At 62.0% G+C, this 56679-nt stretch carries 50 protein-coding genes (2 of these 50 cut by a window edge); 22 read left to right on the top strand and 28 right to left on the bottom strand.

All coding sequences use genetic code 11. From position 1 onward, the window contains the following. The 3 genes in view from ACWHRL_RS17625 to ACWHRL_RS17615 are tightly spaced (at most 43 nt apart) and all read right to left on the bottom strand, a layout consistent with a single transcriptional unit that may run on beyond the window. Positions 1-488, bottom strand: partial view of a TRAP transporter substrate-binding protein gene (locus ACWHRL_RS17625; RefSeq protein ID WP_447894681.1) — the 5' portion only. 538 nt of this gene lie to the left of the window's left edge; 488 of the gene's 1026 nt are visible here — the first part of the coding sequence; the start codon lies at positions 486-488; its stop codon lies beyond the left edge, outside the window. A gap of 43 nt (positions 489-531) precedes the next feature. Continuing rightward, a complete protein-coding gene (locus ACWHRL_RS17620) occupies positions 532-1500 on the bottom strand; it encodes a PDR/VanB family oxidoreductase (protein ID WP_447894680.1) in 969 nt (322 codons plus the stop codon). Further along, positions 1497-2561 carry an aromatic ring-hydroxylating dioxygenase subunit alpha gene (locus tag ACWHRL_RS17615; RefSeq protein WP_447894679.1) on the bottom strand — a complete coding sequence of 355 codons (1065 nt, stop codon included), beginning with the start codon at positions 2559-2561 and terminating at the stop codon, positions 1497-1499. The genes ACWHRL_RS17620 and ACWHRL_RS17615 overlap by 4 nt, the downstream gene beginning before the upstream one ends. A gap of 148 nt (positions 2562-2709) precedes the next feature. Between ACWHRL_RS17615 and ACWHRL_RS17610 the strand changes: the two genes are divergently transcribed. The 4 genes from ACWHRL_RS17610 to ACWHRL_RS17595 all read left to right on the top strand — a co-directional run bounded on the left by ACWHRL_RS17610 (position 2710) and on the right by ACWHRL_RS17595 (position 6387). After that, the gene (locus tag ACWHRL_RS17610) at positions 2710-3375 is read left to right on the top strand and encodes a GntR family transcriptional regulator (RefSeq protein WP_447894678.1); all 666 of its coding nucleotides are present in this window, start codon (positions 2710-2712) and stop codon (positions 3373-3375) included. 170 nt (positions 3376-3545) lie between these two features. Beyond that, the gene (locus ACWHRL_RS17605; protein ID WP_447530365.1) at positions 3546-4577 is read left to right on the top strand and encodes a TRAP transporter substrate-binding protein; all 1032 of its coding nucleotides are present in this window, start codon (positions 3546-3548) and stop codon (positions 4575-4577) included. A 3-nt stretch (positions 4578-4580) separates the two neighbouring features. Further along, positions 4581-5108 carry a TRAP transporter small permease gene (locus tag ACWHRL_RS17600; RefSeq protein ID WP_447530364.1) on the top strand — a complete coding sequence of 176 codons (528 nt, stop codon included), beginning with the start codon at positions 4581-4583 and terminating at the stop codon, positions 5106-5108. Beyond that, positions 5098-6387, top strand: a complete 1290-nt coding sequence (locus ACWHRL_RS17595) for a TRAP transporter large permease (RefSeq protein ID WP_447530363.1) — start codon at positions 5098-5100, stop codon at positions 6385-6387. Before ACWHRL_RS17600 ends, ACWHRL_RS17595 begins: the two co-directional genes overlap by 11 nt. Before the next feature lie 4 nt (positions 6388-6391). Here the strand turns inward: ACWHRL_RS17595 and ACWHRL_RS17590 are convergent, their stop codons facing one another. After that, positions 6392-7105 (bottom strand): lipopolysaccharide kinase InaA family protein, encoded by a 714-nt coding sequence (locus ACWHRL_RS17590; protein ID WP_447894677.1) that lies wholly within the window; start codon positions 7103-7105, stop codon positions 6392-6394. Between the two features lie 75 nt (positions 7106-7180). Continuing rightward, complete coding sequence (locus tag ACWHRL_RS17585) at positions 7181-8083, bottom strand: helix-turn-helix domain-containing protein (RefSeq protein ID WP_447894676.1); 903 nt, start codon at positions 8081-8083, stop codon at positions 7181-7183. A 153-nt stretch (positions 8084-8236) separates the two neighbouring features. On the opposite strand from ACWHRL_RS17585, the gene pobA reads away from it, so the two are divergent. Further along, complete coding sequence (gene pobA / locus ACWHRL_RS17580) at positions 8237-9421, top strand: 4-hydroxybenzoate 3-monooxygenase (RefSeq protein WP_447894675.1); 1185 nt, start codon at positions 8237-8239, stop codon at positions 9419-9421. 79 nt (positions 9422-9500) lie between these two features. Here the strand turns inward: pobA and ACWHRL_RS17575 are convergent, their stop codons facing one another. The 7 genes from ACWHRL_RS17575 to glyA all read right to left on the bottom strand — a co-directional run bounded on the left by ACWHRL_RS17575 (position 9501) and on the right by glyA (position 18676). Next, on the bottom strand, positions 9501-10883 hold the full coding sequence (locus tag ACWHRL_RS17575; RefSeq protein ID WP_447894674.1) for an L-serine ammonia-lyase: 1383 nt from the start codon (positions 10881-10883) through the stop codon (positions 9501-9503). A gap of 153 nt (positions 10884-11036) precedes the next feature. Next, positions 11037-11903 carry a formyltetrahydrofolate deformylase gene (gene purU, locus ACWHRL_RS17570; RefSeq protein WP_447894673.1) on the bottom strand — a complete coding sequence of 289 codons (867 nt, stop codon included), beginning with the start codon at positions 11901-11903 and terminating at the stop codon, positions 11037-11039. 57 nt (positions 11904-11960) lie between these two features. Then, positions 11961-12611, bottom strand: a complete 651-nt coding sequence (locus ACWHRL_RS17565; RefSeq protein ID WP_447530357.1) for a sarcosine oxidase subunit gamma — start codon at positions 12609-12611, stop codon at positions 11961-11963. Then, a complete protein-coding gene (locus ACWHRL_RS17560; RefSeq protein WP_447894672.1) occupies positions 12604-15657 on the bottom strand; it encodes a sarcosine oxidase subunit alpha family protein in 3054 nt (1017 codons plus the stop codon). Before ACWHRL_RS17560 ends, ACWHRL_RS17565 begins: the two co-directional genes overlap by 8 nt. Beyond that, a complete protein-coding gene (locus tag ACWHRL_RS17555) occupies positions 15654-16043 on the bottom strand; it encodes a sarcosine oxidase subunit delta (RefSeq protein WP_447894671.1) in 390 nt (129 codons plus the stop codon). The genes ACWHRL_RS17560 and ACWHRL_RS17555 overlap by 4 nt, the downstream gene beginning before the upstream one ends. An 11-nt stretch (positions 16044-16054) precedes the next feature. Further along, positions 16055-17305: a sarcosine oxidase subunit beta family protein gene (locus tag ACWHRL_RS17550; RefSeq protein ID WP_447894670.1), complete on the bottom strand. Its 1251-nt coding sequence runs from the start codon at positions 17303-17305 to the stop codon at positions 16055-16057. A gap of 45 nt (positions 17306-17350) precedes the next feature. Beyond that, complete coding sequence (gene glyA / locus ACWHRL_RS17545) at positions 17351-18676, bottom strand: serine hydroxymethyltransferase (protein WP_447894669.1); 1326 nt, start codon at positions 18674-18676, stop codon at positions 17351-17353. Positions 18677-19060: 384 nt separating this feature from the next. Between glyA and fdhA the strand changes: the two genes are divergently transcribed. Then, positions 19061-20248 carry a formaldehyde dehydrogenase, glutathione-independent gene (gene fdhA / locus ACWHRL_RS17540; RefSeq protein WP_447530352.1) on the top strand — a complete coding sequence of 396 codons (1188 nt, stop codon included), beginning with the start codon at positions 19061-19063 and terminating at the stop codon, positions 20246-20248. A 169-nt stretch (positions 20249-20417) separates the two neighbouring features. Here fdhA and ACWHRL_RS17535 read toward each other — a convergent pair whose 3' ends face one another. After that, positions 20418-21524 (bottom strand): FAD-binding oxidoreductase, encoded by a 1107-nt coding sequence (locus ACWHRL_RS17535; protein WP_447530351.1) that lies wholly within the window; start codon positions 21522-21524, stop codon positions 20418-20420. A gap of 380 nt (positions 21525-21904) precedes the next feature. Between ACWHRL_RS17535 and ACWHRL_RS17530 the strand changes: the two genes are divergently transcribed. After that, complete coding sequence (locus ACWHRL_RS17530; RefSeq protein ID WP_447894668.1) at positions 21905-23197, top strand: aromatic ring-hydroxylating oxygenase subunit alpha; 1293 nt, start codon at positions 21905-21907, stop codon at positions 23195-23197. A gap of 103 nt (positions 23198-23300) precedes the next feature. On the opposite strand, the gene ACWHRL_RS17525 is transcribed toward ACWHRL_RS17530, so the two are convergent. Continuing rightward, entirely contained in the window at positions 23301-23537 is a 237-nt protein-coding gene (locus ACWHRL_RS17525) for a hypothetical protein (protein ID WP_447554623.1), read from the bottom strand. A 380-nt stretch (positions 23538-23917) separates the two neighbouring features. On the opposite strand from ACWHRL_RS17525, the gene ACWHRL_RS17520 reads away from it, so the two are divergent. Beyond that, positions 23918-25660, top strand: coding sequence for a sodium:solute symporter family protein (locus ACWHRL_RS17520; protein WP_447894667.1), 1743 nt, complete (start codon positions 23918-23920; stop codon positions 25658-25660). A gap of 84 nt (positions 25661-25744) precedes the next feature. Beyond that, positions 25745-26632 carry a DMT family transporter gene (locus ACWHRL_RS17515; protein ID WP_447894666.1) on the top strand — a complete coding sequence of 296 codons (888 nt, stop codon included), beginning with the start codon at positions 25745-25747 and terminating at the stop codon, positions 26630-26632. Between the two features lie 374 nt (positions 26633-27006). Here ACWHRL_RS17515 and etfB read toward each other — a convergent pair whose 3' ends face one another. From etfB to gbdR, 7 genes are all read right to left on the bottom strand, one after another. Beyond that, a complete protein-coding gene (gene etfB, locus ACWHRL_RS17510) occupies positions 27007-27837 on the bottom strand; it encodes an electron transfer flavoprotein subunit beta (protein ID WP_447894665.1) in 831 nt (276 codons plus the stop codon). Next, entirely contained in the window at positions 27827-29107 is a 1281-nt protein-coding gene (gene etfA, locus ACWHRL_RS17505; RefSeq protein WP_447894664.1) for an electron transfer flavoprotein subunit alpha, read from the bottom strand. Before etfA ends, etfB begins: the two co-directional genes overlap by 11 nt. Beyond that, positions 29104-31125 carry a (Fe-S)-binding protein gene (locus ACWHRL_RS17500; RefSeq protein ID WP_447894663.1) on the bottom strand — a complete coding sequence of 674 codons (2022 nt, stop codon included), beginning with the start codon at positions 31123-31125 and terminating at the stop codon, positions 29104-29106. The genes etfA and ACWHRL_RS17500 overlap by 4 nt, the downstream gene beginning before the upstream one ends. Positions 31126-31205: 80 nt before the next feature. Beyond that, entirely contained in the window at positions 31206-33278 is a 2073-nt protein-coding gene (gene dgcA, locus ACWHRL_RS17495; protein ID WP_447894662.1) for a dimethylglycine demethylation protein DgcA, read from the bottom strand. 10 nt (positions 33279-33288) lie between these two features. Then, a complete protein-coding gene (locus tag ACWHRL_RS17490; protein ID WP_447894661.1) occupies positions 33289-33822 on the bottom strand; it encodes a DUF5943 domain-containing protein in 534 nt (177 codons plus the stop codon). A 70-nt stretch (positions 33823-33892) separates the two neighbouring features. Continuing rightward, positions 33893-34870, bottom strand: a complete 978-nt coding sequence (locus tag ACWHRL_RS17485; RefSeq protein WP_447894660.1) for a dipeptidase — start codon at positions 34868-34870, stop codon at positions 33893-33895. Positions 34871-35098: 228 nt separating this feature from the next. Beyond that, positions 35099-36241: a choline metabolism transcriptional regulator GbdR gene (gene gbdR / locus ACWHRL_RS17480; RefSeq protein ID WP_447894659.1), complete on the bottom strand. Its 1143-nt coding sequence runs from the start codon at positions 36239-36241 to the stop codon at positions 35099-35101. 344 nt (positions 36242-36585) lie between these two features. Between gbdR and mscL the strand changes: the two genes are divergently transcribed. The 4 genes from mscL to ACWHRL_RS17460 all read left to right on the top strand — a co-directional run bounded on the left by mscL (position 36586) and on the right by ACWHRL_RS17460 (position 41167). Continuing rightward, positions 36586-37077 (top strand): large conductance mechanosensitive channel protein MscL, encoded by a 492-nt coding sequence (mscL, locus tag ACWHRL_RS17475; protein ID WP_447894658.1) that lies wholly within the window; start codon positions 36586-36588, stop codon positions 37075-37077. Between the two features lie 285 nt (positions 37078-37362). Further along, on the top strand, positions 37363-38067 hold the full coding sequence (locus ACWHRL_RS17470; RefSeq protein ID WP_447894657.1) for a gluconate 2-dehydrogenase subunit 3 family protein: 705 nt from the start codon (positions 37363-37365) through the stop codon (positions 38065-38067). Positions 38068-38069: 2 nt separating this feature from the next. Continuing rightward, entirely contained in the window at positions 38070-39842 is a 1773-nt protein-coding gene (locus ACWHRL_RS17465; protein WP_447894656.1) for a GMC family oxidoreductase, read from the top strand. An 11-nt stretch (positions 39843-39853) separates the two neighbouring features. Continuing rightward, complete coding sequence (locus ACWHRL_RS17460) at positions 39854-41167, top strand: c-type cytochrome (protein ID WP_447894655.1); 1314 nt, start codon at positions 39854-39856, stop codon at positions 41165-41167. A gap of 86 nt (positions 41168-41253) precedes the next feature. On the opposite strand, the gene ACWHRL_RS17455 is transcribed toward ACWHRL_RS17460, so the two are convergent. The 6 genes from ACWHRL_RS17455 to hemC form a co-directional block, all read right to left on the bottom strand. Further along, entirely contained in the window at positions 41254-41568 is a 315-nt protein-coding gene (locus ACWHRL_RS17455; RefSeq protein WP_447530335.1) for a hypothetical protein, read from the bottom strand. Positions 41569-41936: 368 nt separating this feature from the next. After that, positions 41937-42251 (bottom strand): hypothetical protein, encoded by a 315-nt coding sequence (locus tag ACWHRL_RS17450; protein WP_447894654.1) that lies wholly within the window; start codon positions 42249-42251, stop codon positions 41937-41939. 298 nt (positions 42252-42549) lie between these two features. Continuing rightward, complete coding sequence (locus tag ACWHRL_RS17445; protein ID WP_447894653.1) at positions 42550-43809, bottom strand: heme biosynthesis HemY N-terminal domain-containing protein; 1260 nt, start codon at positions 43807-43809, stop codon at positions 42550-42552. Next, positions 43806-45254 (bottom strand): uroporphyrinogen-III C-methyltransferase, encoded by a 1449-nt coding sequence (locus ACWHRL_RS17440; RefSeq protein ID WP_447894652.1) that lies wholly within the window; start codon positions 45252-45254, stop codon positions 43806-43808. Before ACWHRL_RS17440 ends, ACWHRL_RS17445 begins: the two co-directional genes overlap by 4 nt. 16 nt (positions 45255-45270) lie before the next feature. Next, entirely contained in the window at positions 45271-46050 is a 780-nt protein-coding gene (locus tag ACWHRL_RS17435; RefSeq protein WP_447894651.1) for a uroporphyrinogen-III synthase, read from the bottom strand. A gap of 13 nt (positions 46051-46063) precedes the next feature. Further along, a complete protein-coding gene (gene hemC / locus ACWHRL_RS17430; protein ID WP_447894650.1) occupies positions 46064-47008 on the bottom strand; it encodes a hydroxymethylbilane synthase in 945 nt (314 codons plus the stop codon). Between the two features lie 154 nt (positions 47009-47162). Here hemC and ACWHRL_RS17425 point away from each other — a divergent pair, with 154 nt between their 5' ends. The 8 genes from ACWHRL_RS17425 to ACWHRL_RS17390 all read left to right on the top strand — a co-directional run bounded on the left by ACWHRL_RS17425 (position 47163) and on the right by ACWHRL_RS17390 (position 55371). Further along, positions 47163-49232, top strand: a complete 2070-nt coding sequence (locus tag ACWHRL_RS17425; protein ID WP_447894649.1) for a putative bifunctional diguanylate cyclase/phosphodiesterase — start codon at positions 47163-47165, stop codon at positions 49230-49232. A 116-nt stretch (positions 49233-49348) separates the two neighbouring features. Continuing rightward, positions 49349-50752, top strand: a complete 1404-nt coding sequence (gene argH / locus ACWHRL_RS17420) for an argininosuccinate lyase (protein ID WP_447894648.1) — start codon at positions 49349-49351, stop codon at positions 50750-50752. Next, on the top strand, positions 50749-50862 hold the full coding sequence (lptM, locus tag ACWHRL_RS17415; RefSeq protein ID WP_447530327.1) for an LPS translocon maturation chaperone LptM: 114 nt from the start codon (positions 50749-50751) through the stop codon (positions 50860-50862). The genes argH and lptM overlap by 4 nt, the downstream gene beginning before the upstream one ends. Next, positions 50862-52133, top strand: a complete 1272-nt coding sequence (gene lysA / locus ACWHRL_RS17410) for a diaminopimelate decarboxylase (protein ID WP_447894647.1) — start codon at positions 50862-50864, stop codon at positions 52131-52133. The genes lptM and lysA overlap by 1 nt, the downstream gene beginning before the upstream one ends. Continuing rightward, positions 52133-52966, top strand: coding sequence for a diaminopimelate epimerase (gene dapF / locus ACWHRL_RS17405; protein WP_447894646.1), 834 nt, complete (start codon positions 52133-52135; stop codon positions 52964-52966). The genes lysA and dapF overlap by 1 nt, the downstream gene beginning before the upstream one ends. 17 nt (positions 52967-52983) lie before the next feature. Then, positions 52984-53694, top strand: a complete 711-nt coding sequence (locus ACWHRL_RS17400) for a DUF484 family protein (RefSeq protein WP_447894645.1) — start codon at positions 52984-52986, stop codon at positions 53692-53694. Continuing rightward, positions 53687-54598 carry a tyrosine recombinase XerC gene (locus ACWHRL_RS17395; protein ID WP_447894644.1) on the top strand — a complete coding sequence of 304 codons (912 nt, stop codon included), beginning with the start codon at positions 53687-53689 and terminating at the stop codon, positions 54596-54598. Before ACWHRL_RS17400 ends, ACWHRL_RS17395 begins: the two co-directional genes overlap by 8 nt. Continuing rightward, positions 54595-55371 carry an HAD family hydrolase gene (locus ACWHRL_RS17390; protein ID WP_447894643.1) on the top strand — a complete coding sequence of 259 codons (777 nt, stop codon included), beginning with the start codon at positions 54595-54597 and terminating at the stop codon, positions 55369-55371. Before ACWHRL_RS17395 ends, ACWHRL_RS17390 begins: the two co-directional genes overlap by 4 nt. 40 nt (positions 55372-55411) lie before the next feature. Here ACWHRL_RS17390 and yihA read toward each other — a convergent pair whose 3' ends face one another. Beyond that, positions 55412-56071, bottom strand: a complete 660-nt coding sequence (gene yihA, locus ACWHRL_RS17385; protein ID WP_447530321.1) for a ribosome biogenesis GTP-binding protein YihA/YsxC — start codon at positions 56069-56071, stop codon at positions 55412-55414. A gap of 326 nt (positions 56072-56397) precedes the next feature. Between yihA and ACWHRL_RS17380 the strand changes: the two genes are divergently transcribed. Then, positions 56398-56679 carry the beginning of a thiol:disulfide interchange protein DsbA/DsbL gene (locus tag ACWHRL_RS17380; RefSeq protein WP_447530320.1) on the top strand. The gene runs 351 nt beyond the window's last position, so 282 of the gene's 633 nt are visible here — the first part of the coding sequence; its start codon is at positions 56398-56400; its stop codon lies beyond the right edge, outside the window.

Below are 56679 nucleotides of genomic sequence, written 5' to 3'. Positions count from 1 at the left end.
TCTGGCTTTTCAATCTGGCGCTCCTTGGTGTGCAGGTAGCCCGGGCCGGTGGTGAAGAAGAACAGCGGATGCGTGTCGGCGTACTCGTCGTCCAGGTGGCCCTGCTCATAAAGCGATTGCAGAATGCAGGCGCCTTCGCGCGCGCTCGAGGAGACGCCAGGCAGCTCGACGATTTGGGTCAGCGGAAAGCGCCCGGCGGTGTAGCCCTGAGCGGATGAGCCGATATCCGCAATCCCGCGCCCGGTGCTTTCGTAGGTTTGCGCGGATTTGGCCAGTGTCTGGCTGGGAAAGACCTCGACATTGAGCTCGTTGTTGGAAGCCTCGTTGATGCTCTCGGCCCAGGTTTGAAAAAGCGCGCGGTCGATCATCGAGCCGCCGGGCCAGACGTGGGCCAGGCGCAGTGTCGTTTGCGCCTGAGCGGCGGCCGGCAAAAGGGCGAGCGCGCCGATCAGCGCCGCTCGGGTCGCGGTTTGATGAGATTTTTTCATTGTCGTTATCCTTGTTTCTAACCAATCGATGGCGAGGTGCGGGTCAAAGATCCAACACTAGCACACTGCTTTTGGAACGCGAGCAGCAGGGCGTGAATTGGTCATTGGCGGCGTGCTCGTCATCTTCCAGGTACAGATCGCGGTGGTCCGGCTCGCCCTCCAGCACGCGGGTCAAGCAGGTGCCGCACACGCCTTGTTCGCAGGAGACCATGATCTCGATGCCGTTTTCGGCAAGCACCTGGTGTACCGTCTTGTCCGCGGGTACGGTAAAGCTTTGACCGCTGCTGGCAATGCGCACCTCGAAGCTTCCATCGTCGTCGCTCGATGTCTCGGCGCCGCTGAAATACTCGGTATGTACCCGGTCATCCGCCCAGCCATCGGCCTTGCAGGCGGTCAGGACGGCGTCGATGAACCCCTTGGGGCCGCAGACGTAAACATGGGTATCCGGATCCGGCTGACCGAGCAGCGTCTCGAGGTTCAGGTGTTGGTTTGGTTCGCCATCATCGAAGTGAAAGTGCACCCGCTCGGCGAACGCGGACTCTTTCAGGCGCTGGTAGAACGCGGTTCGTTCCTGCGATCGGGTGCAGTAGTGGAGCTCGAACTCGCCGTTGGTGTGCGCCAAGCGTTCGGCCATGCAGAGCAGCGGGGTAATGCCGATGCCTCCGGCCAGTAGCAGGGTGCGTTTGGCGGGTTCCAGGGGGAAGTGGTTCTTGGGTGCGCTGATCTGCACAAGATCGCCCACCTGCAGCTCGTCGTGCATGGCGTGGGAGCCGCCGCGGGAGGCCGGGTCGCGCAGCACGCCGATCAGGTAGCGCGCGCGGTCGTCCGAGTGGTTGCAAAGCGAATACTGGCGGATGAGTCCCTCTTTGACGCGCACATCGATATGCGCACCGGCGCTAAAGGCCGGGAGCTCCCGGCCGTGCGGATCAGCGAGTTCAAGCGTGACGATATCGAGCGCTTCCTCGTGGCGTGCCTTGACCTCCACGATCAGCGAAGGGGCTGTATGGCTCATTCGCTCGTCTCCGCCGCCGTTTCACGCTCCTCGGTGAGGATGCGGTCTATGATCCGGCGCGCCTGTACACCGCCGCCGTCGATGTTGAGCTTCAGCAGTTGGCGATCCGGATAGGCGAGCAGGTTGCGCTGCTGCGCCTCGAGCATCTCGAGATCCTCTTCGAAAATCTGGCCCTGGCCTTCGCGAATCTTGTCGGTCAGTTCCTGATCCTCGGGCTTGAAGTTGCGCGCCATGCCCCAGAAGTACCAGATCGAGGTGTCGGATTCCGGGGTGATGAAGTCCACCACCACGCTCGAGGCCTTCTTGTCTGCCGGTGCATCGGCGCCGCCGTTGCCCGCGTGGGCGACCCCGACTTCGATCAGCACGTGGCTTGGTGGGGTGAAGCGGCAAATTTGCCAGCGGTCTACGGGCACGTCGTCGGCCAGGCCGTTGCCGCGCAGCGCCGCCTGCCAGAACGGCGGCGCGGAGATGTTTTCCATTTGGCGGCTGGTGATGACCTCGTCGCCATTCGTTTTGGTGTCGGGAGCGGACTCCTCGATCTCGGGCTGGCCGATACTCGAGGCGTGCACGTAGGTCTCGTGGGTCAGGTCCATGAGGTTGTCGATCATCAGCCGATATTCGCAGCCGATGTGGTAAAGACCACCGCCGTAGGCCCACTCGGGATTATTCGCCCACTCGAGCACGGGAATGAGGTCGGCGTCTGCCTTGTCCGGGTCGCCGGGCCAGATCCAGATAAAGCCATAGCGCTCCTCGACCGGGTAGGACGTGACGCTGGGGAAGCCGCGCACGCGCTGGCCGGGCATGCTGTCACACTTGCCGCTACAGTCCATCTCCAGGCCGTGGTAGCCACACACCAGCTTGCCGTCGCGCACGAACCCCAGCGACAGCGGCGCGCCGCGGTGGGGGCAGAAGTCCTCCATGGCGGCCACGCGGCCTTCGTCACCGCGGAAGAACACGAGTTGCTTGTTGCAGATGGTCCGTCCTAGCGGTTTGCCGTCCAGTTCATCCGGCGTGCAGGCGACGTACCAGGTATTCAATGGGTAGGGAGCTTGTTGCGTCACGGTGATATCCTCTTTGAAGGTTTCTTTTTTATTGGATCCAAAGTAAAGGACATGAGTGATTTGGTGGTCAACCCATACTTTGGTTTAGCCTTCTTTCGGGGTGGGGCTAAAAGCGGTTGATAAAAACTGTTGATATAGGGACGCGTTGATGAGTAGCAACGATAAAAGCGTTGCCAGCCGGCTTCGTAAATTGATCGAGGAAGGGGACTACCCGCAAGGTGAGCGGCTGGGCGAAGAGGCCGTCGCCGAGCATCTGGGGGTCTCGAGAACGCCTGTGCGCCTGGCGTTCAGAAGCCTGGAGCAAGAAGGGCTACTCAAGCGGGCGGGTAAGCGCGGTTTTATGGTGCGCGAGTTTACCGAGGCCGACATTCACTGTGCCGTCGAGGTTCGCGGCGTTTTGGAAGGCTTGGCCGCGCGGCGCCTGGCCGAGCAGGGCGTATCGGAAGAGCAGCGCCGTGATTTGTTATTTTGGATCCAAAAAGGGCGCGAGGTGATCGAGAAGGGGTTTTTGAGTGAGGCCGATATCGAGTGTTGGATCGAACTCAATTACCGTTTTCATGAAAAGATCGTGAATTCAGCCGGTAGTGGTGTCATTGGCGATGCCATTGCGCGTAACAACCACCTGCCCTTCGCGGCCGCGGCCTCCATCGTGATCGACGACAGTGAATTGATCCGTGAATTTAGAAAGTTGCAATTGGCCCAGCTGCATCACGAGCTTATTTATCAGGCGCTTGAAAACGGCGAGGGGGCGCGTGTCGAAATGTTGATGCGCGAGCACGCTTTGATTGGTATTCGCTATGCAGAACGCTTCTGATTCACCGCTCGGCGTCGCTCACCAGACGCCTGTGCCCAAAGGATTTTACAAAAAAGTAGACCAAGGTCGATTAGCTCTGAGGGGATTAGTGGATTAAGGTTGTTTTCATAAAACGAACTAATATTCGTTATGCGAACAAGCGCGTTCTACTGACTGGACTGGAGCTTCTCATGAAAGCAATTTTCACTCGGTGTGCGATTGCCGCCACCATTGCGGGTCTCTCGATGGCCTCAGCCCAGGCGGCCACCACGCTACGTATGGCTCACTTCTGGCCGGGGGCATCCGGTGTCAATGAAGACGTTCTACAAGCCTGGGCCGATACCATTGCCGAAGAGTCCGACGGCGATCTGACGGTACAGATGTTCCCCTCGGGGACGCTTGCCAAGCCCGATTCCATCTACGAAGCGGCGGCCAATGGTATTACCGATATAGGGGCGACGGCGCAGGGGTACACGGCGGGCCGTTTCCCGCTTTCTCAAATCGTCGAGCTACCCGGCGTTGCCAACTCGGCAACCCAAGGCGCGTGCGTGCTGCAAACCCTTTATGACGATGGCCATCTGGATAGCGAGTATGAAGATACGCGCCCGCTTTTCATGTTCACCACCGGGCCTGGCGGTATCCATACCATCGATACCGATGTTCAAACCCCCGCTGACCTGGAAGGCCTGCGTATCCGGCGTCCCACGGCGGTGGCGGGCCAAATGTTGGAGAACATGGGCGCAAGCCCGGTCGGGATGCCAGCGCCGGATATCTATACCGCTATGCAACGCGGCGTCATCGATGGTTTGAGCTTTCCCTGGGAGGGCCTTGCGGGCTTTCGTATCAACGAGTTGGTGAGCTATCACACCGAAGTGCCGTTTTATACGCTGGTGTTCGTTGCCACCATGAATCAGGGCGCTTACGAGCGTTTGACGCCCGAACAGCAGGCGGTGATCGACGATAATTCGGGCATGAAGTGGGCCGAGAAGGCCGGGGAGGTCTTCGATCGCCTGGATGTAGAGGGCAAGCAGGAAGCCGTCGACGCGGGCCACACTATTCGCGAGATAGAAAATCCGCTCGAGCATCCCGATTGGCAAGGCCCGCTGGAAGCTGGTATCGAAACCTACCTGACCCGTCTGGAAGAACGCGGCTTGAGCCAGGCGCGCGATGTCTACGAGGCGGCCTTGAGCGCCAGCGCCGACTGCGCCGCTGACCAGGAGTAATGAATGCAGACTTCCCTGGAAAGGGCCAGCCATGGGCTGGCCCTGTTATGCCGTGTCATTGCCGGGATCGCCCTGGTGGCGCTGCTGATGGTCACGATTGCGGATGTCAGCACACGCTATCTTTACCGGTTGACGGACGGCGCGTTCGCGCTGCGTGTCAGCGGTAGTGTGGAGCTTGTGAGCTATCTCATGCTGTGCTCCTTGCTGGCCGCCATGGCCGCCAACGTCGAAAAAAGCCAGGTCGTGGTCGAGGCATTTTCACACCGTTTGCCCGCCTGGATGAAAAACCGGCTCCATGGCGTTTATCTGTTCGGCTTTGCCGCCTTGGGGCTGGTGCTGTTCACCGGGCTTTTGGATTCGGCGGCCGCGGCGTCGCGACACGGAGAGGTAACCCAGGATTTACGCCTGCCCATGGGGCCCATTTATTACGCCGCGGCCGCCATGAGCCTGATGCTGGGTATTCGCAGCGCCCTGCATGCTTTGCTGGGTGCGCTCTTTGGCGCTGAGGGAGACGTTGCCAATGGGGAGTGAAATGATCGGGGCCATTGGCCTTGGGCTACTACTGGTTCTTATGGTGCTGCGGGTGCCCGTCGCGTTGACCATGCTGGTGATCGGGGTGGGCGGCTTTGCGTGGATCATTAGCTGGGACGCCGCCATCGCGCAGTTGAAGACCGTGCCTATCGAAGTGCTTTCGAACTACAGCTTCAGTGCCGTGCCCATGTTCATCTTGATGGGCGTACTGGCCGCGCATTCGGGCATGGCGGGCAAGCTTTTCGATGCCACGCGCACGATCTGCGGGGGCTGGAAAGGGGGCCTGGCGATCGCCGCGGTGGGGTCGTGCGGGGTATTTTCGGCCATTTCCGGTTCGTCGCTTGCCACGGCGAGCACCATGACCCGGGTGGCCCTGCCGGAAATGGAACGCTATGGTTATAACCGGGGCCTGGCGACCGGCGCTCTTGCCGCTGGCGGCACCCTGGGGATCATGATTCCGCCCAGCATTGCCCTGCTGATCTACGCAATTTTAACCGAGCAGTCCGTTGGTGACATGTTCATGGCCGGGCTCATTCCCGGTCTGATGGGGCTTGTGATGTACGCCCTGACGGTGACGGTGGTGATGCGCCTGCGCCCCCAGCTGGCGGTAGCCGGCGAGCCGACCACCTGGCGGGCGAAGCTGGGCTCGATCTCCGGACTGCTGCCTTTCTTCGCCGTGTTTTTGGTGATGATTCTGGGGATTTATTTCGGTCTTTTTACTCCGACCGAAGGCGCAAGCGTGGGGGCCTTCGCCACGCTTCTGTACGCTTTCTATAAAGGGATGCGCCTGGTCGGTTTATGGCGAAGCCTGCAAGAGACGCTGGCGCTTTCGGCGGTCGTGTTCTTCATGCTGGTGGGTGCCGAGACGCTGGGTTATTTCATCTCGGTCTCGCGGATCTCTTTCTCGATCAGCGATTTTTTGATGGGCGTGGATCTGGCACCCATCGCGATCGTGCTCTGTATCCTGCTGCTCTATTTCGTACTGGGCATGTTCATGGATTCGATCGCCATGCTGGTGATCACGGTGCCCGTGGTGTATCCCATTATTCAGGCACTGGGTATCGATCCGGTTTGGTTCGGGATTATTACCGTGTTGACCGTGGAGCTTGGGTTGATCACCCCGCCGGTCGGGATGAATGTGTTCGTCATCAAGGCCATGGCCCCCCACGTAAGATTAGGGGAAATCTTCAAGGGCGTAGCGCCGTTTATCGTCTCGGACTTCATCCGCCTGGCGCTTTTGATCGCATTCCCCGTCTTGAGCACGTTTTTCCTGCTCTAGTCTCTCAAAGCGCGCCCTGGAAATAGGGCGCGAGCCGAGCGCTGAGCTCGGCTCGATACGCAGCGCCCTCGATGCGGTTATGCTCGAGCATGTGCTCGAGCAGTTTGGCCCGTTTGCTCGTCGAGGACGGCAGCGCCTTGATATGGGTATCGATCCAGATCAAATGGTGCTCGCTGTCGACCAGTAAATTATCGATGTGCAGGTCACGATGGTAATAGCCCGCCTGGGCAAGTTGAGCGACCTGCTGGCCGAGGGATTCGATAAACGCGTGGCGCCCCTGCTCATCCTGCGCTTCGAAATAGGCGCTGCCCGGTGTGCAATTATTCATGTACTCCATCGCATAGAGTGACCCCAGCGGGTTCAGAAAGTTGAGCGCTACGCCGTAACAGCGCACGTCCACCGTGCGCTGGCCCAGCTTTTTGAGGACCCGGCGGCTTTTGAACTCCTTGTGAGCATCGTAGGAACCCGCCAAGCGCTTGGAGAGGATATCGCGCCCCAGCCAGCGCCAGAAATTCTGCCGGGGGGAGTACTTGTCGCCCACCAGCTTGAACAGGGTGCTCGACTGCGGTTGGGCATAAAAGCGACTGCTGCTCTGCGCATCGAGCTGTGGCATGGGCTGCAGCTCGCCAAGGCTTAGCAAGCGGGCATGCTGGGTGTCGCGTACAAGGTACCAGGACGGTCTTTCGGGAAAGATGAAGCGCTGTAATTTTTTCTTCATTGAAATCTTGGATAATGACGTTAATCGGGGGAGCTACGTTCGCAGCGCCGACGGCCGGTTGATCGATCTACCCCGCTAGTGCGTTAACAGGTGCGTTTGCCGCTGGCGAAATTCGCGCGGGGCCTGCGCCGTATTGCGCTTGAAAAAGCGCGTAAAGTACGCCGGCTCGGAGAACCCCAGGCTATCGGCGATTTCGGCAACCGTCATGTTAGTGTAGGTAAGTTGCCGCTTGGCTTCCAATAACACGCGCTCGTGCAGGAGTTGCAGCGCGCTGAGCCCCGCTTGTTTGCGACACGTCAAATTGAGGTGGGCGCTGCTCATGCCTAGCTGGTCTGCCAGCATAGCGATGCTGGGTTGCTGGCGGTAGTGTGTTTCGACCAATGCCTGAAAACGCTCGAAGTGCTGACGCCCTTTCTCGCTTCGCTGGGAACGGCGGCTTTTGATGCTTGTCTTTTCAGGCAGTGTGAGGCGCTCCAGCTCGATCGCCAGCGCCTGCGCTAATATCTCCAGTAGCTGACGACGCCCCGGCGCCGGTCGATCGTACTCCTGACTGATTTGGCCGACCAGCGTGGCGATCTGCTGCTGGTTGCTGGCGCCTTCCAAACGATAAAACCCCGCCTTCGACAGTACTCTGCTCCCTTCCAGGGCGCGGGAAAGGTGCTCGGCCAACGGTTTGGCGAGGGTAATGATGTCGCCCTCCACGTCAGCAGAGAAACGAAAACCGTGAATCGTCATGGCCGGTACTACGATCGTGCCCATATCCTGGAAGTGGTGATGGGCGCCCTCCAGCTCCAGCGCTACGCTGCCCCGCTTGATCAACAGGATATGCACGAGATCGGCGTGCCGGTGTGGGCGAATACGCCAATCGTGCAAGCGGCTGCGCTCGGCAATGGATTCACAGTGCAGCAAGTCCGGCGTCGGCCAGTGCTCGGTTTCGCCGTATAGCTTGAAGACGGGGACGATCGGGCGCTGTGTCATCGGGCGGCAATCACCGTGTTCGACCAAGGTGGGTCATGGATACGTGAAAAGTCCAAGAGACTCTCGATATTCTGCCTTATTTTAGTGCCTTTATCGGTCAAAAATACAAGCCAGATGTTTCGCTTGATAATAATGACGATGAGGCCTCCCCCCATGAAGACACAGGTTGCGATTATCGGTGCCGGCCCTGCCGGGCTGCTGCTGGGACAATTACTGCATCGCCAGGGTATCGACAATGTGATCGTCGAGCGGCGCAGCGGCGAGTACGTGCTTGGCCGTATACGGGCGGGCGTACTCGAGCAGGGTATGGTGGATTTGCTGCGCGAAGCCGGCGTTGAGGAGCGCATGGACCAGGAGGGCATGCCTCACGACGGTTTCGAGCTGGCCTTCGATAACCGCCGCGTGCGCGTCGCGCTGGATGAGTTGACCGGCGGCAGTCAGGTGATGGTCTACGGGCAGACCGAAGTGACCCGCGATTTGATGCAGGCCCGCGAGGCGGCGGGTGCCACGACGCTTTATGAAGCCCAAAACGTCGAGCCTTTCGATCTGGAAAGCGACTCGCCCTATTTAACCTTCGAACACAACGGCGAAACCGTGCGGCTCGACTGCGACTATATCGCCGGGTGCGATGGCTATCACGGCGTTTCCCGCCAGGCCATTCCCGAAGACCGCCTGACCGAGTTCGAAAAGGTTTACCCGTTTGGCTGGCTCGGCATGTTATCGGATACGCCGCCGGTCTCCGATGAGCTGATCTACGCCCGCCACCCACGCGGTTTCAGCCTATGCAGTATGCGCTCCGCGACCCGCAGCCGTTACTACCTGCAGGTGCCGCTGGATGAAAAAGTCGAAGACTGGTCGGACGAGCGTTTTTGGGAGGAGCTCAAGCGCCGTTTGCCCGACGAGGTGGCCGAACAGCTTGTGACCGGCCCCTCGATCGAAAAGAGCATCGCGCCGCTGCGCAGCTACGTGGTCGAGCCCATGCAGTACGGCAAGCTGTTTCTGGTGGGCGACGCCGCGCATATCGTCCCACCCACCGGCGCCAAGGGGCTGAACCTGGCCGCCAGCGACGTGAATACGCTTTACCGGCTGATGGTGAAGGTCTATCACGATGGCCGCACGGATCTGATCGAGCGCTATTCGCAAACGTGCCTAAAGCGCATCTGGAAAGCCGAGCGTTTCTCCTGGTGGATGACCTCGATGCTGCATAACTTCTCTGATGAAGAGGATTTCAACAGCCGCATGCAGCTAGCGGAGCTCGATTACGTAACCAGCTCTCGAGCCGGTTTGACGACGATTGCCGAGAACTACGTGGGGTTACCTTACGAGCCGCTGGAGTAGCGACTTTTTCGAGTCTGCTTGATACAACAAAGCCCAGGCAAGGCCTGGGCTTTGTATCGGAACAAGCCCGTTTCCCGTGTCAACACTCGATCGCATTCACCGCCAGCCCCCCCTTGGAGGTCTCCTTGTACTTGTCGAGCATGTCGCGGCCGGTGTCGCGCATGGTGCGGATCACTTTATCCAGCGAGATGAAATGGCTGCCGTCGCCACGTAGGGCCATTTGCGCGGCGTTGATCGCCTTGACGGTGGCGATGGCGTTGCGCTCGATGCAGGGCACCTGAACGAGGCCGCCTACCGGGTCGCAGGTGAGCCCCAGGTTGTGCTCCAGGCCGATTTCCGCGGCGTGCTCGACCTGCTCCGGCGTGGCGCCCATCACCTCGGCCAGCCCCGCGGCAGCCATGGCGCAGGCGGAGCCGACCTCGCCCTGGCAGCCCACCTCGGCCCCAGAAATCGAGGCATTTTTCTTGCACAGAATACCGATGGCGCCGGCAGCGAGTAGAAAGTCCACAACGTTGCGCTCGCTTGAGCCCGCCTGAAACTTCATGTAGTAGTGCAGCACCGCCGGGATGATGCCCGCAGCACCATTGGTGGGGGCGGTCACCATGCGCCCGCCGGCGGCGTTCTCTTCGTTCACGGCCAGCGCAAAGATGTTGACCCACTCCATGGCGGAGAAGGTGGTCGCGATCAGGCAGGGGTCCTGTTCGGCGGCCGACAGGCGTTGATGTAGAAGTTTGGCGCGGCGTTTGACGTTGAGCCCCCCGGGCAGCACGCCTTCGTGGGTCAGCCCGTTGTCGACGCACTCGCACATCACCTGCCAAATGCGCCAAAGCTCGTCGCGCACCGCCTGCTCGGGCCGCCAGGTTTTTTCGTTGGCCATCATCAACTGGCTGACGCTCATGTTTTCGCGCTTGCAAAGCGCCAGCAGCTCTTCGGCGGAGTTGAAGTCGAAGGGGATCTCGGCGGTGTCCATGTCTTCGAGTTTGGCGTCGACCTGGCTTTGGTCGACCACGAAGCCGCCGCCCACCGAGTAGTAGGTGTTTTCGAGTAGCGTACTGCCGTCTTCGGCAAACGCGCAGAGCTTCATGGCGTTGGGGTGGTGGGGCAGGCTTTCCTCGTGAAACACCAAATCCCGATCCCACACGAAGGCCACGTCCTGCTGGCGATAAAATGACAGGCGCTGGGTCTCTTTGAGCGCGCTGATGGCTGGGCCGATGATCGCCGGGTCGATCGTGTCCGGGCGCTCGCCGAGTAGGCCCATGATGATGGCGTGGTCGGTGGCGTGGCCGATGCCCGTGGCCGAGAGCGAGCCGTAAAGATGTACTTCCAGACGGCTGACCTGGCCGAGCATCTGGCCCTCGTCCACGGCCTTGGCAAACTTGAAGGCCGCCATCATGGGGCCGACCGTGTGCGAGCTGGATGGACCGACGCCAATCTTGAAAAGATCGAAGACACTGATAGGCATGGGAGACCTCTGAATTGAGAGTATAAAGCCCGCTCACTGAGTATAGGACACGCGGCGCGCAGTGATGCCGCGCCGTCGCACGCGCTACTCGGCAAGCAGATTTCATTGTTGTTGTGCTGTGCCCATCACGTGGGCCGCAAAGGCCAGGCGGTACTAGTTACCGAACACCACGGTGCGGCCGTTGTGCAAGAACACGCGCCGCTCGAGGTGATAGCCAATAGCGCGGGCGAGCGTCAGGCATTCGATATCGCGCCCCTTGGCCACCAGGTCCTCCGGGTAGTGCGCGTGGTCCACCGGCTCGACGCCCTGGGCGATGATCGGGCCTTCGTCCAGGTCGTTATTGATGTAGTGGGCGGTGGCGCCGACGAGCTTCACCCCCTTGTCGTAGGCCTGGTGGTAGGGTTTGGCGCCCTTGAATCCCGGCAAAAGCGAATGGTGAATGTTGATCGCCCGTCCGTCGAGCAGCTCGCACATGCGTGGCGAAAGTACTTGCATGTAGCGTGCCAGAATCACCAGCTCCGCACCGGTTTCTTCGATGATATCGAGCACTTGGGCTTCCTGGTCGGCCTTGGTGTCCGGGGTGATGGGTAAGTAATGGTAAGGCAGGTCGTGCCAGTCGGCCAGCGCTTCTAAATCCGGATGATTGGAGATGATCGCCCGGATATCCAGCGGCAACTGCCCGGTGCGGTAACGGTAGAGCAGATCGTTCAGGCAGTGGTCCGCCTTGGAGACCAGAATGACCGTCCCGGTGCGCTTGGCCGGCGGCGTCAGCTCGAAGGCCATCTCGAACGCGTCAGCGCGGGACGTGAAATCCTCCAGGAACGCCTGCTCGTTGAACGGCTCGCGCTCCGGGCGAAACTCCGCGCGAATGAAGAAACGCTCGCCGAGCCGATCATCGAAGGAGCTCAGCTCGGTAATGTAGCAGTGTTGCTCCTTTAAGAAGCGGGTCACGACATCGACCGTCCCCAGAATACTGGGGCATTGGGCGGTGATAATCCAGGTATCCGTCATTCGGCTCATGGCGCGTCTCATTCATCCACAGTCAGGGGTGGCCGGCGGGGCCGGCCGAAGTGTTTGTTATTGTGTGTCGATCCCGTACTCTTTCGCTGCATCGAGCAGCCAGCGGTAGCAGTAGTCGGCAAAGCTTCGCCTGAGCACCAGCTCCCACTCGGTGTCAGACGAGCGGCGCAGCACCACGCTCGCCTTGGCGAATACCGTGGTGACGCCCTTGCCCACCGGGAAGGCGCTGGGGTGAACATCGAAGGAGATCGATTTCATCAGCACTTCGCGCGCGTTCGGGCCGCTCAAGGTGAGCAGCGTTTGGCCGCCGCTGACGTTGACGATGCTGAAGTGGGCATCCCCCAGGGTGTCGCGCAGGGAACGCTCAAGGGCGAACTCTTCGCCGCCGGGCACGATCACCAGCCACTCGTCCGGCGAGATCCACTGAATCGAGCGTTCGCCGCTTTCGTCCTGTGTCACGGTGTTGGGTTTGGCGGGAAGACTCAGCCCCAGCACCTGGCGCACCGCCTCGTCCAGCACGATAGCGCCACCGCGCAGCACCAGATGGCCCATTAGGGCTTTTTCGCGCAGCACCACACCCGGCGACGCTTGGCGCGCCTCCGGCGTCGCTTGCTGCTGGTAGCTCCAGGCCAGCGGCGACTCGACCGCTGGGTTGCCGTCAGGCACGGTGTTGAACTCCTGCACGTTCGATACGCTCGCGTTAGACATGCTGACGCTCTCCTTTCGGGTCGATGAAGACGGGGCTTACGATTTCGGCCTCGTGCATCGTGCCGTCGGTCATGGGCAGGTAGACGGTCTGGCCCATGCGCTCGCGGCCTTCGACCACCACGGCCAGGGCGAAGCCGTGGCCCAATGACGGGCTGTAGTAGCTCGACGTGACGTGGCCCTTCATCGCCATGGGAATGCTTTGCGTACCATCGAACACGATCTGCGCGCCCTCTTCGAGTACCACGCTTGGGTCTTTGGGCTTCAGGCCGACGAACTGTTTGCGGTCGCCGCGGATGGTGTCCGGGCGGCTCAGCGCGCGCTTGCCGATCCAGGGGAAGGGTTTGTCGTAGCCGATTGCCCACTGCATGCCCAAATCTTCCGGGGTCACCGAGCCGTCGGTGTCCTGGCCGACGATGATCAGGCCTTTTTCGGCGCGCAGCACGTGCATGGTTTCGGTGCCGTAGGGCGTCAGATCGAACTTCTCGCCGTGCTCGAAGAGCTTTTTCCAGACGTGCAGGGCGTAGTTGGCCTGAACGTTGATCTCGTAAGCAAGCTCCCCGGTAAACGAGATCCGGAACACCCGCGCCGGGACACCGGCCACGTTGCCTTCCTTCCAGTCCATGAACTTGAACTGCTCTTTATCCAGATCGATATCGGTGACTTCCGCCATCAGCTTGCGCGCGTCCGGCCCGGTCACGGTCATGGTCGCCCAGTGGTCGGTCACCGAGTTGAAGTAGACCTGTAGTTCCGGCCACTCGGTCTGGTGCCAAAGCTCCAGCCACTCCATCACGCCCGCCGCACCGCCGGTGGTGGTGGTCATCAGGAAGTGGTTGTCGCCCAGGCAGCTGGTGGTGCCGTCGTCCATCAGCATGCCGTCTTCTTTACACATCAAGCCGTAGCGCACGCGGCCGACGTCGAGCTTGGCCCACTTGTTGGTGTAAACGCGGCCCAGGAATTCGCGGGCGTCCGGGCCCTGAATGTCGATCTTGCCAAGCGTCGAGGCATCTAGAATCCCCACGCCTTCGCGCACCGCCAGGCACTCCCGGGCGACCGCCTCGTGCATGGTCTCCATGCGCTCGTTACCGTCTGCGCGGCGTTTTTTGGGAAAGTACCAGGGGCGCTTCCACTGGCCGACGTCCTCGAACTCGGCGCCGTTTTCCAGATGCCACTCGTGCATCGCAGTGTAGCGTTTCGGGTCGAAAAGCTCGTTGCAGTGGCGGCCGACGATGGCGCCGAAGGTGATCGGCGTGTAGTTGGGGCGGAACACCGTGGTGCCCACTTCCGGAATCGAGCGGTCCAGGCAGCGCGCGGCGATGGCCATGCCGTTGATGTTGCCAAGCTTGCCCTGGTCGGTACCAAAGCCCAGCGCGGTGTAGCGCTTGACGTGCTCGATGGACTCGAAGCCTTCCCGGGTGGCGACTTCGATACCGGCGGCGGTCACGTCGTTTTGCAAATCGACGAACTGCTTGGGCGCGCGCAGCGCGCTCTTCTCATGCGGTACCTGGTAAAGTGCGCAGCCCAAACCGTCGCGCCGGGGCTGCGTTTCGGGCAGTGCGATCGCTTGGGCGTCGTCGAAGCCGCTTGCCAGGGCCGCTTGTTGGCCGGCGCGAGTGCTGTTGGCCAGCGTCTCGGTGAGCGCGAAGTGGCCGGCCACGCCGCCTACCGAGACCATGCCTTTTACTTCGCCGGGCACGAAGCCTAAAAGCTCGTCGTTCCATACCGACCGAGTGCCGGTGTGCGAGGAGAGATGCACCACCGGGCTATAGCCGCCGGAGCTTGCGATGGTGTCGCACTCGAGATCTTCGGTTTTACCGGTGACCACGAAGCGCTCCAAATCGATGGCGCAAACGCGCGCGCCGGTGACGCGCTGATTGCCGCGCGCTTCGACGACGCAGCTTCCGGTAATCACGCGAATGCCGCTGTCCCGGGCTTGGCGGACCAGGTCGCCGTCCGGATTGGCGCGGGCGTCGACGATGGCGACGACCTCGCGGCCGGCCTCCTTCCAATCGAGCGCGGCGCGGTAGGCGTGGTCGTTGCTGGTCGAGAGCACCAGTTTCTTACCCGGCACCACGGCGTAGCGGCGAATATAGGTTGATACCGCACCCGCGAGCATGATGCCGGGCAGGTCGTTGTTGGCGAACACCAGCGGGCGCTCGTGGGTGCCGCTCGCCAGTACCACCTGGGTGGCACGCACGCGATGCAGCCGCGCGCGGGACTCACCGGGGAAGCCGGCTTCGCGAGCGGTGTCCGCCAGGTGCTCGGTGCGACGCTCGTGGAGCGTCACGAAGTTGTGGTCGTGGTAGCCGTTGGCGGTCGTGCGGGGCAGTAGCGTGACGTTGTCGAGCCCGGCAAGCTCTTTCACGGTCGCCTCGACCCAGCGCGTGGCGGAAATGCCACCCAGCGTTTCGCGGCTATCCAAAAGCGAGCCGCCCATCTCTTCCTGCTCGTCGCAGAGAATCACCCGGGCGCCGGCGCGGGCGGCGGTCAGTGCCGCCGTTAGCCCGGCAGGGCCGGCGCCCACGACCATCACGTCGCAGTGGTGGTGCATGTGATCGTAGATGTCCGGGTCGGACTCGGTCGGCGCCCGGCCAAGGCCCGCGCCCTTGCGGATGTACTTTTCGTAGGTCATCCACATGGAGGCCGGGGCCATGAAGGTCTTGTAGTAAAAGCCTGGCGGCATGAAACCACCCCCCAGGCGGCCGACCCAGCTCATCACGTCGCGTTGGACGTTGGGCCAGCCGTTGGTGCTGCGCGCCGTTAGGCCTTTATAAAGCGCCTGCTGAGTCGCGCGTACGTTGGGCACCTGGGTGTCGTCCCGGGCGCCGAGCTGGACCACGGCGTTGGGCTCCTCGGCGCCGGCGGCCACGATGCCGCGGGCCCGCGAATACTTGAAGCTGCGGTTGACGATATCCACGCCGTTGGCGAGCAAGGCCGAGGCAAGCGTGTCGCCCTTGAGGCCGTGGTAGCGCTGGCCGTTGAAGGTGAACTCGAGCACCTGGGAGCGATCGACACGACCGCCGGCATCGATACGATTGGTCTGCGTCATGACGAAGCCTCCTCGTTCAGGGCCTTTGTTTCGGGCTGCGCGCCGACGGTTTGCCAGCCGCCATCGGCGGTTTGTACACCCTCTTCCTTGCGTACTTTTTCGGACTCGGCGGTGATGGTCGGCTGCTCGCCCATCGGGTAGGTCTCGAGGATTTCGTAGGTCACCGTGTTGCGGGTGATGTTGAAAAACTTGCGACAGCCCACCGAGTGCACCCACATTTCATGGTGAATACCGCGTGGGTTATCGCGAAAGAACAGATAGTCGCCCCACTCTTCGTCGGTGGTGTTCTCCGGATCAGCAGGGCGCATCAGGTGAGCCTGGCCGCGGGGATGAAACTCCTCCTCCTCGCGGTGCTCCTGGCAGTAGGGGCATAAGATATAAAACATGAAAGCTCTCCTCAGTGCGCAACGCCGGCGGCGCCGTGTTCGTCGATCAACGCGCCGGTATGGAAGCGGTCGATGGAGAAAGGCGCGGCGATCGGGTGCATTTCACCCTTGGCCAGGCTTGCCGCAAACACGTGGCCGGAGCCGGGGGTGGCCTTGAAGCCGCCGGTGCCCCAGCCGCAGTTGAAATAAAGCCCCTTCACCTTCGTTTTCGAAAGAATCGGGCAGGCGTCCGGGCAGGTATCGACGATGCCGCCCCACTGGCGGTTCATGCGCACCCGCGAGAACATCGGAAACATCTCGACGATGGCCTGCAGGGTGTGCTCGATGGTCGGGTAGCTGCCGCGCTGGCCATAGCCCACGTAGCCGTCGATACCCGCGCCGATGACCAAATCGCCCTTGTCGGACTGGCTAACGTAACCGTGTACGTGATTCGACATGGTGACGGTGTTGAGCACCGGCTTGAGCGGCTCGGAGACGAGCGCCTGTAGCGGGTGGGACTCAAGCGGCAGCTTGATGCCTGCCATATTGGCCAGCACCCCGGAGTTACCCGCTGCCACGCAGCCCACGGTGCTCGCCTCGATGTCGCCGCGGTTGGTGTGCACGCCCAGCACCTTGCCGTCGCGAATTTTGAAGCCGGTGACTTCGGTGTTCTGGAGAAGATCCACGCCCAGGGCGTCGGCGGCGCGGGCGTAGCCCCAGGCCACCGCGTCGTGGCGGGCAACGCCGGCGCTTTTCTGCCAGGAGGCGCCCATGATGGGGTAGCGCCCGCGGTGGGAGATATCCAGTTCCGGCTCGATCTCCTTGATCTGGCCCGGGGTCACCACTTCGCTATCCACGCCGTTCAAACGGTTGGCGTGGACGCGGCGCTGAATGTCGCGCATGTCCTGCAGGGTGTGACCCAGGTTCAATACGCCGCGCTGGGAGAACATGACGTTGTAGTTCAAATCCTGGGAAAGGCCTTTCCACAAGTCGAGGGAGTGGTTGTAAAGCCTGGCGGCTTCGTCCCACAGGTAGTTGGAGCGCACGATGGTGGTGTTGCGCGCGGTGTTGCCGCCGCCCAGCCAGCCTTTTTCGACCACGGCGACGTTCTTGACGCCGAACTCCTTGGCCAGGTAGTAGGCGGTTGCCAAGCCGTGGCCGCCGCCGCCGACGATGATCACGTCATAGCGTTTTTTGGGCTCGGGATTGCGCCACTGGCGCTCCCAGTTCTCGTGATGGCCGAGCGCATGTTTGACCAATCCGAAGCCGGAATAACGTTGCATAAATCTCTCCTGAATCGGCGCCGGAAAGCCCGCCGGCGGCGATCGTTAAGCGATGGAAGTGGCGCTTTCGGTGGTCTGCTCGCTCTGGGCTTGGCCGTACACCGGATGGCGGGCGCACAGCTCAGAGACGTTGTCGCGCACCTGGTTCTCTACCTCAGTGGTATCTTTTTGATCGGCAAGCACGTCGAGAATGTCGCAGATCCAGCCGGCCAGGTGTTCGCAGTCGGCTTCATTCATGCCGCGGGTGGTCACCGCCGGGGTGCCAATGCGCAGCCCCGACGTGACGAACGGGCTTTGCGGGTCGTTGGGCACGCTGTTCTTGTTGACCGTGATGTGCGCGCGGCCAAGCGCGGCGTCGGCGTCTTTTCCGGTCACGCCCTGTTTGATCAGCGAGACCAAAAAGAGGTGGTCATCGGTGCCGCCGGAGACCACGTCGAAGCCGCGCTCGACGAACACCCGCGCCATGGCCTGGGCGTTGATGATGACCTGGCGCTGGTAGTTGACGAAGTCCTGGTTCATCGCTTCCTTGAACGCCACGGCCTTGGCGGCGATGACGTGCATGAGCGGGCCGCCCTGCTGGCCCGGGAAGACCGCGCCGTTGAATTTTTTGTTGAGCGCCTCGTCGCCCTCGGCGGAGAGAATCAGGCCACCGCGCGGGCCGCGCAGTGTCTTGTGGGTCGTGGTGGTCACCACGTGGGCGTGGGGCAGGGGGCTTGGGTAGAGGCCCGCGGCGACCAGACCCGCCACGTGGGCCATGTCGACCATCAAATAAGCGCCTACTTCGTCAGCGATGGTGCGAAAACGGCGCCAGTCGACCACGCGGGAATAGGCCGAGAAGCCGGCGATGATCATTTTCGGCTGGTGCTCGCGGGCCAGACGCTCGACTTCTTCATAGTCGATCTCGCCGGTACCCTCGACCAGGCCATACTGGATGGCGTTGTAGTGCTTGCCGGAGAAGTTGGGCGCCGCACCATGGGTCAGGTGGCCGCCGTGGGCCAGGCTCATGCCTAGAATGGTGTCGCCAGGCTTGACCAGCGCCATGAAGACCGCCGCGTTGGCTTGGGCGCCGGAGTGCGGCTGCACATTGGCGTAGTTGGCGCCGAACAGGCTGCAGGCGCGCTCGATGGCGAGTGCTTCGACCTTGTCGACGAACTCGCAGCCGCCGTAGTAGCGCTTGCCCGGGTAGCCTTCGGCGTACTTGTTGGTCAACTGCGTGCCCTGGGCTTCCATCACCACTTGGCTTGTGTAGTTTTCCGAGGCGATCAGCTCGATATGGGCTTCTTGGCGCGACGTTTCTTCAGCGATTGCCGAGGCAAGGGCTGTGTCGTAGTCGGCCAGACGGGCATCAGAAAGAAAATTATTGTGTGACATCGAGTGCTCCAGGCTAGTCGCTCTATTCGGTCTGAGAGTCTGTTAGCGCCGGTATTTTGACTACCGTTTGACGCTATCCTGCCGCGATAGTATCGCCGGGCCTCGCCCCCAGGATGCTTGCCGACGTCACCGCGCGGCGTATTTGCGACATTGGCGACAAAATCGTGTTTAGCGCCAAAAGAGGTCGCCCATCTACCGTTCGATGTCGTCTGTGAGTAATTTTCAAACCGGCTAATGGACCATGCTGGAGCAGCAAGCTAATGCTCTTTGGCGGGTTTCTGACAAGCATGGGCTTGTGTCGCCGCGCCAAATACGCCAGTTCCCTTCAAGAATAACGATGCCGCGTGGTCATGGCCGCGCGGCACCTGGAAAAGAGGATGTCCCATGTCCAACAATCGTGGTGTTGTTTATATCGGCGACGGGAAGGTCGACGTACAGGATATCGCCTACCCGAAAATGGAAACGCCCAATGGCAAGCCCATCGATCACGGCGTGATCCTGAAAGTGGTTTCAACGAACATCTGCGGCTCGGACCAGCACATGGTGCGCGGGCGCACGACCGCCCCGACCGGCATGGTGCTGGGCCACGAGATCACCGGGGAAGTGATCGAGAAGGGCAAGGGCGTCGAATTCCTGGGCATCGGCGATATCGTCTCGGTGCCGTTCAATGTTGCCTGCGGGCGCTGCCGCACCTGTAAAGAGGGCCATACCGGCCTTTGCTTACACGTCAACGACGACCGCGCCGGCGGCGCCTATGGTTACGTCGACATGGGCGGCTGGGTCGGCGGTCAGGCGCACTACGTCATGGTGCCCTACGCGGACTTCAACCTTTTGAAGTTCCCGGACCGGGACCAGGCCATGAGCCAGATTCGCGACCTCACCATGTTGAGCGACATCCTGCCCACGGGCTTTCACGGTGCTTTAAAAGCCGGCGTCGGCGCGGGCTCCACGGTGTACGTCGCCGGCGCGGGTCCGGTCGGTTTGGCCGCGGCCGCCTCGGCGCGCCTGCTGGGGGCGGCGGTGGTGATGATCGGCGACTTCAACAAGGATCGCCTGGAGCACGCGCGCAAGATGGGCTTCGAGCCGATCGATTTGAACAACCACGACCGCTTGGGCGAAATGATCGCCGCCGTGGTCGGCGAGCCGAGCGTGGACAGCGCCATCGACGCGGTAGGCTTCGAGGCCGTGGGCCACAGCGGCAAGGAGCAGCCCGCGGTGGTGCTCAACCAGATGATGGACATCACCCGCGAAGGCGGCTCCATCGGTATTCCGGGCCTTTACGTGACCGAAGACCCGGGCGCGACGGAAAAAGCCGCGCAAACCGGAAGCCTCAGCCTGCGCTTTGGCCAGGGCTGGGCCAAGGGCTTGTCGTTTCATACCGGCCAGACCCCGGTGGTGCAGTACAACCGCCAGCTGATGCAGGCGATTCTGCATGGGCGTCTGAACATCGCCGAGATCGTCAACGCCCAGGTGATCTCGCTCGAGGACGCGCCAGCGGGCTACGAGCAGTTCGATCAGGGCGTGGCCAGCAAGTTCGTGCTCGACCCGCATGGGCTGCTCGGCGTCGCTTAACGCGTCTCGTCGCCTCACCTCACCCAGCGGCCGCGGCCACTGCCGCGGGCGTTTTTTTATCTTTGGTTCCAGCACGATATGGGCATAAAAAAGCGGATACCACGAGGTGGTATCCGCTTTGCGCCCTTTGAGTTGCGCCCTTTGAGTTGCGTTCTTTGAGTGTGGTGGCTTAAAAATCCACCACCAGGCTGTTCTTGGGCCGACTGCAGCAGCTGAGGATATACCCCTCTTCGATATCCTCCTCGGTGATGCCGCCGTTGTGCTCCATCTCCACGTCGCCGGACTTGAGCTGCACCCGGCAGGTGCCGCAGATCCCCATACCGCACGCCTTGGGAATATGTAGCCCAAGCTTGGCCGCGGCGGCGTGGACCGTCTCGCCAGGCTGAATGCGCACGCTCTTGTTCGACTGGGCGAACTCGACGCTGAGAAGGTCTTCGGGCTCGGCAAGCTCGGCTTCCACTTCTGCCTGCTCTGCAAGCTCCTTGACGTCTTCCTGAACGTCGACCGGCGTGGCGCCGAAAAGTTCCTCATGGTAGTGGTCCATGTTGAAGTTGTTGGCGCGCAATACCGCCTTGACGGCATTCATGTAGGGCACCGGGCCGCAGCAAAAAATCTCCCGTTCGAGGAAGTCCGGCGCCATGAGCTCGAGCATGGGCTGGGTCAAAAACCCCCGGTAGCCCGCCCAGGCTTCGCCGATATCGTCTTTTTTCTCGCAGACGATATGCAGCTTGAATTCGGGAATGCGCGAGAACATGTGCACCAGCTCGCGGTGATAGATGACATCCCGAGGCGCGCGGGCGCTGTGAATGAACTCGACGTCCACGTTGGCGTTGGTGTCGAAAAACCAGCGCGTCATCGACATCAACGGCGTGATGCCCACCCCGCCGGAGAGAAACAGCACCTTGTCCGCGGGGAAGTCGATGGAGTTGAAGTTGCCCACCGGCCCGTGGACCACCAGCTCGTCGCCGACTTTCATGTTGGCGTGCAGCCAGTTGGAGACCTGGCCGCCTGGTATCTGCTTGACCGTGATCGAGAAGCTGTAGGGAATCGAGGGCGAGCTCGAGATGGTGTAGGAGCGCATCACCGGCTGGTTGTCGATTTCGAGCTCCAGGGTGACGAACTGGCCCGGCTTGAAGAAGAACATGACGGGCTGCTCGGCCATGAAGCAGAACGTGCGCACGTCCGGGGTTTCCTGAATGATCTTGACGCACCGCACGTGGTGGCGGCCATTGGTCCAGGTCTGGGTCGTGACGGGGTTGAAATAGTTCGTTGTCATCGTCGTCTCAATATGGCCGTGCTATCGCGTTGCCTTCACCGGCCCGTCCTTGCACTGCACGGTCCAGCACCATTGCCTGCATTCTGGATACGCGCTTTCGGGCCAGCTTACCTGTTAGCGACACGCACTTATCTGGTGCCACCTCCAAGGCGTGAGAAATCCGTTTTCGCGTCGTCGGCACGCTACGCAGTGTCGTCGGCAGATAATTGACGTCAAAACCCCTGGACCACAATCCTTTTCATAAGTAGCAAATCACAAAGAGCCATCGCCGCGCGCCCGCACAACGTCAGGTCACGCAACTTAAACAACAAGACAACTACGTTTGGTCAATGACTGTGTCGCCGCCCTCATGGGGAGGCGGGTTTAAAAGGATATCTGGTATGAACAACACGACGGATTACACCCAGAACGACCCCCTAGCCGCCATGCGTGAAGAGACGATCGAGATGCTCACGTCTCGGGCGCGCACCTACTCGTTGCCTCAGCCGTTTTATAACGACGCCCGGCTTTTTGCCCTCGATATGCAAGAGATCTTCGAGAAAGAGTGGCTGTTCGCGGGCATGAGCTGCGAAATTCCAGCCAAGGGCAACTTCATGACCCTGGACGTCGGTGACAACCCCATCGTGATCGTGCGCGGCAGTGAAGGCGAGATCCACGCCTTCCATAACGTCTGTCGCCATCGCGGCTCCAGGCTCTGCACCACCGACAAGGGCAAGGTGGCCAAGCTCGTCTGCCCCTACCATCAGTGGACTTACGAGCTCGACGGGCGTTTGCTGTTTGCCGGCAGCGACATGGGGGCCGACTTCGATTTGAATGAGTTTGGCTTGAAGCCGGTCAACGTACGCACCGCCGGCGGCTTCGTGTTCATCAACTTAAGCGAGAACCCCTCGTCGATCGACGACTTCCTGGTGACGCTGGAGCACTACCTCGAGCCCTACCAGATGGACAACGTCAAGGTGGCGGTGGAGTCGAGTATCGTCGAGCAGGCGAACTGGAAGCTGGTGCTCGAGAATAACCGCGAGTGCTACCACTGCAACGGCGCTCATCCGGAGCTTTTGAACTCGCTAATGGAGTTCGACGACACCGAAGACCCGCGGGCCACCGATAAGTACAAGGATCTGGTGTCGCGCAAGCAGTCAGATTGGAACGGCGAACAGGTGCCCTGGCAGCTCAAGCGTTTCGGTAGCCGTAACCGGATCACCCGCACGCCGCTGCTGGATGGCGTGGTCTCCATGACCATGGACGGCAAGCCCGCCTGCAGTAAGCTGATGGGCCGGCTGACCAGCCCGGACATGGGCTCGCTGCGTATCCTGCACCTGCCCAACTCCTGGAACCATTTCATGGGGGATCACTCGATCGTGTTTCGCGTGCTGCCCCTGGGCCCGCAGCAGACCCTGGTGACCACCAAGTGGCTGGTACACAAGGACGCGGTCGAAGGCGTGGATTATGATCCGGAGAACATGCGCCGGGTGTGGGACGCCACCAACGACCAGGACCGCCGGCTTGCCGAAGAGAACCAGCGGGGCATCAACTCGAAGGCCTATCAGCCCGGCCCGTACTCGGAAACCTATGAGTTCGGCGTGATCGATTTCGTCAACTGGTACGCCGAGCGCATGCTGGAGAACCTGAACGGCGAGGGCGTTTCACTCACGCTTGCCAAGGCCCAGGGCTAGCCGCCCGCCTTTTGGCCTACCTACCGGCGCTCCCGCTTAGCGGGGCGCCGGTTTTTCGTTTCTATCCCTTCAAGATCCCTTCGGGCAGGTGCTGGCGACTGGCCTACTCGATAAAGGCCAGATGACGTTCGATCGCCTCGCGAACCTCGGGCAGCACGATATCCTGCCGATCTTTTAGCGCTTCGATGAAGGCGGGCAACCCATCGACGGGCTGCTGGCGGTGGGCGCTGGACGCGCGCCGGGCGCAGGTGTCCGGGTCGGCATCCTGGGGGAGCGCGATCCCCAGCGTCTCGAGCCGCGCACGAAAGTCATCACCATCGATCAGTTCGACAATCATCATGGCTGCATCCTCTTATCAATGGGTCGCGAAAAGCGAGGCTAAAGCGCTCAGTGTACGCAAAGTCGCTTTGTCCGTGCGCGATGGACAGCGTCTTTGGCTACGTCGAGGTCGGTTTTGGGTAACCGGGTTTCGGGATCCGGCTCAAGGCTTTATAAGCTGTGGCCGGTACAGGCGTTCCCCACACAACAAGGGGTGAAAAGGGATGTCGCTTGCCACAGAGCTGCCTTTCTCGCAGGTGCATTGGCGTATGTCGTAATTCCGGCAGCCGCTGGCGTTAATAGCTAAGAGTACGCTTATAAAGCGCTGCATCATGCTGTAAAGCGTCTTGAAAGCGCTTGGCAACCCCGCTTAACAACATCAATAACCTTACGGCTGCGCTTATGATTTACACCATCGCGATACTGTTGAGCCTGGTCGGCTACTTTGTGATCGGGCATCTGGCCGGCCGGCGCGTCAAGGGCCTGGACGACTACCTGGTGGCTGGGCGCAACGCACCGACCTTTTTCATTCTGGGCACCCTGGTGGCAAGCTACCTAAGCACCAGCGCCTTTCTGGGGGAAACCGGTTTCGCCTACCAGGGCTATCCTTTCGTCATGCTGATCTTTGCCGCGGTGAGCACCTCGGGCTGCTTGCTGGGCGCGCTGGTGTTTGGCCGCTACCTGCGCAGAAGCGAGGCGAATACCGTGCCGGAATTTTTCGGCAAGCGCTTCGCCTCGCGCCGGGTGCAAATCATTGCCGGGCTCACCACGATCATCGGCCTGGGCGCCTACCTTTTGGGCGTGATGCAGGGCGCGGGCATCATGTTCGCCGAGCTGACCGGTATGCCTTACTGGGTGGGCCTGGTACTGGTGTGGGCGACCTACACCGGCTTCATTCTCTACTCCGGCTCCCCCGGGGTCATGCTCACCGACACGATCATGTTCGTGATCTTTTCGCTGGCAGCAATAGGCGGATCGATCTACGTGATTCAGGATCTGGGCGGCTTCAGCGGCGTGATCGAAGGGCTGCTGACCCAAACCGACAAGCCCGATATCGCGCTGTGGCACGGCGTGCTGGAAGGCCCGAACGCTACCTTCTCCACCCCCGGCGAGGCGCTGGTTTGGGGTTTGACGCTGGGGCTTGTGTGGGCGGCGGTGCTCGCGGCGAGCCCCTGGCAGTCGAGTCGCTACCTGATGGCGCGCAACGAGCACGTGGTGATGCGCTCGGCCATGCTGACCGCGGTGGCACTCGCCGTTTTCTACGCGCTGATGATGGTGACCGGGGCGGCGATCAACCTGTACGACCCGGGCCTCGACCCGGAGCGTTCCATGATTTGGGTGGCGCTCAACATCCTGCCGACCTGGCTTGGCATCGTGATTTTGACCGGCGTGTTCGCCGCCGGGCTTTCGTCGTGTTCGACCTTTCTGTCGATCATCGGCTTTAGCATCTCCAACGACATTCTTGCCGCCTCGAAAGACGAGGCCTCGGCGATGCGTAAAAGCCGTTTGGCGGTGCTGGCTGCAGGGCTGGTCGCGCTGGTGCTGGCGCTTTTTCAGCCGCCGGCGGTCATGGCCGTGGTGTGGTTTGCCGCGACGCTGTTCGCCTCGTCCTGGGGGCCGGTGGCGCTTTTGAGCATCTGGAGCAAGCGCATCACCGCCGCCGGTGCGGGCTGGGGGCTGGCGGTCGGTTTTGCCGGCAACGTGGCCATTTCGTTGATGGTACAGGCCGAGTGGCTGAGCCTGCCGGTGTATCTGCACCCGGTGCTATTGAGTACGCTGATGGCGCTGGTGGCCATTGGGCTTGCCTCCAAGGCCACGCGCGTCAGCCAGGCCGAGCATACCTACCGCGCGTTTCTGCACGACGTCGATACCCAGGCCGTTAGTGGCTGGGTGCCGGGCACCCGCTGGATCGCGCTTTGCACCATGCTCTGCGGCGTGGCGATCGGGGTCTTTTTGTGGCAGCAGTACGCGGTGACGCTGGACGGTTTTGCCGAGCCGTTCGGCGTCGCCCCCGGCGCGGTGCAGGGCGCTTACGGGCTGGCTATTGGCTGCGGCGCCATGTTATTGATGGCCGGCGGCGTCGGCTTCTGGCTGGTGCGCCCGCGCTCGCCAGCCCCTCATCGGGCTAGCGCGGCGAGCCGCTAAAACCAAAGGACGTCCGCTTACCGCCCAACCGCCCGCCTTCATGGCGGGCGGTTGGTTTTTTTTAACCGACCCGGAGCTAAAACAATGCAGCCAAGTGCTTATCAACGCGGCCTGGTCATCGTGGTGCTGGGCGTGGTATGTCTCAGTTTCGACGGTTTGCTGATCCGGCTGGCCAGTACCGATGGCTTTACGATCGTGTTCTGGCGCGGTTTTCTGATGTTCGCCGTGCTGGGGCTTTTTTGCCTTTCCGGTAAGCGCCTTGCCACGCTGCGCGCAAACCCGCTCGCGGCGCTCGCCTCGGCCATTTTGCTGGGGCTGATTTCGCTGCTCTTCGTACTGGCGGTAATGAACGCTAACGTCGCCAACGTGGTGGTCATTCTAAGCTCGGCGCCGCTGTTTGCCGCGATTCTGTCACGGGTGTTTCTGGGCGAGCGTGTTGCACTGCGCACCCTGGTCGCTATTGCGCTCTGTATGGCCGGCATGGGTCTGGTGTTCATGGGTGAGGGCGCCCAGGGCATGCTTCTGGGCAATCTTTATGCGCTCGCCGCCGCTGCCGCGGTGGGGGGCAATCTCACGCTTTTACGTCGCTTTCCGGATCTTGACCGGATCGCGTTGATTGCCGGCGGCGGGATTCTCTCCGCGGCGATCGCGCTGCCCTTGGCCGCGCCGCTGGCGCTGAACTCTTCGCAGTTTGGCGTGCTGGCGCTGATGGGGCTGATCCAAATGCCGCTGGCCACCGTGCTGATCAACAGCGCCACGCGCTACTTGCCCTCCACCGAAGTAGCGCTTTTCTATCTGGTGGAAACCGCGCTGGGCACGCTCTGGGTGTGGTGGCTGCTGGGTGAGGAGCCCACCGCCTCGACGCTGGCCGGCGGGGTGGTGGTCATTACCGTGCTGGTGCTGCACTCCTGGATTGGCCTGCGCCGAGAGCACCAGCGGCTGAGGTTGCATCCGGGGGTGGCCGTAAAATAAGCCCCTCGAATCGCTGTTCAACGAACGCGGTTTGAATATCACGGCGGACTCATCCGAGGCGCCTGTCGGCGCCATCGCCCGATGAATCGGGCTCCTACGAAACCCCGTGGCCATTCGTGCAGTGTGATTCACCTCCCGTAGGAGCAGGCTTTAGCCAGCGATGCGGCGCAACGCGTCGCTGGGGTGGGCGGTGTCACGGCGGCCTCATCCGGGGCGCCTGTCGGCGCCATCGCTCGATGAATCGGGCTCCTACGAAACCCCGTGGCCATTCGTGCAGTGTGATTCATCTTCCGTAGGAGCAGGCTTTAGCCAGCGACGCGGCGCAACGCGTCGCTGGGGTGGGCGGTTCGTGTTGGATGGGCGCGGATGCGTGACTAGCGCAGCACGCCTTCCTCCTTGAGCAGCTTGAAGATCGCCTCGGCGCCCTGTTCCGGGGTGACATCGTTGAGCGTTTGCCCGCCGCCGTCCGCCTTGGCGGCGGCAGCCTTGAAGCGGTCTCGCGCCGAGGAGGATTTGACGATCTTGAGGCGTTTCGGACGCTTGCGCGCCGGGTGGAACTGCCAACCGGCTAACGTCTCATCAATTTCGCTTTGTGCCTCGCTTAGCGCCAGCTCGCCGCGCCGGGCCGGGCCGAAGGCGCTTTGGCGCGCCGCCGGGGCGCTGGTGTCGATCGTGGCAATCGCCGGCAGGCGAATGCGCAGGCGCCGGCGCTTGCCCCGGGGCAGCGCCTGAAGCACCACCGCCGTGCCTTGCTCGACCTTCTCGACCGCTGCCAGGCTTGTGATGATCGGCCAGCCCAGCGCCTCGGCCAATTGGTAGGGCAGAAGGCCAGAGGCTTCGCCGGTTTCCGCGCGGCTGCCGGTCAGAATCAGCTGCGGCGCGTTTTCGCGAAGCGCCTCACTCAGCGCCGGTACCACGTCGGCGTTGGGCGCTTGCTCGATCAGGTTGACGCTCTCGATCCCCATGCCTAGATAGCCGCGCAGCGCCTCTTCGTGCTCGCCCGCGTGTTGGCCGGTGTGGAGAAGCTCGATGGAGGCCCCTTTAAGCGACAGCGCCATTTCTACCGCCCGGGCGTCCTGGTCGGCGCGCCGGGCGCGGGCGGTTAGCGGGTGGCGGCCGATGGAAACCAGCACGGCCACGTGCAGCCCGGCGTTTTGATGAGCGGGTGAAGTGCTTTGTGACGCGGATGAAGAATTAGGCGGCATCGCGGTTCTCCTGCTGTTCCAGGCGGTGCTGCTCGACCCGTGCGACCAGCGCGGCCAGCACGGCACTGGCATCGCCAATGATGGTGAGATCGGCGCGCTTGGCCATATCGCAGCCCTCGTCCAGATTGACGGCGACCACTTTTTCGCAGCTTTGGATCCCCTGCAGGTGCTGAATGGCACCGGAAATGCCGATGGCCAGGTACACCCGGGCGGAAACCCAAGTGCCGGTGGCGCCCACCTGGCGGTCCCGCGCCATGTAGCCGTCGTCCACCGCCACCCGCGAGGCGCCCTTGGCTGCACCCAACACCTCGGCGGCGTGGTGGTAGCCCTCCCAATCCTTGACGCCGTTACCCGCCGAGAGAATGAACTCGGCTTCCGCCAGCGAGACGCTGGCCGGGTCCACCGCCACTTCGCCGAGATCCTCGATACGGCCGAGCACGTCGGGGAGCGCTTGGCTTAGCTCGATTGCTTCAGCGGCGTGACGGGTGTCGCTGACCGGGTCGGCGCACTCGGCCAGCGCCAGTACGATCCGGGGCAGGGCGCGGTGAATATCGTGGCGCCCGGCGCCGGCGCGCGCGGTGGCCCGCCACCCGGAGGGGCTTTCATCATTGGCTTCGACTTGCCATACCTGCGCCGCCGGGCGCTCCCCCAGCCGCGCGGCCAGGCGTCGGCCAAGTTCGCCGCCGCCGATGGTGGAGTCGGGCAGCAGCCAAAAGCGTGGGGCCAGCTCGCGCTCCACACTTTGCAGCGTGGCCACTTTAAGCTCCGGCAGGTAGCCCGAGAAACGCTCGCCTTCCAGGTGCAGCAGCCGGTCGATGCCGGCCTCACCAAAGGCGCCCTCCTTGTGCTCACCAAACACGATGGCCACCACCGCGCCGGGTTGGTCCGGGTTGGCATCGGCCAGCTGGCGCGCCAGGCCCAGCAGGTCGCGGTCGTGAGCGGAGAGCCGTCCGCCGGCCATATCCGGCACCACGGCGACCATAAACGCCGGCGACTCGATAGTGACGGACTTGCGCGTGTCCTTGGCCTCGGCGCTGTGCGCCGGGGCCTGAGCCGCTTGCTGCGCGCCGCTACGATCAATGCGGCGAACGCCGTTCGGACCCATAAAGCCGATCGCGCGAGGGTCGCGGCGGATGACGCCGTTAGGGCCCATCCACTCGGTGGCTTTAGCGCCACCGCCGAGTTCGGCCAGTACCGTTAAATGCTGCGGGTGCAGGCGGTTACGCGCGATCCACTCCTTGCGCGGGTCGCGGCGAATCAGGTCGCTCATGGCGTTACCTCCTCTACGGCGCGCGCCGGCGTGGAAGCGCTCTGTTCAGGCGCGGCTTTATCGGTTGGTGCATCGATGATCAGCGCGTCGGCGACCAGCTCGGCGATATCCTTGATACCGGCGCGTGGCTCGACCACGCCCTCCAGCATCGCGGTACACTGTGGGCAGCCTACGGCGACGAGATCCGCGCCGGTTTCGCGGACGTCTTCCATGCGCATATCGGGAATCCGCTGCTTGCCGGGAATATCGGTGATCGGCGCGCCGCCGCCACCGCCGCAGCAGCGCGAGCGGTAGCCGGAGCGCGCCATTTCCTGAACCTCGATACCGAGCGCCTTGAGCACGTCGCGCGGTGCTTCATACTCGCCGTTATAGCGGCCCAGATAACACGGGTCGTGGTAGGTCACGCGGCCGCCTTTCCACTCTTTGAAAGTGAGCGCACCGCCCACCACCAGCTCGTTGATATAGGTGCTGTGGTGCTGCACATGATAGCGGGCGGGGGCATCATCGGTGCCAAGCTCGCCGTACTCGTTTTTGAGCACGTGGAAGCTGTGCGGGTCGCAGGTGACGATGCGGTTAAAGCGGTAGCGGCTCATGGTCTGGATGTTGCGCTTGGCGAGCGTCTGGAAGGTCGCTTCGTCGCCCAGACGGCGGGCCACGTCGCCGCTGTCGCGCTCTTCATTACCCAGCACCGCGAAGTCGACGCCCGCGGCCCGCAGTACGCTGATGAAGGCGCGCAGTGTGCGCTGGTTGCGCATATCGAACACGCCGTCGCCCAGCCACAAGAGCACGTCGGCCTCTTTTTTATCCGCCATCAGCGGCAGGTTCAAGTCCGCCGCCCAGTAGAGGCGCGAGTCCGGGTCGAAGCCGCCGGGGTTGTCCGTGGCGATCAGGTTGTCCAGCACCTCGGCGCCCTTGTTGGGCGTGTTGCCATGTTCGAGGGTCAAAAAGCGGCGCATGTCGACGATGGCGTCGACGTGCTCGATCATCATCGGACACTCTTCCACACAGGCGCGACACGTGGTGCAGGACCAGAGCGTCTCGGCATCCACCAGCGAGGTGCCTTCCCGGGCGACGATGGGCCCAAAGGGGTCACCGGTGTGTTCGCCGACCGGCTTGCCGGGGTAGGGCGAGCCGTAATAGTGGCCGTCGCTGCCGCCGGCCATACCGACGACCATGTCCTGAATCAGCTTTTTGGGGTTGAGCGGCTGGCCGGCGGCAAACGCCGGGCAGGCGGCTTCACAACGCCCGCACTGCACGCAGGCATCGAAACCGAGCAGCTGGTTCCAGGTAAAGTCCGCGGGCTTTTCGACGCCAAGTTTGGCGTGGTCATCACCCAGGTGCAGCGCCTTCAAGCCGGTGGAGCGGCGCTCACCGCCCGTCTTGTCCGAAAAGCGCTCCGGACGGCGGTGAAACGCCAGGTGCAGCGCACCGGCGAAGGCGTGCTTCATCGGCCCGCCCCAGGTCATGCCAAAAAACATCTCGCCCAGGCCCCAGACGATGACCGCGGCCAGCACCAGCGCCACAACCCAGCCCATGCCGCTTTGGAAAACGCCTTCCGGCAGGATACCGGCGGTGGGCAGCGTGACCACGAACATGCCGATCGAGAACGCCATCAGGCTTTTCGGCAGGCGCATCCAGGGCCCTTTGGAAAGCCTTGATGGCGGGGGGCTGCGCCGCTTGGCGACCAGGATGCTGCCCAGGAACATGCTGGTGGTGGCGGCCAGCAGCACCCAAGCAAGGATGGCGCTGTCCAGGCCAAAGCCGTGGACGATGATCGCCAGAAGCGCGGCCAGCACGAAGCCGCCAGCGGTGGCCACGTGGGTGTGGGAGATGTACTTGTCCCGCTCGACGACGTGGTGCAGGTCGACCAGGTAGCGCCTGGGCACCTGCATTAGGCCCTTCAATACGGGTACGGGAGAGGGCCGCCCCTGGCGCCAAAGGCGGGCACGGCGAACCGCCCCGACGATGGCCAGCGCCAGCGCGGAAAACAGTAAAATCGGTAACAGGGTATCGAGCATGGCGTCTCTCCTCTCAGAGACACCGTAAGGTCTGCGGCCCGGGGCGTGCCCCGGGCCGTTCAGCTTACAGCGTTATTGTGTCAGAAGTCCTTGCAAAGGCGCAGCGCATCGTAGATGGCGGCGTGCGTGTTGCGCGGCGCGGTGCAATCCCCCAGGCGGAACAGGGCAAAGCCTTCACCGCTTTGTGAGAGGCAAGGTTGGGGCTCGATCGCGTAGAGCGCTTCGATGTCGGTTTGGCCCTTGTTGCGCGACTGCGCCTTGAGCGCGTAGTAGAGCGCCTCGTCCGGGCGCACGCCGTTTTCGACCACGACCTGATCGACCACGCGCTCCTCCTGGGCGCCGGTGTACTCGTTTTCGAGCACCGCGACCAAGGATTCGCCTTCGCGGTACACCTTATGCAGCGCGAGATCCGAGGTCATGATGACTTCTTTCTCGTACAGGCTTCTGTAGTAGGTGGGGAAGGTAGTGCCGCCCACCGCCGCGCCGGGTTTGATGTCGTCGGTGACGATCTCGACTCTTGAGCCCTTGTCCGCCAGGTAGTCCGCCGCCGAGACGCCGGAGAACTCGCAGATGGTGTCAAATATCAGCACGTTCTTGCCAGGCTCCACGTCGCCGTTGAGGATCGCCCAGGTGCTGACCACCAGGCTCTGCTCGGTATCCTCGTCATAGCCCCACTCGGGCACTTGGGAGAGAAACGGCTGGCCGCCGGTGGCCAGAATCACCACGTCCGGGCGCAGATCTTTAATGGTGGCTTCATCGGCTTTGGTGGCCAGGCGCTGGTCGACGCCCAGCCGGTTGAGCTCCAACTGATACCAGCGGGTGATGCCAGCGATCTGGTCGCGCTGGGGCGCTTTGGAGGCGACGGTGATCTGCCCGCCGATCTGGTCCTTGGCCTCGAACAGCGTCACGTCGTGACCCCGCTCGGCGCAGACCCTGGCGGCTTCCATACCACCGGGGCCGCCGCCCACGACGACGACTTTGCGCTTGATGCCGTCGGTTTTTTCGATGATGTGCGGTAGCCCCATGTACTCCCGCGCGGTGGCGGCGTTCTGGATACACAGCACGTCGAGGCCCTGGTACTGGCGGTCGATGCAGTAGTTGGCGCCCACGCACTGCTTGATCTGATCGACCTGGTCGTTCTTGATCTTGGCGATGATGTGCGGGTCGGCGATGTGGGCGCGGGTCATGCCGACCATGTCGACGTAGCCGCCCTCCAGAATGCGTTGGGCCTGGTTGGGGTCCTTGATGTTCTGGGCGTGAATGACCGGCACGCTGACCACTTCCTTGATGCCCGCGGCCAGGTGTAGAAAAGGCTCCGGCGGGTAGGACATGTTGGGAATGACGTTGGCGAGCGTATTGTGGGTATCGCAGCCCGAACCTACCACGCCGAAGAAATCGACCTTGCCGGTGGCGTCGAAATAGGCGGCGATGCGCTTCATCTCGTCGTGGTCGAGGCCATCCGGGTGGAACTCGTCGCCGGTGATGCGCATACCCACCACGAAGTCGTCGCCGACCTCGGCGCGCACCGCCTTGAGCACTTCCATGCCGAAACGCATGCGGTTTTCAAACGTGCCGCCCCACTCGTCGGTACGCTTGTTGACCCGGGGGCTCCAGAACTGGTCCATCAGGTGCTGGTGCACCGCAGAGAGCTCGACGCCGTCGAGGCCGCCTTCCTTCGCCCGGCGCGCGGCCTGGGCGAAGTCGCCGATGATGCGCCAGATCTCCTCTTCCTCGATGGTCTTGCAGGTCGAGCGGTGGACCGGCTCGCGGATACCCGAAGGCGAGACCAGCGTCGACCAGTCGAAGCCGTCCCAGCGTGAGCGGCGGCCCATGTGGGTAATCTGAATCATGATCTTGCCGCCGTGCTTATGGACGGCGTCCGCCAGATTCTGGAAGTGCGGGATGATGCGGTCGGTGGACAGATTCACCGAGCTCCACCAGCCCTGGGGGCTGTCGATGGAAACGATCGATGAGCCGCCGCAGATGCAAAGCCCGCAGCCCCCCTTGGCCTTCTCTTCGTAGTATTTGACGTAGCGATCCGTGGTCATGCCGCCGTCGGTGGCGTGCACCTCGGCGTGGGCGGTGCTGACCACGCGGTTACGAATCGTCTGGCTGCCGATCTGGATCGGTTTGAATAGTGCATCGAATGCCATGGGAGTAACCTCAGCTCAAGGGCGTTACGACAAACAGACCGTGCTCGCAGCCGTCTTCGGCGCCGCTTTGGGTCTGCTCGGCCACCGTGCGCGTTTCGCTTCCCCGCGCGGCCAGAATCTGGTCCATGGCGCCGGCGAACCAGCCGGTGAACATGTACTCGATCTTACGATTCACCTTGCCCATCTGGTAGACGAAGGCGCTATGCTCCAGGCGTACCCGCGCGGTGCCCGCGTCCAGGTCTATTTCCTCGGTGATGAAAAGCCCCCAGCCGCGCTGGGAAAGCCGCTTCATGTAGTGCTCGAACACGGCCTCGCCTTCGAGACCGTGGAGCTCGGCCTCCTTTTCGCACCAGTGCCAGGCGCTCTTGTAGCCGGCGTGATAAAGAATCTCGGCATATTTCTCCGCGCCCAAGGCCTCTTCGACGGCCATGTGGTTATTAACGAAGAAGTGGCGCGGCACGTAGAGCATCGGCAGTGCGTCGGTCGTCCAGATACCGGTTTCGCTGTCGACCTCGATCGGGAGTTCGGGAGCTGTCTTGGTCACGGTGATATTCCTTAAACTTATATTTGTTCACGCTATTGGTTCACGGCGCGTCGGCATATTCCTGCGGTGTTCACTCGCCCCACACGTCCTTCAGGGTGCGCACCCAGTTCTCGCCCATGATCTTTCTGACCTGGGACTCGCTTAAGCCGCGCTTTAAAAGCGCTTCGGTCAGGTTGGGGAACTCGCCGATGGTGCGAATGCCTTCCGGGTTGATGATCTTGCCGAAGTTGGTCAGACGGCGGGCGTAGCCCTTGTCGTGGGTCAGCCACTCGAAGAAGTTTTGGTCGTGGCCCTGGGTAAAGTCGGTGCCGATGCCGACGGCGTCCTCGCCGACGATGTTCATGATGTACTCGATCGCCTCGCAGTAGTCGTCGATGGTCGAGTCGACGCCGTTTTTGAGAAACGGCGTGAACATGGTCACGCCGACGAAGCCGCCGTGGTCGGCAATGAACTTGAGCTCGTCGTCGGACTTGTTGCGCGGATGCTCTTTAAGGCCCGAGGGCAGGCAGTGGGAGTAGCACACCGGCTTTTTGGACTCGAGAATGACTTCCTCGGAGGTTTTGGCGCCCACGTGGGAGAGATCGCACAGCATGCCGACGCGGTTCATCTCCGCGACGATCTCGCGACCGAAGCCCGAGAGCCCGCCGTCGCGCTCGTAGCAGCCGGTGCCCACCAGGTTCTGGGTGTTGTAGCACATCTGCACGATGCCCACGCCGAGCTGCTTGAATACCTCCACGTAGCCGATCTGGTCTTCAAAGGCGTGGGCGTTCTGGAACCCGTAAATGATGCCCGTTTTGCCTTCTTCCTTGGCGCGGGTGATATCCGCGGTGGTGCGCACCGGGCGCACCAGGTCGCTGCACTCTTCCATCAGCTTGTTGGAGGCGACGATGTTGTCCACCGTGGCCTTGAAGCCCTCCCAAACCGAGACGGTGCAGTTGGCCGCCGTCAGGCCACCGCGGCGCATGTCTTCCAGAAGCTCCCGGTTCCATTTGGCGATGATCAAACCGTCGATGACGATGGCGTCTTGGTGTAATTCAGCAGGGTTCATAACGAGGCTCCAGGGTTGTCCATGAAGGGGAGCATAGCGCTGCCCTGGGCCTGCTCTGCTCTTGGAAACGACGACGGAAATTCCAAAAGCGTCATCCTGGGCAATGCGCGTGGCAAAGCCCTCGGCTTCGCGTTAAAAAGCACCGGGGTGCTGGGAAGGGGTGGTATAAAAAAAGAGCTACCCATGGGGCAGCTCTTTGGCAGTGCTTACGGCAAGTGGCCGGGCGCGCTAGTAGTTCACCAGCGGTACGCTTGCAAAGGTCGGCTCGCCCTGGGCGTAGGCCAGCGCCAGCAGGGCGCTCGAGGCGGGTTCGCTGCTGGTTGGCTCGACGCCCCAGTGCTGGATCATCGGCGCGGCCTTGATCTGGGGCGACTGGCGCGACTGCGAGCCCAAGCGCTCGTCGCGTGGGGGAATGCCGAAGCACTCGCGGTAGCACTTGGAGAAGTGCGGCGTGGAGACGAAACCACACACAGAGGCGATCTCGATGATCGAAAGCGACGTCTGCTTCAAAAGCTGGCGCGCGCGTACCAATCTAAGCTTCAGGTAGTAGCGCGAGGGCGAGCAGTGCAGGTAGCGCTGGAAAAGCCGCTCGAGCTGGCGCCGGGACACGTCCACGTAGGTGGCAAGTTCATTGAGCTCTAAAGGCTCTTCGAGGTTGGACTCCATCAGCGCCACGATATCCAAAAGCTTGGGCTGGGTGGTGCCCAGCACGTGCTTCAAGGGGACGCGCTGCTGGTCCTGCTCGTTGCGCATGTGCTCGTAAATGAACATCTCCGAAATACCCGCCGACAGCGCTTTGCCGTGGTCCTGGGCAATCAGGTTGAGCATCATGTCCAAAGGAGCGGTGCCGCCGGAGGCGGTAAAGCGGTCCCGGTCGATGGAAAAAAGCTTGGTGGTCAGCACGATCTTCGGGAACGCTTCCTGCACCGAGGCCAAACACTCCCAGTGAATGCTGGTTTCGTAGTGATCCAGAAGCCCCGCCTTGGCCAGCGCCCAACTGCCGGTACAAATGGCGCCCAGGTGCTTCAACTGGCGCGACTGGGCCTGCAGCCAGTGAATGTGCTCGCGGCTGACGCTGTGCTGGGGCGCTACTCCGCCGCAAACGATTACCCAATCGAGTGAAAGCGGCGCCTGCATGGCGGCATCCGGGGTCACGTTGAGCCCGTCGCTGGCGCGTACCGACGCACCGTCCTGGGTGAGCGTATACCAGCGGTAAAGCTCCCGGCCGGCCAGCTGATTGGCCATGCGCAGGGGTTCAATGGCAGACGCCAGGGAAATCAGGGTGAAATTATCCAGCAGCAGAAAACCGAGGGTTTGCGGTGCGCTGGGGCGGCTCTCGGGAGCGCCGTATGTTACTTGATCGGATGTCATGGTCTTTACCTCTATCACCTAAACGTCTTGGGTTTTTTATTGTTTTTCTGGTATGTCGCTGGCGTGTTGTTTTAATCCATGAACGAGCTTTGTTGCGTCCTGCCTGCATAGTGGCATGGATGACACTTATACTGACAAAGCAATCTTGAAAGAGGTGCACGGCTTGTCGCAAATAGAATGGCCAAGGTCGCCTGTAAAACCCTCCAATGAGGTTTTCTCGCATTAACCAGTAAAACGCAACGTTTTCTGAACACCCGGCGTCGCTTTTTATAAGTTATTGAAGTAGCGGGTTTTATGATTAAAGCGTTATATGCTAATAAACTTTCTAAACGAGGAGTGCTGAAATGTCGGGGTTTTTCAAGGAGTTTCGCGAGTTTGCCGTTAAAGGAAACGTCATCGATATGGCGGTGGGTATTATCATCGGCGGCGCTTTTACGCTCATCGTCCAGCGTCTGGTGGCGGATATCATGAATCCGATCATTGGTTTGTTGATCGGCGGAATCGATTTCTCGAACATTTTCATCGTGTTGCGCGAAGGGGCGGTGGCAGGGCCTTACCTGACACTGGCGTCGGCCCAGGCGGCGGGGGCGGTGACGCTCAATATCGGGCTTTTTCTAAACGCCGTCATTAGCTTCGCTATCGTGGCATTCGTGGTGTTCATGCTGGTACGCACCATCAACCGCCTAAAGCGTGAAGAAGTGGATGAACCCAAAAGCCCGGTAGAAAAGTCCTGCCCGTACTGTTTTATGGCCGTGCCGATCAAGGCAAGCCGCTGTGGGCACTGTACTTCTGCTTTAACAAATGTGGAGGAGGACGCGCCAAAGGCACAGAGCTAATCATTGGCGCAGTACATTCGGGTGTATAAACGCGGATGATAAAAGCCCTTACTACCAAAGTTGTAATCCCGTCTGAAACGCCCGGCATCCGCCGGGCGTCGCTTTTTTAGGGTGCTTTTTTTCCAAGCGCTCGGGCAATCTGCTTTGATCGTTACTAAGCTAATTAACCGGTTTTGCATTAAGCTAACCGCCATAATTAAAAGAAGTCTTATAAACGCTTCGCTTTTAAAGCGCTTGAAGGACTCGTCATGCCATGGCCCGTCGACGCAAAGAAGAGGAGAGCACGTGAGCCTTAAAGACGCATCACGCCGGCGCTTTATGAAAGGCGCCTTGACCAGTATCCCCGCGGTCACCATCGGTAGCGGCGTTTCGCTGACTGCCCCCGCCGATGAACCCCCCGAGCAGCTTGGCGACTACCAGCCGATCTTTTTCGATGAGAGCGAGTGGGAGTTCATCATCGCCGCCTGTGACCGGCTGATCCCCGGCGATGGCCCCGGCCCCGGCGCGCTCGAAACCAACGTCCCCATCTTTATCGACCGTCAAATGGAAGGCCGTTTTGGTCACGCCGCCGACTGGTACATGAAAGGGCCGTTTCCCGACGACGTCCCTGAACTGTTCGGTCATCAGATATCGCTGGCCCCCCGCGACATGTACCGGCAGGGCATACCTGCGGTCAACGCGTTTTGCCAGCGCCAGCACGGTCAGGCCTTCGCCGCCCTCGACGACGCGGCGCGCGATGACGTACTCACCGCGCTCGCCCAGGGGGATGTCGAAATGGAAGCGATGCGGAGCAGCTACTTTTTCGACATGCTGCTGCAAAACACCAAAGAGGGCTATTTTGCCGACCCCATCCACGGCGGCAACAAGCACATGGCGGCGTGGAAGTTCATCGGCTTCCCCGGCGCACGCGGGGCGTACCGCGAGTGGGTCGACCAGCATAACGTCGAGTATCCGCTGGGACCGGTCAGCATTAACGGGGAGAGAGGATAAGCATGGCTAAGACACAACCACCCGTTGACGTGGTGCTGGTGGGCTTCGGCTGGACCAGCTCGATCATGGGCATGGAGCTCACCGACGAGGGGCTCAACGTACTCGCGCTCGAGCGCGGCGAGGACCGGGACACGGTACCGGATTTCGCCTACCCCAAAATGGCCGACGAGCTCACTTATGGGGTGCGCTACCAGCTGATGCAGCGCCCGGCCAAGAGCACGCTCACCGTTCGCCACGGGCTGGACGACATGGCCGTTCCCTACCGTAACCTGGGGTCGTTTCTACCCGGCGACGGCGTGGGCGGCGCGGGTACTCACTGGAACGGTCATACCTGGCGCCCGCAGCCCGAAGAGCTGAGACTGCGAAGCTACGTCGAGGAGAACTGGGGCGCGGACATCATCCCGGACGAGATGACCATTCAGGACTTCGGCGTCAGCTACGACGAGCTCGAGCCGTTTTTCGACTTCTTCGAAAAAGTGGCGGGCATTTCCGGCAAGGCGGGTAATCTGAACGGCGAGATCCAGCAGGGCGGCAACCCGTTCGAAGGCTGGCGCTCCGATGAGTATCCGATGCCGCCGCTGGCGCGTACCTATAACGACGAACTCTTCGCCGATATGGCGCGAAGCGAGGGCTATCACCCTTTCCCCTTGCCCGCCGCCAACGCCTCCCAGGCCTACACCAACCCCTACGGTATGCAGCTGGGCCCGTGTAACTTCTGCGGCTTCTGCGAACGCTATGGGTGTCTGAACTACTCCAAGTCGTCGCCGCAAACCTGCGTGCTGGGCGCGCTCAAGCGTCGCGAAAACTTCTCCTACCGTACCAACAGTGAAGTACTGCGCGTGGAGCTCGATAACGACGGCCAGCGCGCCACGGGCGTGACCTATGTGGATGGCGACGGCAATGAAGTCTTCCAGCCTGCGGATCTGGTGATTCTGGGCGCCTATTCGCTGCACAACGTCCACCTGATGTTGCTCTCTGGCATCGGCACGCCCTACGACCCGGAAACCGGCGAGGGCGTCGTGGGCAAGAACTACGCCTACCAGATGAACGGTGGCGCCACGCTCTATTTCAATGACAAGGAGTTCAACCCCTTCGTCGGCGCTGGGGCCAACGGCGAGATCATCAACGACTTCGGCGTCGAGCAGATCGATTTCGGCCAGGAGGGCTTCATCGGCGGCTCCTATATCAATGCTGCGATGACCAACGGCCAGCCGATTCGCAACATGCCGCTACGCGGGGACGCGCCGAGCTGGGGCGTGGGTTGGAAAGAGGCGGTACAAGAGACCTATGGCCATACCATGACCATCGGCTCCCACGGCAGTAACATGTCGTATCGTGACTGCTACCTGGATCTGGACCCCATCTACACCGATGACCACGGCCGGCCGCTCATGCGCATGACCTTCGACTGGAAAGCCAACGACGTGCGCATGACCCAGTTCATGAAGCAAAAGATCGACGCGCTCTCCAAGGCCCTGGGCCCGGACGACTACAAGCTGTCGTTCAAGGACTTCGACTCCCATTACGACGTACGTCCGTATCAAACCACCCACAACGTGGGCGGGGCGATCATGGGTACCGACCCCTCGAGCAGCGCGCTGAACCGCTACCTGCAGAGCTGGGACGTGCATAACGTGTTCGTGATGGGCGCCAGCGCCTTCCCCCAGAACCTGCAGTACAACCCGACGGGGCTGGTCGGCGCGTTGACCTACTGGTCGGCGAAAGCCATCCGCGAGCAGTACCTGCCTAACCCCGGCCCGCTGGTTCAAGCCTAAGGAGAGCGACCATGAAGCATTACCCAAAATGGCGCCAGGGGCTTATCGGCGTCGGGCTTTTAAGCGTGGCCTCGCCCTTGCTGGCGTTCGACGACGCCGACATCGAGCGCGGCGAGTACCTGTCCCGCGCCGGCGACTGCGTGGCCTGCCATAGCGCGCCGGGGGGCGAGCCCTTCGCCGGCGGCCTGGCGGTAGATAGCCCGTTTGGCGATATCTTCTCGACCAACATCACGCCGGACCCGGAAACCGGCATCGGTCACTACAGCCGCGACGAGTTCGCCGCCGCGCTGAGAGAAGGCAAGCGTGCCGACGGCAAGAATCTTTATCCGGCCATGCCGTATCCGTCCTACTCGCTGATCAACGATGAGGACATCGACGCGCTCTATGCCTACTTCATGGAAGGGGTGGAGCCCGTGCATAACGAGCCGCCGCAAACGGATCTTAGCTTTCCGTTCAGCCAGCGCTGGGGCATCGGGGCCTGGAATTGGCTGTTTACCGCAGACGAGCCCTTCACACCCGATACCGAGCGCAGCGAAGAACTCAACCGCGGCGCCTACCTGGTGCAGGGGCTGGGCCACTGCGGTAGCTGTCACACCGAGCGCGGGTTCTTTTTCCAGGAGAAAGCGCTCAGCGATGGCGACGATGCGTATCTGTCCGGTGAGGTATTGGACGGATGGTACGCGCCCAACCTGCGCGGCGACGGTGATGGCGGCAGCGCCATGGAGCGCTGGAGCGAGCAGGACATCGTCGACTACCTGGCGACCGGGCGTAACGACCATAGCGCCGTGGCCGGTGAGATGACCTCGGTGGTGGCGCACAGCACCTCGCGTCTTGACGAGAGCGACCTGCACGCGATCGCCGGCTACTTGAAGTCGCTGGGCAATAGCGAGGGGCGCCGCGTGATTACCACCGAGCAGGTGGATGAAACCGATACCCGGCTGACCAGCGCCGACGTGGGGGATGATCTGGGCGCGCGGCTTTATCTGGATAACTGCAACGCCTGCCATTTCTCCAACGGCCAGGGCGCCTCCGGCGTCTTCCCTTCGCTTTCGGGAAGCTCGATGGTCAATGCCGACGATGCCACCGGGCTGATTCGCGTGATTCTGGCCGGCGCTCGCTTGCCGTCTACCGAGCAGCGCCCGGCGCAACTGGCCATGCCGGACTTCGCCTGGCGGCTCTCTGACGACGAGGTCGCTGAGGTGGCCAACTTCGTACGTAACGCCTGGGGTAACGAAGCCGGCGGTGTCAGTGCGGGTGACGTAGCCGACATCCGCGAAGAGCTGCCCGAGGAGCGTATAACGAGCGCGCCGGTCATCGACGACTGACCTTCCGTGCAAACCAAAAAGGGTGCCCGATGAGGGGCACCCTTTTTTTAATGAAAACCCCACCAGTGCGTGGGGTTTTTTAATGCTTAGCTGTGCGTGCGAGCGCGTGAAGCAGCTTTATCGGTCTGCTCGCCGGTCGAACCGTTTCTGGCCAGTACCTGGTCCAGGGAGGCGCTTTGGTCGGCGTCCGAGCTGCTGGAAGCGGCGGGCGTGACGTGCTCGCCGGAGGCGCTGTTTTTAGCGATCACCTGATCCATGGAGGCGCTGCGTGTTTCGGCCTGGTGCGTGGCGCTCGATGCAGGCTGGCTGATGGCGTTCAGCTCGGCGGAGCCGCGCTCGGCCAATGCAGAGCCAGAAACGAGTGCAAGTGCAATGGCGGCAGTAGCGGTCAATTTTTTCATGCTGGCGTACCTCAAGATATCGAGTTGTTGGGTTCTTGTCGCAACGGTTACTTCAGAACATGAATATATAGTAGGCCTAAAAAATTAGTATAAAAAGCGCTTAAAAGTATCTAGACCATTCGATTAATATGAAAATAAATCAATGCATACCTGGTACTGCTTGATGAGGCGGAGGTGATGTTACCTGTGGTGCTTAAGGCATTAGGCGGTAAGCGCGCCACCCAAACGATGATCGGTCAGGGATAAGATCCAGCCAGCCCTGGGTGGCCACGACAACGCCCCAAGCGCCGCGCAAACAAAAAAAGGGTGCCCCCAGAAGGGGCACCCTTTTTAGTGAACACCCCACCGAGCGGCGGGGGGATTCGTGCTTAGCCGTGCGAGTTAGTGCTTGAAACGGCGTTATCGGTCTGTTCGCCGGTCGCACCGTTTCTAGCCAGTACCTGGTTCAGGGAGGCGCTTTGGTCGGTGTTCGATCCGCTGGAAGCGGCGGGGGTGACGTGCTCGCCGGAGGCGCTGTTTTTAGCGATCACTTGCTGTGTGGAGGCGTTGCGCGCTTCGGCTTGGTGCATGGCGCTCGATTCCGGCTGGCTAATGGCGTTCAGCTCGGCGGAGCCGCGCTCGGCGAAAGCAGAGCCAGAAACGAGAGCAAGTGCGATGGCGGCAGTAGCGGTCAGTTTTTTCATGGTGGCGTACCTTAATGTAGTTATCGAATATGTTTAGAGGCTCTGTTCGCGCCCTGCGCTTCAGAACATGCACTTATAATAGTGTCGAAAAAGTAGGATAAAAAGCGCTTAAAATCGCATAGACCGTTCGTCTATTTAGAATAATAGCGCGAGTGCGCCGTACCGAGACGCGCTTCATTTGCAGCGCCCGCCGCAAGGCCAGGAGGAGGCGAGAGGTGTTTCAAAGTACCGAGGGCAACCAAAAAAGGGTGCCCGAGGGCACCCTTGAAAAGAGACAGCTTGCTTGCGCAGAACTTGCTTAGCGGCGCTTTTTGGCGCCCTTGCGAGGGCCGTCGCTGTCGCTTGCATCGCTTGGCTGGGGCAGTGAAGGGAGCGACTGAGCCATCATGTCGACGCTTTGGCGGTAGTAGAGCTGGCTCTTGTTGTGCTCGCCAAGGCTTGCGTAAAGGCGGGCAAGCTCGGCACACACTTCGCCGCTCGGGCGCTGGCGCTGGCTGGCTTCGAAGTACTCGAGCGCTTTCTCCCACTGGCCGGTACGTAGCGACAGCCGGCCGCAGGCAAGCAGCAGTTCCGGATCGTTGGGGCGCTCTTGCAACCATTTTTCTGCCTTGGCCAGCTGGCGCGCCGCGTCGACGCCCAAAAGCCCGTAGCGCTTCACTAGCCGCGCGTCCCAGTGAACGTCCAGCGACTGGTTCAAGAGACGCTCGGCAATCGTCTCCTCGTTGGACTGTAAGAGCGCTTCCACGTAAAGCACGATCAGCTCGGTGTTACCGCGCAGGTACTCCGGCATGTCCGACCAAAGCCCGCGGACCCGCTCGATGTTGGCCGGGTTGCCGGCTTCGAACACGATCAGCTCGCGGTAGGCTTTGAACTCGAGCTGCTCGCGCTCTTGCTCGGTAATCAGCTTTTTGGCGGTCAGCCGTGGCACCAGGTGGCGCAGGCCTTCCCAGTCGCTGACGCTCAAGTACACCTGCTTGAGTAGCTTGAGCACTTGCGGGTGGTTGGAGAGCTTCTGGTCGAGGCGGTTGAGAATCGCCAGCGCCTCTTCCGGCTGCTGCCGGTCGATCATGAGCTGCGCCTGCATCAGGCCCACCGCGGTACCCGCACCGTCGGTCGAGAGTTGGGCCTGGTTCAAGTGCTCCTGGGAGCGCTCGTGATGGCCCTGGTAGTGGGCAGCAAGCGCGGCGGAAAGATAGTTCACCATCGGCGCGCTGGAGTCATCCGCGGCACCGGCCAACGTGCGCTCGGCGCGTTTGAAGCGGCCCTCGGTCAGCGCGACCAGGCCGCGCTCCGTGCGCTTCATGGCGCGGCGGTTACGGGCCCGGCTATTCCAGGTGCGAAACCGGCCCATCGGGCGAAGGATGCCGGCGAGTAGCCGAAGCACGAAGTGCACCAGGATAAACGCGCCCAGCAGCAGCACCAGGCCAAACCAGAACGAGGTTTGTACGGAGGTATCGCCGACGCGAATCAGCCAGTAGCCGGGTACCGACATCATCAGATGGCCGAACAGGGCGCCCACGGCGAGCCCGGCGACGATTAACAGCAGCAGTTTTCTCATTCGTCACCTCCGCCCTGGCGGCGTGACTCGAAACGGTTGTCGATAAAGCGCGACATTGCTTGCTGCGAACCGCTGATATCGGGAAGCTCGGGCTCGACGTCGTTTTGTTTGATCTCCTGGAGGCGCGTAATAACGCTTTGCGTCTCTTCACGTTCGGTGTCGTAGTAGCTATCGAGCAGATTCAGCGCTTTATCCAGGCTTGCCTCGAAAAGCGGCTGCTCTTCTCGCAGCAGCGCAAGCTGGGCTTGCTCGAGGATCAGGCGCAGACTCTGGCGCAGATACGACTCCTGCTCCGGCGTGACCAGGGCCTCCAGCGCTTCGTCGTGATGACGCACCACGACCAAATCGCGCAGCTCGGCGCCAAAGCGCGCCAGTTGGCGCTCGAAAGAACCCTGGGGCGGCTGTTCGATACCGGAATTGACCGCGCGCTCTTCGATTTCCTGGGAGAGGCGAAGCCCGGCCACGCGTTCCTGCTGGGCGTTCAGCGCCAGGTAAATGCCGGTACGGTCAACGCGGGGAACGGCATCGAGCGCGGCCAGCTCGCTGGCGATTTCCCGGCGTACCGGCGTCAATGCCGGGTTATCGGCGTCTACCAGGCGGGCGTCGGCGGTGCGCAGCAGTGCCGCGGCGCCCTCTACGTCGCCTTCGAGCTGCAGGCGCTGGTTGGCCAGACGCAAAAGGTAGGCGGCTTCGGCGTGGAGCCAGTCGCGCTCATCGGTATCCTGGGCCTGGGAGAGCTGGTCGAGCACCTCAGACACGGTTTCGTCGACACTGGCCTGAACCTCGTCGAGCTCGGCGCGCAGTTCGCGAGCGGTGTTCTCGAGGGTTTCGTTACGCTCGCCCTCATTGCTTTCAAGGCGGGACTCCAGCTCACTCAAGTTTTGCTGAGTGGCGCTGCCTTGGGTCTGTTGGTCGAGCTCGTCTATACGCGCCTGCTGGTTATCCAGGCGCTGCCAAAGCTGCCAGGCGACCACGCCCAACACAAGCGCCAGAATCAGCACCAACACGAGGGCGACCACGCCGCCTTTACCGCCGCCGCCGGAAGAGGCCGGTTTTTGAGAGGCGGGCGTTTTGGGGGGCGGCGTGGCGCTTTTGGTGCTGTTGCTTGCCGGGGCGCTGGACGGCGTTTTGGCACCGGTGCTGGCTTCGGTGGTGCTCGTTTTGTCGGGCGCGGCGTTGGAGGAACCTGGCGTGCTGGCGCCGGTCGTGGCCGGGGCGCTAGTGTTTTTAGCGTTGTTGCCCCCCTTGTTGCGGCGACGCGAACGGCTGTTTTTAGTGGCGTAGTCGTTTTGCGCGGCCTGGTCAGCGGCGTTTTTATCATCGACCGGGGGCGAGGCCGTGCTCGATGTCTCATCCGCCACAGGCGTCTCGCTCGCTGGTCGGTTTTGAGAGGCATCGTCAGGCGTTTTGTTGGCGCCTTCCTGGTCAAGTGGTTGTTTGCTCATCTGTCGCTAGCCCTTGTTAAGTTCTTTGATCGACATCGGCATCCCGGGGAGTGCAGGATTCGTTCAACGCTGCTACCAGCGCGGCTTTCGATGCGCCCGACGCCACCTTGAGGTCGCTAAAACCCAGCTTACCGGCAAGCGTCGCTAAACGGTGACTGGAAACGATTAGGGGTTGATCCAACGCCGCCTGTTGACACCATTTTGCCAGATATTCAAGCAGCTCGCCGCTGGTCACAATCAATGTATGAAAACTGCCACTCGCCAGGCGCCTTTGCAACTCGGCGCTGGGCGGCTGGTAGACGCGCCGGTAGACCGCCAGCCGCGTCACGGCGCCGCCGCGGGCGGTAAGCGTATCCGCCAGCAGCGGCCGTCCGCCTTCGCCGGCCACCAAAAGCACGCGCTGATGGGTAAGGCGTTGGAGCGAGGGCAGCGACAAAAGCGCTTCGCTGGTATCCTCGCCCGCGCTTGCCGGCGGGACATGGACACGGGCACCCAGCTCATCATGGAGCACCTCCGCCGTGCCGCGGCCGGGGCTATAAAAGGCGATGCCCACCGGTAATTGCGGCCAGTAGCAATCGATTGCCTCCACCAGGCAGCGGGCCGCAAACGGGCTGATGACGACTATCTTATGGTACTGATCCAGATCCAGCCATACGCTTCGAAGCGTGGCGTCCTCGTCGAGTGCTTGAAGGGTTATTACCTCCAGCGGCTCGACCCACGCGCCCTCGGCGCGCAGCGCCTCGGCGAGCACTTCGCCGCGCTCGCCCGGGCGGCAGATGAGTACCGGCTCCTTCATGGTGCGGGAGTGCTCATACGTTGTTGCCGTAGACCTCGGCAAGGATTTCGCCCGCGCCCTGGTCGAGCAGGTCTTCGGCGACGCGAATGCCCAGCGCTTCGGGCTCATGGATCGAGCCGCGGCCCTCGGCGCGCAGCACCTCGGTGCCTTCCGGGTTGCCGACGAGCCCGCGCAGCCAAATGGTTTCGTTGGCTTTATCCAGCACCGCGTGGCCGGCGATCGGCACCTGGCAGCCGCCTTCCAGGCGCGTGTTCATGGCGCGCTCGGCGCGTACCCGGGTGGCGGTATCCTGATCGTCAAGCGGAGTGAGCAGGCCAATCAGGTCCGGGTCGTGGAGGCGGCATTCGATACCCAGCGCCCCCTGGCCGCAGGCCGGCAGGCAGATCTCCGGGGGCAGTTCCTGGGCGATGCGCGCCTCGAGCCCCAGCCGCTTGAGACCGGAGGTTGCAAGGATGATGGCGTCGAACTCTTCGTCGTCGAGCTTGGCAAGGCGGGTTTGCACATTGCCGCGCAGATTCAGGATTTCCAGGTCCGGGCGGGCCTCGCGCAGTTGCAGGCCACGGCGCAGGCTGGCCGTGCCGATACGCGCCCCTTCGGGCAGCTCGTCAACGCTTTGATAGCGGTTGGAGACGAAGGCATCCGTCGGCTCGGCGCCTTCCAGAATCACGGAAAGCCCCAGCCCTTCGGGAAAGTGCATGGGCACATCTTTCATCGAATGCACGGCGATATCGGCGCGACCGTCGAGCATGGCCTCTTCGAGTTCTTTGACGAACAGCCCCTTACCGCCGATTTTAGACAGCGGCGTGTCGATGATTTTATCGCCCTTGGTGGACAGCGCCACCAGCTCGACTTCCAGACCGCTATGTGCCGCCATCAGTCGATCCCGGACGTGTTCGGCTTGCCACATGGCCAGTTGGCTCTTACGCGTGGCGATGCGCAATTTGGTGATGGATGACACGTTATTCTCCCTTTGCCGCTGACACGGCGTGTCGAACTATGATAAATCTCATCATAAAGCACCCGGTCTCGCAGTAAAAACAACCAGCCGTAATTGGCTAACGTATAATATTAGTTAACGTATAATGTAAATGTCTTTGCACAGGTAATGCCCTATGCCCTCTGCCGATCTTCAAGGCGAGCTGGATCAATTTTTTCTGTTGTCCCAGGACATGCTTTGCTGCATCGATTTCCAAGGGACGCTTATAAATGTTAACCCCGGCTTCGAAAACCTGCTTGGATATTGTGCCGAGGAGCTCATTGGCCGTCCTTGCGGTGTGATCATCGAGCGCCAGGATCACCCCATTATAGAGAGGGCGCTTGCGCGGATACACCAGGGCGAGCTGGTCGACCCGTTTGACGTTCGCGCCCAAAGCCGCGCCGGTGAGCTCAAGTGGTTGGAGGTGAGCGCGTTCGCCAACGACAAAGTGATCTACGTGATCGCCCGGGACATTACTCTACGTAAAACGTCCGCTCAGCAGTTGGCGCTTTTGGAGCGAAGCGTGGAGTCGAGCACCAACGGGGTCATCATCGTCGATGCCCTGGTCGACGATTTGCCCATGGTCTACGTCAACAAGGCCTTCGAGCAGATTACCGGCTATGAGCGCACGGCGGTGCTGGGCCGCAACTGCCGCTTTTTGCAGGGCGAAGAGACCGACCCGGCGGTACGCCGACAGCTTCGCCGGGGGATCAAGGAGCAGCGCGACGTGCACGTGATGCTGCGCAACTACCGCCGCGACGGCACGCTGTTTTGGAACGATTTGTATATTTCCCCGGTGCGCGATGACCAGGGGGTGGTGACCCACTTCGTCGGCGTGCAAAACGATGTCACCGCCCAGCGCGAGTACCAGGCGCAGCTTAGACACAACGCCAACCACGATGCGCTGACCGGGCTTCCCAATTTACAGCTTTTGAATCAGCGCCTGGCCCAGGGCTGCGTGATGGCCAAACGCTATCAGCGCTATCTGGCTGTGCTGTTCATCGACCTGGACGATTTCAAGCCGATCAACGACTCGATGGGCCACGATGTCGGCGACTTCATTTTGATGAGCGTGGCACGGCGCCTGGAAGAGGAGCTGCGCCCTTGGGATACGGTAGCGCGCATCGGCGGCGACGAGTTCATCGTGCTGCTGCCGGATCTGGCCCACGAGCAGGACGTCATGCAGGTGGTTGAGCGTTTGCTCGAGCGCATCGCCGCGCCTTACTGGTATCAGGACAAGGAACTACGCATCACCGCCAGTATCGGTATCGGCACCGACAACGGTAGCGTCGCCAAGCCACGCACCCTGGTGCAACAGGCCGACCTTGCCATGTACAAGGCCAAGCGGCGCGGGCGCAACACCTACCAGTGGTACACCGACGAGCTCAACCGCAAGGTGAGCGAGCGGGTCAACCTGCGCCACGCGCTGCAAAAAGCCATCGAGCAGGAGCAGTTCGAGCTTCACTACCAGCCGCAAATCGATAGCGTCACAGGCCAGGTGGTGGGCGTCGAGGCGCTGATTCGCTGGCAACACCCGGAGCGCGGCAACGTCCCGCCCATCGAGTTTATCGGGCTTTCCGAAGAGACCGGTCAGATCATTCCGATTAGTGAGTGGGTGCTAAGCCAGGCCTGTAAGGACGCGGTGCGCTTGAATAGCGGGGAGCATGGCCCGATCACCATGGCAGTGAACGTCTCGCCGGTGCAGTTTCAGCGCCCGGGGTTCGTCGCATCGATCGAAAAAGTGCTGAACGAGAGTGGTCTGGCCCCGGCGCTTTTGGAAATCGAGATTACCGAAGGCGTATTGATGGACAGCACCGAGCACGCGATCGAGGCGCTCAACGGGCTGCGAACGCTTGGCGTGCATATCGCGCTGGACGATTTCGGCACCGGCTTTTCAAGCCTTAGCTACCTAAAGCGCCTGCCGATCAACAAGCTCAAGATCGACCGTTCGTTCATACACGATGTGACCCACGATGAGAACGACGCCGCCATCGTCGAAGGCGTGATCACCATGGCGTCGAAGCTGGGGCTCGAGGTGCTCATCGAAGGTGTCGAGACCCTCGAACAGTTTCGTTACCTGCGCGAGAAGCACCCGACCTACCTGCAGGGCTACTACTTTGCCCGCCCCATCGCATTCGACGCCCTGGTCGATTATCTGGATCACTTCGACTGCGACACGGTGCTTTTGGACCGCCAGGGCGCCTAAAGCGAATACTTTTAGAGCGCTCAAAACCCCGTGCCGCGAACGGGGTCGACTCTGATACACTCGTCGACAACGACTCCCCTGATTTTTGTCACCTTTTTTGTCAGCAGGAACCCTCGATGACCCAAGCTACGAATCAGTCCTGGGGTGGACGCTTTAGCGAGCCCACCGACGCCTTTGTTGCCCGCTTTACCGCCTCCGTGAATTTCGACCAGCGCCTGGCGCCCCAGGACATTCAAGGCTCGATCGCCCACGCCACCATGCTAAGCCGAGTGGGCGTATTAACCGAAGACGAGTGCCAGGCGATCATCGACGGCCTGACCGAGATCCAGGGCGAGATCGAGCGCGGCGAATTCCAGTGGTCGGTGCCACTTGAAGACGTGCACATGAACATCGAAGCGCGCTTGACCCAAAAGATCGGCATTACCGGCAAGAAGCTGCATACCGGGCGCTCGCGCAACGACCAGGTGGCGACCGACATTCGCCTGTTCCTGCGCGACGCCATCGACATGATCGATGTCGAACTCACCCGCCTACGCGAGGGCATGATTGGCCTGGCCGAGGATGAGGCCGATACCATCATGCCCGGCTTTACGCATCTGCAAACTGCCCAGCCGGTCACCTTTGGCCATCACCTGCTGGCCTGGCAGGAGATGCTCGCCCGGGACCACGAGCGCCTTTTGGATACCCGCAAGCGTGTCAACGTGCTGCCCCTGGGGGCGGCGGCGCTGGCCGGTACCACTTACCCAATCGATCGTCACGTCACTGCCGAGCTTCTGGGCTTTGCGCGCCCGGTGGAGAACTCGCTGGACGCGGTGTCTGATCGCGACTTCGCCATCGAATTTACAAGCTTTGCCAGCATCCTGTTGATGCATATGTCGCGCATGAGCGAAGAGCTGGTGCTCTGGACCAGCGCCCAGTTCGATTTCATCGATCTGCCGGATCGCTTCTGCACCGGCTCCTCGATCATGCCCCAGAAGAAAAACCCGGACGTACCGGAGCTGGTGCGCGGCAAGACCGGACGCGTCTATGGCCATCTGATGAGCCTTTTGACGCTGATGAAGTCCCAGCCGCTGGCCTATAACAAGGACAACCAGGAAGACAAGGAGCCCCTGTTCGATGCCGTGGACACGGTGCTCGACTGCCTGAAAGCGTTTGCCGACATGGTGCCGGCCATCGAGCCCAAGAAAGAAAGCATGTATGAGGCAGCGCGGCGCGGCTTCTCGACGGCCACGGACCTGGCGGATTACCTGGTGCGCAAGGGCGTGGCCTTCCGCGATGCCCACGAAATCGTCGGCCAGTCCGTCGCTTTTGGTCTGAAAGAGAAGAAAGATCTTTCCGAGATGAGTTTGCAGGAGCTCAAGCAGTTCTCCGATACCATCGAAGAAGACGTGTTCGAGGTGCTGACCCTGGAGGGCTCGGTGGCCGCGCGTAACCACATCGGTGGCACCGCCCCGGATCAAGTGCGCGCCGCGGCCAGCCGCGCCCTGGAAGCCCTCAAGGCGCACCGGGAGGCGAAATGAAAGCCCTCGTTTCGATCACGCTCATCGCCCTGCTGCTGGCCGGGTGTGGGCAGAAGGGCCCGCTCTATCAGCCCGACGATAACGCGCAAACCGCCGCCGAGGAGAGCTAATGGATCACTTCAACTACCGCGACGGCGTGCTGTTTGCCGAAGAGGTGGCGCTTAGCCGTATTGCGTTGGAGGTCGGCACGCCGTGCTACGTCTACTCCAAAGCGACCCTCGAACGTCACTTTCGCGCCTATACCGAAGCGCTGGGCGGTCACCCGCATCTTATTTGCTACGCCGTGAAGGCCAACTCCAATCTGGCGGTGCTGGGGCTTCTGGCGCGCCTGGGCGCGGGGTTCGATATCGTCTCCGTTGGTGAGTTGGAGCGCGTGCTGGCCGCCGGCGGCGACCCGTCCAAAATCGTCTTCTCTGGCGTTGCCAAACGCGCCGATGAGATGGCTCGGGCGCTTCAGGTGGGTATCAAGTGCTTCAATGTGGAGTCCACGCCGGAGCTCGAGCGTTTGAATCAAGTGGCTGGCGAGCTTGGCATGGTCGCGCCGGTGTCGCTTCGTGTGAATCCGGATGTGGATGCGGGCACCCACCCCTATATTTCCACCGGGCTCAAGGACAACAAATTCGGCATCGCCGTTAGTGAGGCGTTCGATGCTTACGAGCTCGCCGCTGGCTTGGCGAATCTTGAGATCAAGGGCCTCGACTGCCATATCGGCTCGCAATTGACCGAGACGGCACCGTTTCTGGATGCCCTGGAGCGGCTTTTGCTGCTCATGGAACGGCTTCGCGAGCGCGGTATCGAGATCGAGCACCTGGATCTGGGCGGCGGGCTCGGCGTGCCGTACCGCGACGAGACCCCGCCCCAGCCCTTCGATTACGCCAGTAAGCTTTTAGCGCGGCTGTCGCGCTGGGAAGGCGGCGAGAACCTGACCCTGCTGTTCGAGCCCGGCCGCTCCATCGCCGCCAACGCCGGCGTGATGCTCACCCGGGTCGAGTTTTTAAAGCCCGGTGAGACGAAAAACTTCGCCATCGTCGACGCGGCCATGAACGATTTGATCCGCCCGGCGCTTTATCAGGCCTGGCAAGCGATCGTCTGCGTGGACACCCGCGAGGCGCGACCGGAGGCGATTTATGACGTGGTCGGCCCGGTTTGTGAAACCGGCGATTTCCTGGGCAAGGAGCGCGAGCTCGCCATTGCCGAAGGCGATCTACTGGCGGTGCGCTCGGCGGGCGCCTACGGCTACGTGATGGCGTCGAACTACAACAGCCGCCCACGGCCTGCCGAGGTCATGGTGGATCGCGAGCGTTTTCACATCGTGCGTGCTCGGGAAACGCTCGAGAACCTGTGGGCGGGCGAAACGCTGCTGCCAGACGAGGCGTCTTGATGCTGCTTCACTTCACCAAAATGCACGGCCTGGGCAACGACTTCATGGTCATCGATCTGGTCACTCAGCGCGCTCGGCTCACCAATGAACTGATCGCGCGATTGGGCGATCGGCGCTTCGGTATCGGCTTCGACCAGCTGCTGGTGGTCGAGCCGCCCCGGGACCCGGACATGGACTTTCGCTACCGCATCTTCAATGCCGATGGTAGCGAAGTAGAGAACTGCGGCAACGGCGCGCGCTGTTTTGCGCGCTTCGTGCGCGAACAGCGCCTGACCCACAAGCACGAGATTTGTGTGGAAACCGCGGGCGGGCCGCTCACGCTCCATGTACAAAATGACGGTCTGGTACGGGTTGATATGGGCCGCCCGCGTTTCGAGCCCGAGGCGCTGGCCTTCGACGCCGCCGAAGACGTCCCGCTGCACGCGATCGATGTTCAGGGTGAGCGGCTCGAGATCGGCGTGGTCTCGATGGGCAACCCCCACGCAGTGCTCACCGTTGAAAGCGTCGAGCAGGCCCCGGTCGAACGGCTGGGCCCACTTTTGGAGGCGCACCCGCGCTTTGCCCACCGCGTCAACGCCGGCTTCATGCAGGTGATATCACAAAGCGAGATCCGCCTGCGCGTTTTTGAACGCGGTAGCGGCGAAACCCTGGCCTGCGGCACCGGCGCCTGCGCGGCGGTGGCCAGCGGCATTCGCCAGGGGCTTTTGCAAAGCCCGGTGACGGTCCACCTGCCCGGCGGAACGCTGCTCATCGAGTGGCCGGATACCAACGGCCCGCTGGTCATGGTCGGCCCGGCCACGCGGGTGTTCGATGGCCGCGTGACGCTCAACTAGTTCCAAGGAGAATAGCGATGTCGCAAGCCCCCGAGCCGCGTAAAACGCTCGACCCGGACCAGGTCGCCTTTTGGCTGGCCCGCCATCCGGATTTTTTCGTCGGCCGGGAGGGCCTGCTTCAGCAGCTCAAGGTGCCGCACCCGGATATCGGCGGCGCCGTGTCGCTTCTGGAGCGGCTGGTGCTGGATCTTCGCCAGCGGGCAGAAAGCGCCGAGGGGCGCCTGGAGCACCTGCTGGAAACCGCCCGGCACAACGAGGCGCAGTACCGGCGCCTGCGCGAAACGATGCTTTCGCTGATCGAAGCCGAGGACCGGGACGCCCTGGCCCAGGCGCTGGCTACCCAGCTCAGCGAGCGCTTCGACACGCCGGCCATGGCGCTTTGGTGCCCGCCGGCGCTTACCGATGACGAGCCCGCGCTGCCCCAGCCGCCGCGCCACGTGCTCGACCAGCACGCCACTACGCGGCTGAGCGCGCTGCTCGATGGCCGCAGCAGCCGCTGCGCGAAGCTAAGTGTGAGCGACTGGAAACGCCTGTTGCCCCATACCAAGGCGCCGCGCAAGGCCGGGTCGTGTGCCATTTCGCGCCTCTCCGCCGGCGAGCCCATGGGCTATCTGGTGCTGGCGAGCCCGGATGCGGAGTGTTACAAGGCCAGCATGGACACGCTATTTACCGAGTACCTGGGCGATATCGTCGCCAGGCTGTTGCAGCGCCTGGGTCCGCATGGCTGACCCGACGCTTACCCTCGCCGTCGCTATCGACGGCTACCTGACCACGCTTGCCAGGCGGGCGAGCCCGGCGACGGTGGCGGGCTACCGCCAGGATCTAACCGCGTTCGCGCGGTTTGCCGACAAGCGCGGGGTCACCGAGGTCACCGCCCTCGACGCGCCGCTTGCGCGCGCGTTTTTGGGGGCCGAGCGAAGCCGCGGGCTCGCCCCTCGTAGCCTGGCGCGGCGCCGCGCCGCGCTCTCCCGCTTCGCCGATGACCTGGTAGGCCAGGAGGTGCTGGCGGACAACCCGATCAAGCTGCTGCGCACCCCCAAACAGCCCAGCCACCTGCCAAGGCCGCTGGATGTGGATATTCTGGCGCAGTTTCTCGATACCCCTCACGACGGCTCGCTTCTGGCCCAGCGCGACCAGGCGATGCTCGAGCTTTTCTACTCCAGCGGGCTGCGCCTGGCCGAGCTTGCCGCGCTGGATGTGACGAGTCTGAATGCGGGCTACGTGCGGGTGCTGGGCAAGGGCGGCAAGCCCCGCCAGGTGCCGGTCGGTGGCCGCGCCCGCACCGCGCTCGATCAGTGGCTCGTGGGCCGCGGCGGCTGGGCCGGGGAGGAGGCTGCACTTTTTATCGGCCGCCAGGGCCGGCGCCTTGGCCACCGCGCCATTCAAAAGCGCCTGGCGCAGCTTTCTATCGAGCGTGGCCTGCCCGAGCACTTGCACCCGCACCGGCTGCGCCACTCCTTTGCCAGCCACCTGCTGGAGTCGAGCCAGGATCTGCGCGCGGTGCAGGAGCTTTTGGGCCACGCCAATTTGGCCACCACCCAGGTCTACACCCGCCTTGACTGGCAGCATCTGGCCCAGAGCTACGACGCCGCCCACCCCCGTGCCAAACGCCGCCCCCGGAGCGAGCCATGACCGAACCAAGAGTCGAATCAAGAGCCGAACCAAGAGCCGAGCTAAAAGCCATCACCTTCGATCTCGACGATACGCTTTGGGATAATCACGGCGTGATGCTGAAAACCGAGCAGGGCCACTACCAGTGGCTTTTAAACGCGCTGGCCGAGTGGCAGCGCGCGCGCGGCGAAGCGCCGCTTGCGATCGACTTCGAAGAAGGTCTGGCGGATTACCTGACAAGGCGTCAGGCATTTGCAAAAGCGACCCCCAAGCGCCGGGGCGACTTCACCTGGCTGCGCCTTCGCGCCCTCGAGGCGCAGTTGGAGGCGGCGGGGCTTACGCGCAGTAGCGCCATTTTGTGGGCGGCGGCGGCGATGAACGAGTTCCACCGCCTGCGCGTGCAGGTGACGCCGCACCCGGAGGCCGCCGAGCTACTCGAGACGCTGGGCCAGCGCTTTCACCTGGCGGCCATCACCAACGGCAATATTCACCTCAAGCGCCAGCCCCTGGCCGCCTACTTTCCCATCGCCGTGGCGGCCGGGGAGCTCTTTGCGCCCAAGCCCGACCCCCATGCGTTCGTCACCGTGCTCGAGCAGATGAACGTCGAACCACACAACGCCATGCACGTCGGCGACTCCTGGGAGGAGGACGTGCTGCCCGCCAGCCGCTTAGGGATGCACGCGGTGTGGATCGCCGCCGAGAGCGACCAGGTGTTGCCCAGCCGCGTTTACCGGCTGAGCCACGTCAAGGAGTTGCCCGCGCTGATCGAACGGCTGGAGAACGCGGCGGGCTGAATTATTGGACTGAGTGATTGAACTTGGTTATCGGACCGAGCTATTCGGGCTCCGGGGCGTCGAGCCAGCGGTCCAGGGTTTGGCAAAGCGTGGTCACGCCGTCGCGCTTGAGCGACGAGAAAAGCTGCACCGATACCAGGTCTTCCCACTCGACAAGGCGCGAGCGCACTTTTTGAAGTGACGCGCTCGCCGGGCCCTTTTTCAGTTTGTCCGCTTTGGTGAGCAGAATGTGCACCGGCAGCCCACGCTGGTCGGCCACGTCGAGCATGGTCAGGTCGAACTCGGTCAGCGGGTGGCGCACGTCCATCAACAGCACCACGCCTTTCAGGCTAAAGCGCGCGGTCAAATACTCGGAGAGATGGCGCTGCCACTCGAGCTTGACCGACTCGGGCACCTTGGCGTAGCCGTAGCCGGGCAGATCCACCATGCGCGTGGCGGGGTTGTTCATCAGGCTGAAGAAGTTGATTAGCTGCGTGCGCCCGGGCGTACGTGAGGTCCGCGCCAGTGCTTTTTGCTGGGTCAGCGCGTTGATCGCGCTCGACTTACCCGCGTTCGAGCGTCCGGCGAAGGCGACTTCGGCGCCGGTGTCGTCCGGGCAGAGGCCCAAGTGCGGGGCGCTCACCATGAACTGAGCGGTGGCGTAATTAAGGCGCGGGCTGGCCGGGCGAGGGCTTTCGCTTTCGCGATCTTGAGTCGGCATGGAAAAGATCCTGAATGCTTGAGTCACACATCAAGGCTACCCTGAAGCTGTAAATCCTGGCCCGCACAGTGGCCGGTTCAGAGGCGGCCATTTAAGCCATGGGCGGGATTCGTTACACTTGGTCAGGCCGGTAGGCTTGCTGAAAACGCTAGTGTAACACTGGACGGCGGCGAAAAAGCGGGCAAGTATGGCTTTTGAATCATCTTCACCCTGCGCTTTCACTTTTGTCTGACGGGCTCAGGCGCAAGCTATAAAGGGGCTTACCCGGGAACCGCTTGGCGGTTACGAGAGTCATAGGCTTCGCTCAACTTTGGAGAATTTTTATAATGCTTAAAGTATTCGTGGCGGCCCTGGCCGGTCTTACCCTTTCCGCTGGCGTCAGCGCCCAGGACGTCGTAGAAGGGCAGGATTACACGCTGTTGGAAAACCCGGTAGCGACCGTGGCCGACGACGCCAACGTCGAAGTCACCGAAGTGTTCTGGTTTGGCTGCCCGCACTGCTACGCCCTGCAGGAGCCGGTCAACGAGTGGTACGAAACCCTGGATGACGATGTCGAGATCATCAAAATGCCGGCCACCATGGGCGGCAACTGGAACACCCACGCGACC

The organism is Vreelandella sp. GE22, assembly GCF_968212445.1.
The sequence above is the reverse complement of the archived record's forward strand: the minus strand, read 5'-3'. Positions and strand labels throughout refer to the sequence as shown.

Coding starts and splice junctions, on each gene's coding strand:
- ACWHRL_RS17620 (WP_447894680.1), bottom strand. CDS start 1,500: ATGAGCCATACAGCCCCTTCGCTGATCGTGGAGGTCAAGGCACGCCAC.
- ACWHRL_RS17610 (WP_447894678.1), top strand. CDS start 2,710: ATGAGTAGCAACGATAAAAGCGTTGCCAGCCGGCTTCGTAAATTGATC.
- ACWHRL_RS17605 (WP_447530365.1), top strand. CDS start 3,546: ATGAAAGCAATTTTCACTCGGTGTGCGATTGCCGCCACCATTGCGGGT.
- ACWHRL_RS17600 (WP_447530364.1), top strand. CDS start 4,581: ATGCAGACTTCCCTGGAAAGGGCCAGCCATGGGCTGGCCCTGTTATGC.
- ACWHRL_RS17595 (WP_447530363.1), top strand. CDS start 5,098: ATGGGGAGTGAAATGATCGGGGCCATTGGCCTTGGGCTACTACTGGTT.
- ACWHRL_RS17590 (WP_447894677.1), bottom strand. CDS start 7,105: ATGAAGAAAAAATTACAGCGCTTCATCTTTCCCGAAAGACCGTCCTGG.
- ACWHRL_RS17585 (WP_447894676.1), bottom strand. CDS start 8,083: ATGACACAGCGCCCGATCGTCCCCGTCTTCAAGCTATACGGCGAAACC.
- pobA (WP_447894675.1), top strand. CDS start 8,237: ATGAAGACACAGGTTGCGATTATCGGTGCCGGCCCTGCCGGGCTGCTG.
- ACWHRL_RS17575 (WP_447894674.1), bottom strand. CDS start 10,883: ATGCCTATCAGTGTCTTCGATCTTTTCAAGATTGGCGTCGGTCCATCC.
- purU (WP_447894673.1), bottom strand. CDS start 11,903: ATGAGCCGAATGACGGATACCTGGATTATCACCGCCCAATGCCCCAGT.
- ACWHRL_RS17565 (WP_447530357.1), bottom strand. CDS start 12,611: ATGTCTAACGCGAGCGTATCGAACGTGCAGGAGTTCAACACCGTGCCT.
- ACWHRL_RS17560 (WP_447894672.1), bottom strand. CDS start 15,657: ATGACGCAGACCAATCGTATCGATGCCGGCGGTCGTGTCGATCGCTCC.
- ACWHRL_RS17555 (WP_447894671.1), bottom strand. CDS start 16,043: ATGTTTTATATCTTATGCCCCTACTGCCAGGAGCACCGCGAGGAGGAG.
- ACWHRL_RS17550 (WP_447894670.1), bottom strand. CDS start 17,305: ATGCAACGTTATTCCGGCTTCGGATTGGTCAAACATGCGCTCGGCCAT.
- glyA (WP_447894669.1), bottom strand. CDS start 18,676: ATGTCACACAATAATTTTCTTTCTGATGCCCGTCTGGCCGACTACGAC.
- fdhA (WP_447530352.1), top strand. CDS start 19,061: ATGTCCAACAATCGTGGTGTTGTTTATATCGGCGACGGGAAGGTCGAC.
- ACWHRL_RS17535 (WP_447530351.1), bottom strand. CDS start 21,524: ATGACAACGAACTATTTCAACCCCGTCACGACCCAGACCTGGACCAAT.
- ACWHRL_RS17530 (WP_447894668.1), top strand. CDS start 21,905: ATGAACAACACGACGGATTACACCCAGAACGACCCCCTAGCCGCCATG.
- ACWHRL_RS17525 (WP_447554623.1), bottom strand. CDS start 23,537: ATGATGATTGTCGAACTGATCGATGGTGATGACTTTCGTGCGCGGCTC.
- ACWHRL_RS17520 (WP_447894667.1), top strand. CDS start 23,918: ATGATTTACACCATCGCGATACTGTTGAGCCTGGTCGGCTACTTTGTG.
- ACWHRL_RS17515 (WP_447894666.1), top strand. CDS start 25,745: ATGCAGCCAAGTGCTTATCAACGCGGCCTGGTCATCGTGGTGCTGGGC.
- etfB (WP_447894665.1), bottom strand. CDS start 27,837: ATGCCGCCTAATTCTTCATCCGCGTCACAAAGCACTTCACCCGCTCAT.
- etfA (WP_447894664.1), bottom strand. CDS start 29,107: ATGAGCGACCTGATTCGCCGCGACCCGCGCAAGGAGTGGATCGCGCGT.
- ACWHRL_RS17500 (WP_447894663.1), bottom strand. CDS start 31,125: ATGCTCGATACCCTGTTACCGATTTTACTGTTTTCCGCGCTGGCGCTG.
- dgcA (WP_447894662.1), bottom strand. CDS start 33,278: ATGGCATTCGATGCACTATTCAAACCGATCCAGATCGGCAGCCAGACG.
- ACWHRL_RS17485 (WP_447894660.1), bottom strand. CDS start 34,870: ATGAACCCTGCTGAATTACACCAAGACGCCATCGTCATCGACGGTTTG.
- gbdR (WP_447894659.1), bottom strand. CDS start 36,241: ATGACATCCGATCAAGTAACATACGGCGCTCCCGAGAGCCGCCCCAGC.
- mscL (WP_447894658.1), top strand. CDS start 36,586: ATGTCGGGGTTTTTCAAGGAGTTTCGCGAGTTTGCCGTTAAAGGAAAC.
- ACWHRL_RS17465 (WP_447894656.1), top strand. CDS start 38,070: ATGGCTAAGACACAACCACCCGTTGACGTGGTGCTGGTGGGCTTCGGC.
- ACWHRL_RS17460 (WP_447894655.1), top strand. CDS start 39,854: ATGAAGCATTACCCAAAATGGCGCCAGGGGCTTATCGGCGTCGGGCTT.
- ACWHRL_RS17455 (WP_447530335.1), bottom strand. CDS start 41,568: ATGAAAAAATTGACCGCTACTGCCGCCATTGCACTTGCACTCGTTTCT.
- ACWHRL_RS17450 (WP_447894654.1), bottom strand. CDS start 42,251: ATGAAAAAACTGACCGCTACTGCCGCCATCGCACTTGCTCTCGTTTCT.
- ACWHRL_RS17445 (WP_447894653.1), bottom strand. CDS start 43,809: ATGAGAAAACTGCTGCTGTTAATCGTCGCCGGGCTCGCCGTGGGCGCC.
- ACWHRL_RS17440 (WP_447894652.1), bottom strand. CDS start 45,254: ATGAGCAAACAACCACTTGACCAGGAAGGCGCCAACAAAACGCCTGAC.
- ACWHRL_RS17435 (WP_447894651.1), bottom strand. CDS start 46,050: ATGAAGGAGCCGGTACTCATCTGCCGCCCGGGCGAGCGCGGCGAAGTG.
- ACWHRL_RS17425 (WP_447894649.1), top strand. CDS start 47,163: ATGCCCTCTGCCGATCTTCAAGGCGAGCTGGATCAATTTTTTCTGTTG.
- argH (WP_447894648.1), top strand. CDS start 49,349: ATGACCCAAGCTACGAATCAGTCCTGGGGTGGACGCTTTAGCGAGCCC.
- lptM (WP_447530327.1), top strand. CDS start 50,749: ATGAAAGCCCTCGTTTCGATCACGCTCATCGCCCTGCTGCTGGCCGGG.
- lysA (WP_447894647.1), top strand. CDS start 50,862: ATGGATCACTTCAACTACCGCGACGGCGTGCTGTTTGCCGAAGAGGTG.
- dapF (WP_447894646.1), top strand. CDS start 52,133: ATGCTGCTTCACTTCACCAAAATGCACGGCCTGGGCAACGACTTCATG.
- ACWHRL_RS17400 (WP_447894645.1), top strand. CDS start 52,984: ATGTCGCAAGCCCCCGAGCCGCGTAAAACGCTCGACCCGGACCAGGTC.
- ACWHRL_RS17395 (WP_447894644.1), top strand. CDS start 53,687: ATGGCTGACCCGACGCTTACCCTCGCCGTCGCTATCGACGGCTACCTG.
- ACWHRL_RS17390 (WP_447894643.1), top strand. CDS start 54,595: ATGACCGAACCAAGAGTCGAATCAAGAGCCGAACCAAGAGCCGAGCTA.
- yihA (WP_447530321.1), bottom strand. CDS start 56,071: ATGCCGACTCAAGATCGCGAAAGCGAAAGCCCTCGCCCGGCCAGCCCG.